Source organism: Dietzia sp. IBK-p2-16D, from assembly GCF_057773085.1.
Genome location: NZ_JBYMTL010000002.1, coordinates 1 through 57671 on the forward strand (window position 1 = coordinate 1; position 57671 = coordinate 57671).

Here is a 57671-nt window from a genome sequence, read left to right on the forward strand (position 1 = left end):
CCGCCGAGTCATCGCCGCCAAGCAGCACGCCCTCGACGCCGGCGGCGACTACGATCAGCAACGACTCGTTGATCACTGCGCCTGACTAGACGCCGATCCGAATCCCACCACCCCACGGGGCACTATCCGACCGACTAGAGCAAACTGCACAATACGGGGAACAGTCAGTGAGGTCTACGGTCTGAGCTCCTCCAGCCGGCCGGGGGACCAGACAATATTGGCCAGTTGAAGCAATAGCGCGCTGCGCTCACGCTGCGCCTGTTTGTCGAACCGGTCGTAGCTTTGAAAGTCCAGGCTTTCGTCTAGGCGGAGACGCAGGAACTGCGGTTGATGTTGATAGGTACCCGAGTGGAGACTCGCCGCGTAGAAGTTCTGTCGACCGTAGTGTGCGACTTTGTCCTCGTAGGTCTTGTCCTGCAGGCTGCGGTTGACGTCGGCCGGCAGGAGGAGCAGCGCGCCGATGTCGTCGCGCCAAGCCTCAAAGTCCTGGCGACTGTCGAACTGATCGAGGTGGCGCTCGTACTTGTCCGCCCAGATGTGTTCGATGTCGTACGGGTTCTTCGCTGTGCGGTCGATCAGCGTGGCGAAGTCTTCGCCTCGCCCGGACTTTTGTTCGATATAGGCGCTGATGCGAGCGAGTAAGTGGAAGATGTAGCGTCGCGAGAACTGGTTAAGTCCCAGCTCTGCGATGCCGCCGCGCCCGCGGCTGCGGTTGCCTTCGAAGGTAGCCTCATCTGTCTCAAGTTTGGCCGACAACACGTCAATCAGCTCATCGAGCGGTTTGCGCCGGATGTCCTTGGCCAGCAGCCACATTGTGTAGGACACCGCGTTGTATCCTGATCGTTGGTAATTCACTGCTCGGCGCATCAACCAGATGTCGAGGTAGGTGGCGACGGCCTGGAGTTTGCGACGCACAGTATCCTCGTTGTCGGTCACTTCCAAGGGGGCCAGTAGCACTGTGTATTGCCAGGTGAAGTTATTGTGCGCGTTGTAGTACACCGCCTCCAGCCCTGGCGTAAGCCGAGTGCTGGCGTCTAAAACTTGCAGGTAGTAGCGGGCGAAGAACCGGAATTCTTCAGTCATCAGTCGCAGGTTCTGCTCACGACTACCTGCGCCAACCCGCGCGGCGTGGTCTCGCAGCCATCGGTGGAAGGTGCTGCCGATCAGTTCCCAATCGCGATCAGTGGCGCCCTTTCGGCGGTCGCGGATAGTTTCAGCGTATTGGGCGCGTAGCCAGGCTTTGATGAATTCTGCGTCTCGCTCTGTGTCGGTCTCCTCGCCCCAGGAAATCAGGTCGAGAACCGTTCGTTTCCAGGCGTCATTGGCCTTGGCCCGGTCCTCGGATCCGGTGATCGGAGCGAGCAAATACGCCTTGACCATGTCAACTGGGCTAAGCGGCTTACCGCGATCGTTCATCGTCTCGAAGATCGCGTAGGCATGCTGGTCGGAATCGGTAGCGATTTCGATGAGCCCGACCTTGTTCAGAAGCCAGTAGATGAACGATTGGAAGCCGTCGCCGAGTTCGCCGGAGATGTCAAGGTCTTCAATATCGTGGTAGCGGTGCACCATAGTCTGCACTGACTCTTCACGACCGTCGGTGGAGAAGGTCTCGCCGTTGAACAACGCGCGGATGACCGGAGTCCGCTCCGCGATGTCGAGGTTGAACACCTCCTCACCCAGAGAATCAGAGTAGATCAACGGTTCGATAGTCCGGGCAGCCTTAAGATTCGCGTCTCTGGCCTGCCGGTACAGGTGTATCAGTAACAGGGTCAGTGAGGTGACGCGCTGCTGTCCGTCCACCAGATAGTTTTTGTTGCGTCGCTGAGTGACGATAATCGAACCGAGAAAGTACTCGTCGTACCCAGACACATCTTTCGTCGAATCACCGTCTGTGTAGGAACGCTGAAAGGTACTTGTCAGGTCTTGGACGAGTTCCGCAATATTTTCACGGTCCCACTTGTATTCGCGCTGATACTCGTCGATGGAGAACGTTCGACTCTGTAATAGCTGGGTTACTGTTCGGTAATGCGGCGTGATGCTGGCCATAAGCTGCTCATGCCTCCTTTTTCTGCGTCGTTTTCTTGTCTACTTCTTGCACTGTCACTCGGTTGTCTAGAAGGTTCGCAGATCGCACTCTAAGTCGTGGCCTTACGGACGGGCCACTCCTCCGCTGCTAACGGCTCGGCGTTGAGAAGTCGTCGGCGGCTTTCCCAGTCGGGGAGGTGCTTAGCCATGAGACGAGCGAAGGCGTCCCCGTGGTTGCGCTCGAAATAGTGGGTCATTTCGTGGACGACGATGTACTCCAGGCAGTCGGGGTGCTTCTTGGCGAGTTCGACGTTGAACCAGATGTGCCGGGTTTCGCGATTGCACGAGCCCCACTTGGTTTTCATGCGTCGGATCGTCCATTTGGGGACGGTGACACCAAGTTCCTGTTCCCACTTGGCGATGAGGTCGGGGAGCACTTGGCGCAGTTGTTCCCGGTACCACTGGTCTAGGTACTCGCGCCGCTTGTCGGTCGGGGTGCCGGCGGGCACATACAAGGTGAGCCGCTCGCCGTCGATCTCTAAATGCACGCGGCCGGGCCGCTCGACAACCTTCAGCCGGCGGCGCACGCCCCACACGTAGTGAGATTCCCCAGTCACCATTTCGCGCTGGGTCTGGCGTTCTACCGAGCGCAGCTGGTCTCGTTGCCGTTTGATCCAGGTCAGACGCTGGACGACTGCGAGACGGACCTGGTCGTCATCGAATCTGCGGGGTGCGGCGACGCGGACCCGTCCTGCCGGTGGGTAGACGCCGATGTGGAGGTGCTTGATGTCTTTGTAAACCACATCGACGTTGATCCCGCGGACGGTCAAGTGGGCTTCAGCGGTATTCATCGCGGGCCTTGACCAGTTCGAAGAGTTCGTCGAGCCGGTCGAAGTCGTCGGGTAGGGCGCGAGTGATGGCGCGTTTGACGACTTTCTCCTTCATTGTGTTACCCACCCAGTCGTGGGGCTTACTCGTCACGATCGCGGTGTCGACCTGGATAGGCATCGCCGGGTCGGACCAGCCGAAGTCGATGAGGGCTCGGCGGGCTCCGTTGTTGGCCCAGGCGGGGTATTTGGTGTCGGATTCCTGGCCACCGAGTTGCTTGGCGGCGTCGAGCAGTTGGGCCAGGTATTCCTGGTAGTCGATGGCCTGTTGGCGGCGCTGCTCGATGATGGCGTCGAGCAGTTCGCTCATCTTGTCGTAGTACTTGGGGTTCATCGGGTGCTCGTCGACGATCACCTTGCGCATGTTGTTGGTGATCGTTTCCGCGACTGCTTCGGGACTGTTTTTGATCCCAATGGGGAGTTTGTCGATCGCCCCGGCCCCGAGTTCGACGATGAGGTCGATCAGTCCGGTGTCTTCGAAGTCAGCGACGACTTCTGAGGCTCCAGCTTGGATGTAGGTGTCGAGCAGGAACCGCATGCCGGCTTCGTACTGCTTGAAGTTGACATCTTCCTTCGCGCCGATCTTCACCTCAGCTCGCACGTCGACGTAGTGGGCGATCTCGGTGCGGATCGCCTCGACCTCAGCGGGGGTGAACCCGGCTTCGGTCATGTCGTTGGCAAGGTTTGAAAACGCGCGGGTGACTGCCGCGACCGACTTGTATAACTCGACGCGCTTGGGCTCGTTGGCCTTGAGCTGGGCGACGTTGCCGGGCTCGGCGGCGCAGAAGTAGTGCTGGTACTGCTGCGTGGACTTTGGAGGCGCTACCGGCTCCACGAGCGCCCGGATTCGTTCCAGGGCGTCGTCGAGGTTCTCCCGGGCCTTTTCGATCCTGTCCGAGAGCAACCCTTCGATGTCTTGCTTCTCGTAGCCATCCAGCGCCCCGGAGGTGTAGTCAGTGATGGCAGTTTCGAGCGAGTTGAACAAATCTTGGTAGTCGACGATGTACCCGTAGTCCTTATCGTCGCCATCCAGGCGGTTGACGCGGCAGATTGCCTGGAACAGGCCATGGTCGCGCATCGTCTTGTCGATGTAGAGATAAGTGGCGCTGGGGGCATCGAAGCCGGTCAGTAGCTTGTCGACGACGATGAGCAGCCGCATTTGACCCGGGTTCTCGACGAACTGCTTCTTGACCTCGTACTCGAACTGCTCGACCTTGTTGACCGCCGTATCGGCGGGCTCATCAAAGTAGTCGGCAAGCATGCGGCGGTAGGTGTCGTATTGCCGGATCTTCTCGGTCTTGCCCTCGCCGGAGTCTTCCTTGGCGATGTCGCTGGCGTTGGGGATGTAGCTGGTGACGATGGCGCATTTGCCTTCGAAGCCAGCCGCGACGAACAGGTCGTAGAACTTGCAGGCTTGGTAGATGCTGGCACCGACCAGCATGGCGTTGCCGCGCCGGTCCATCAGGCGCGGTTTGGTGTCCATGTCGATCAGGATGTCGTTGACGATCTGGCGGGCACGGGGCTCGCTGGAGACCACCTTTTGCATTGTGCCCCAGCGCTTCTTCAACTCGGCCTTCGACAAGTCCGTCATGCCCTTGGTTTTGGCTTCGAACCACTTGTCGACCTGCGCGGGACTGCTTAGTTGCTGGTCGATGTTGCGGGCCTCGTACCGCAGATCTAGGACCACCCCGTCGGCGACGGCCTCATCGAACTTGTAGGTGTGGATGAACGACCCGAATGTTTCGATACTGGTGGCCTTATCGGCCTTGAGCAGCGGTGTTCCCGTGAACCCGATGAACATGGCATCGGGCAGCAAGGACTTCATCGCGGTGTGCATCGTGCCGGACTGAGTGCGGTGCGCCTCATCGACGAACACGAAAATGTTGCCCTTAGCCTTAAAGTCGGCGGGCACTTTCGCGTGGAGTTCCTTGATGAAGTCGCCCGTGGCCTCCTCCGCGGCGGCTTCTTCATCGCGATCGGTGGCACCGAACTTGTGTATCAACGACCCGATCAGCCACTCGGTGCTGGCGTTCAATGTGCTGATCAGGTCGGCGCCGCTTTTCGTGCGGTAGATCTGCTCGTTGACTCCGTTGAATACTTTCTCGATCTGCTCGTCGAGTTCGGTGCGGTCAGTGATCAGCAGCACCCGGGCATCCGGCTGGTTCTCCCGGATCCATTTGGCCAACCACACCATCGTCAATGACTTACCCGAGCCCTGGGTATGCCAGATGATGCCGCCCTCACGCTGAGCGATCCGCTCTTGCGCGGCCTTGACTCCGAAAAACTGATTGTGCCGCGGCCCCTTTTTAATACCAGCATCAAAGACGATAAAGTCGTGGATCAGCTCCAGCAACCGCTGTTTACCGCACATCTGCAACAACCCACGATCCAGCGGACTGTCATCTCCCACATCCGTCAAGCTGGCATACGATTCTTTCCACTCCAGCCAGTACTTCTCAGGTGTATCGATCAAGCCGTAGCGCAGACCTTCGATGTCGTTGCCGGCGAACACGAACTGCACTGTGGAGAAAAACGGGCGGATGAAGTGCGGTGACTGGTTGCCGATGGTCTGGCGGATGCCTTCCGAGACCGCGACTTTTGATCGTTTCAGCTCGAGCGTAGCTAGTGCCAACCCGTTGACATACAGCACCAAATCGGGACGCTTGGTGTGCTCCCCGCGGACAGTGACTTCCTCAGCCACCGCGAAAGCATTCGCTCCAGGGTTCTTCCAATCAATCAACCAAACGGTTTCGGTCTGCTCCCCCACCCCTGGCTTGACGTGCACCCCGTAACGCAGCAGTTCGTAGACGTCCCGGTTCGCTTCGTACAGATCGTGACCGGCACCAACCGAAGCCGCTTTAGCGAGCCGATCAAGCGCACGATTAATCAGATCATCGCCGCACCCCCGAGCACGAAGATTCGCGACGAGCAGTTCAGTCTCAACGTTCGAGTTGCCCGCGCGGCTGCTCCAGTTCCCTAAATACTCGTATCCCAACTCTTCACGAAGCCGATCGACCACGCGGTTTTGAGTCTGCCGCTCACTTTGCCCGATTACACTCACGATTCGACCTCCACAGGCAGCCGCGTGCGGCCAGTCAACAACTGCTGCGTCATGCCCGTTTTAATGGCGTGGGCCTTTGCCAGCCGCTTTTCGAGCAGGGCTACTGTTGCCGCCGCATCGTCCAGAGAGCGAACGATGGCCGCTTGCTCCTCACTGGGCGGCAGCCGAAGCTGGAAATTCTTAAAGGTAGGCAAACGAAGCGAGTCAACCGTCGCCTTGACGCTGTTTTCCATCGCATGGGAACCAAAATATTGGCGCATGTAGTGGTAGATAAAACGACCGTTCGTACCTGGCGCGAAATCACTAATTTTGTAGACCCGTTGGTGCACTTCAAACTTGCCATTGACGTAATGAAAGATCGATCCGATATTGCCCTCACCTGGCACCAAGATGGCTTCGCAATCATACGAGTACGAGTCGATACGCTCGATGGTGGCAGATCGGACGAAGAAGGGATATTTTCCGCCGGTCTTCTTGTCTTGATTGTTTCTAGAGCCAGTTTTGATTCGAGTGACTTCACCGAGCGTGAGCTCGGTCCACGGCTCTGTAAACCCTGGCAGGCGGGTGCGGCCGGTCAGGAGTTGCTGCATCATGCCCTGCTTGATCGCCTGCTTCTTGGCGATGAGACGTTCGAGTGTAGCGATTAGGTCGTCGGCGTCATTCAGCCACTCCACGATCTCGCGCTGACGCTCAATCGACGGCAGGGCGAGCTCGACGTCAAGGAACTTCGTCTTCGCGATATTATAGCGTGTCGCCCCTTGTGCGAGAGACGAAACGAGCGACCTTCCGGCAGAAGACCGAAAGAAGTATGCAAGATATGTTGAATCAACCGCAGCGTCTGGCCGCAGTCGGAAACCAAAGCAGAAGCTGTTCAAGAACGTGGAAATATTGGGGTCAAAATCCACCACCGCGGATAGCGCAACCTCTTCCGGCGTCTCGGAGGACCCGTTGAATAACACATCTCCGCGCTTGACGCTGTTCTGCCGCTCACCTTTCTTTACCTGAACTTGTTCGAGTGCACGACCACTTAGTCGCGTACTGTTAATGACTTCCAGGAACGTTACAAACCGGGCATCTCCTCGTCCGAAGTCGGCCTTGGTTTTTCCTGTTAGGCCGCCGTAGGTACTGCCGACTTCACGGAGTCGAACCGTTGAACTCATTCTCCGACCCCCATTGCAGCCAGGTGGTCGGCGACCTTGGCTTCGAGCCGATCAAGCTCGGAGTCTAGATCTCTCACTGTCGCGGCATACCGCACGCCAAGCTGCTGAATACGCGCAACCAGGTCAAGCGTCAGAGCTTCGACTTCACCTGCAACGCGGTGCGCGACGGTCGCTCGCCACTTATCTTCGAGCACAACTGCCTTCACCTCATTCTCGGTCAGGTTGCCGTACTTTTTGAGGGTGGCGAGGTCGAGTTCAGCATGGGCGTCTTTGACTGCCTTCTTGGCGGCTGCTTCGGCGTTGTACAGCTTGCTGGCGTACTGCAGCGCCTTGACCTCGTCGGGATCGCCGCCAGTCTTGATCGCCTTCAATCGTGCGGCGACCAGCGCCTTGGAGATCTTGTCATCATCCATGGCGTCGGCGAGCAGTCCGTCTTCGACGGCATGTTCTTCGGTGTACTCCTCGACGGCGCGGGTGGCTTCTTCGGCTGCAGCGGTGAGGTTGTCGATGGTGGCCTGATCGGCGGCGAAGTAGCGCGCCACGATTAGTGCTGGCGGGATGAGGTCCAGCTTGTACTTGGTGGCGCTGCGACCGGACCCGACAACCAAGTCGGGAGTCTCGGAGAGCTTGCGTTCCTTGTCCTCGATGGTCTTGCGTGGCTTGGCGGCGTTGAGCCAGCCGTCGGCCATGATCAGGTAAACGTCGTCGTGCATTGTGTCGTGCCAGTAGGACATGAGTTGCTCGTACACGTTGTACTCGTCGAGCAGCGGCATCGGCTTGAACCGGGCGAGTAGGTCGTCGCCGATTACGGTGATGAGGTCGTTTGGCTTCGTCTCGGCTGTGATGCCAGCTAGCGTGTCGCGGTGCGTGTTGAACCATTCTTCGACGATGCCGGTGGCTTCGTCGCGCAGCTTATGGAAGCCGGGAGCATCAAGGATGGCTTGCTGCACCTCGCTGACATCAATGGTCAGGTCGCTGTATCCAGGGCGGTTAGGCGCGAAAATTTGGCTACGCAGCGACGGGAAAGCATCCCAGTAGGACTGCAGAGCGTCCAGGTCACGGTCGGGGATACCGCCGTGTAGGTGTGCGGAGAGATCTTGGAGATCCTCCGGTTCGGAAGAATCGATGTAGCGGGGGATGTTGAGGTTGTAGTCGTTCTTCGCGTCGGAAATCTCGCTCATCGGGACCATGCGCGAGTAGCGTTCGATCTCGATCTGCTTGTTGAAGGTGTCGACGATCTTGTGGATGTCCTGGCTGCGCAAGCGGTTTTTATTGCCGTCTTTGATGAAGCCCTTGGAGGCGTCGATCATGAAGACGCCGGTGCGTGCCTGAGCGTTCTCCTTGTCGAGGATGACCACGCAGGCAGGGATCCCGGTGCCGTAAAAGAGGTTCGCGGGCAGGCCGATGATCCCCTTGATGAAGCCCTGCTTGAGTAACCGTGTGCGGATGGCCGCCTCGGCATGTCCGCGGAACAGGACTCCGTGCGGCAAGATGATTGCGGCCTTGCCGGTGCTCTTGAGCGAGGTCAACGCGTGCAGGAGGAAGGCGTAATCGCCGTTCTTTTCTGGCGGGCGTCCGTACTCGAAGCGGCCATACTCGTTCTCTAGGCCGTTATTCCAGGACTTCACTGAGAACGGCGGGTTCATGACGATGTAGTCGAAAGTCCGCAGGTGCTCACCCTTGGTGAACTGCGGGTTGGTGATGGTGTCGCCCTTGGTGATGTCTGCATATCCCGCCTGCCCGTGCAGGATCATGTTCATCTTGGCCAATGCCCAGGTGGCGTTGTCCTTCTCCTGGCCATAGATCGTCATGCCGCGCGGTGCTTCATCCGCAGCCTTGAGTAGCAGCGAACCGGATCCACATGCCGGGTCGTACACAGTTTCATCCTGACGAGTGTTTGGCCCAATGCCGACCACCTTTGCCAAGATCCTGGATACCTCCGCTGGCGTGTAGAACTGACCCTTGCTTTTACCCGACTCGGTCGCGAAGTGGCGCATCAGGTACTCGTAGGCATCCCCGAGCAGGTCATCGCCTTCGGCGCGCGACCCTCGGAAGTCGAGGTCGTTGAAGATGGTGACCAGCTTGGACAGCCGGTCCTGCATCTCCTTGCCCCTACCGAGCTTCTCCGGGTCATTGAAATCGGCCAAGTCGATGACGTTGCGAAGGTCGTTGGCTTCGGCGAGCCGGCCGATGATCTTGTTGAACCGGTCGCCGATCTCCTTGTCGCCCTTGGCAGCCAGCATGTCGTCGAACGATCCACCGTCAGGAACATCGATCAGACTGTCCGGATTGGCCTTGGCCTTATCCGACACGTACTTCACGAACAACAAGGTGAGGATGTAGTCCTTGTACTGGCTTGCATCCATGCCGCCACGCAGTTGATCGCAACTCGCCCACAGCGATGCGTACAGATCCGACTTCTTTAGCGCCACGAATGACCTTCCCGATTCAACTAGGGTTCTCCACCGTGACCCTAGTGCCGGAAACCGCCTATGGCCGACCAGTTCGGTCGCAGTCAGCCGCGGGTGATCGAGTTCACGCCATAACGGACGCCAAACCGCTCGAATACGGCCGGTCCGGGACTTCGCCCCCGACATCCCGAGGCGCATGCTGGAACGTCCACAGACAACAAAAAGCGGCCGCGACCGGGAAATATCCCGGCTACGGCCGCTGCAGTTCCAACCTCGAACTGCTCTCTGTGGGCGAAGGGGGACTTGAACCCCCACGTCCCGAAGGACACTGGCACCTGAAGCCAGCGCGTCTGCCATTCCGCCACTCGCCCGAGTAACGCCCGGATACGTTAACACGTGGCGTTCGGCTCGTACTAATCGGCCTGCCCGGCCACGTCGGCCGTCCGGACCACGCCCGGACGGTCGGCGGCCGTCCGCGAGCCGCCCCCGGCCCGCCCCGGCCTGTGGTGCGGCACGAATCCCAGGACCGTGACCGCGGCGAGCGCGGCGACGCCGAGCGGCGCGGACCACGTGTCGGTCGCGACCATCGTGGTCGCCACGAGAATCGACACGCTCATGCTGATCACCACGGTGAGCGCGAGCCTGTCGCCCCCGTCGCCCGACCCCATCCGACGCGCCCACCCCCACCCGGGCGCCAACAGACAGAACCCGACCAGGTACGGGAGCCGAGCGGCCTCCACGACGATCGGGACGATCGCCAGTACGAGCAGGATCACTCCCGCGATGAGGATCCGTGCGGTCCTGTTGCCGTTCATCGGGCCTCCACCCTCCTACCGAACTCGGACAGTGTGAAGACCGTGGCATCGACCGAGTGGTGAACCACACGAAACAGGGAGGACGCCGCCAGATCGCGCTCGAGGTCCGTGAGCGCGCCGGCCGGGAGCGACCCGTACATCTCGGCACCAATCTTCTGTGACCGCGTGATCACGACGTACCCGTCGCTGTATCTCGGGTTGGACAGCCACTGGTGAAGGGTGTCCTCGGGCCGATCCAGGAGGCGATCCACCGATGGCTCGAAGGCGATGGGAACGTAGGTGAACTTCTCGTAGCCGTGGAACTGCCGCGGGTAGTTCACATCGCCCTCGACCAGCAGGGAGCCGGCGGGCGCGTTGGTGGCGATCCACTGGGCCGCGGCGATCTCCTGGTCGGTGAAGTAGTTGTACCGTTCCTTGCCGTAGTAGCCGAGCAGGAACCCTGGCACGATCAACACCAGTGCGAGCACCGCCGTGGTGAACCGACGCTGATCGAAGGCGCCCGAACCGACACGCGGCGCGCAGGCCTCCGCGGCGAGGAACGCGATGAACGGGGCGGAGAACAGGAAGACCCTGAGCAGGGACTCACCGCCGAAGGACATCTGCACGAGGACGGCGACGGGCACGAGCATGAGGACCACCGGGGCCCAGTGCAGTGTTCCCTCGCGACGAGTTCGCCACACCCCCAGCAGGGCGAACGCGGCCCCGGCGGCGACGGTGAACCTGTCGCCCCAGACCACCAACCGCTGCGCACCGACCGCGCCGTCGGACTTGCTGAACGTGGCGTCGGCGTTGGAGAGGGGCTGTCCGAACCCGGAGATCAGATCCCGGAAGTTGTAGATGGTGTAGTCACCGGCGAAAGTCAGGGCCCAGGCCGAGACGATGGCGACAGCGATGACCGGCAGGTACCACCCGCGGGTCTGCCGCGTCGCCACCAGAACGGCGACAGCCATGAGGAGGATGACCAGAGTGATCTGGTGGGTCACCGCCATCGCCGCCACCAGGACGGAGAACACGAGAGTCCGCATCGCGCTGCCGCGTGGATTGCGGATGAGCAGACCGATCATCCCGAGGTAAAGGATGTAGACGGCTGCCTGCGGAGAGTAGTAGTCCTGACCGACCCAGGTCATCGTGAAGTAGAGCACCAGCGCCAGCCAGACGACGGCGGGACGGCCGGTGAAGCCACGGAACAGGTACCGGAGGACCACCAGCAGGATCAGGTTGAAGCCGAGCGGAGCCCACAGCGCGACCGCGTCGGCAGCCCCCTCTCCGCCGAGGTCGGCGACCAGCGCACTCGCGGCGAACAGCCCGGGCCAGTTGTGGTAGATCGGGTTGGAGTCGATACCCGGGTCGACCGCGCCGGTACGCAGGATGTACTCGACGACGCCCACGTGCTTGTACGTCCACGAATACCTGGCGGTGTCGTAGAGCACTGCAGGAGTCCCGTGGACCAGTGCGAGATAGGTGACGAGATGCGTACCGATCACCCAACCGGGACGGTGCTGGTAGATGCACACCAACGTGCTGCCGAGCAGCAGGATGATCGCGGCCACGATCGCGGTGTTGAAGTCCGACAGCAGCCCGAGCTCCCCCATCTCACGGGGGTCGGACCCCGAGAACCCGACGCACCACAACAGGATCGAGGCGACGACGGCCAGTAGTGCCACCGACTGCGGTCGCACGGACCCGAGGGGGGTTCCGGGCCGCGAGCGCTTCCGCCGGTGCTTCGCCGGTTGCCGGTGTCGCAGGTGCAGATCCTCACGCGTGTCGAGCACTTGTTCCTCCCGTCACGCAGGGCGCATCCGACCTGAAACGTCGGAGCACCGGATGGACGTTCCGGGCGGACCAGAGCCGGCCGGGCCCGTTCCTCGTCGAGCGCGTCACGGTGTTGGCCACGTGCCACAGCCATGCGAACACAACGACGGATTCCGGGTCGAGTTGTGGGTTGGGAAGGCAGATTCCGGCGGAGTCGAAGTGCCGCACGAGTGACCCCGGGTCGTCGAGTGCCGCGCACACGGCTGAGCCGAGGTCGACCGGCCTCGTGGACAGGTACCAGTGCACCGGATCGGCGTCCGGGAGACCGGGGTCCATCATGTTCTCCCAGTCGACGATCCCCGTGATCACCGGCCGTCGATGCTCGTCGGACACCAGCACGTTGCCCGGCCAGAAGTCGCCGTGGGTACAGCTCACGATGACGGACCGGCCGAGGAGACGCTCGCGCAGGAACCCGGCCAGGTGGTCGACCTCCTCGGCGTGTCGTTCACCGAGGTTCAGACCGAGTACGGCGGAGATCGGGAGGTCGACCCACTGCTCCACCAGCGACGGCGTGACGATCATCGGTCGCGCCGTGGCCATGTGGAGGCGGGTGATCGCCGCCGCGGCGGCCTGCTCGGCGTCGGCGTCGGAGGTCCGACCTGGCAGGAGGGTCTCGCGCACGACGGTGCGCTCCCCCACCACCCCGAGGTCGAGCACCCGTGGGAGCAGGTCCGCGAATCCGGAATCGCTCCGGTCCCGCAGTGCGGAGACGGTACCCACGTGCCGGGCGAGGTTCCGGTCCGCGGCCTCCGACGTGGCGATCTTGACCACGAACTCCCCGGTTCGCCCCGAGACGGCCGCGACGAGGGTGTCCGAGTCGCTCTTGAGAGTGCGCGTCTCCGGAGAGCCCGACACGCCGCAGGCAGCGAGTGCCGGATGTACCCGCCGACGTTCGTCCCGGCGGGCCCCGAGGTGACGCACCGCCAGTGACAATCGTGCGACCGCCGCCCACGCGGAGTCCAGGGTCGGCGGGCCGGTGGCGAGTCCGGTACGACCGGACAGGACGAGTCCGAGGGCGGCCAGCGACTGCGCCACGAGGATCGTCGCTCCCACCCCGGTCACGCCCCACCATTGCAGCGTGACCCAGCTGCCGCCCCAGATCGCCACCGCGAGGAATAGGTACGTGGTGACGACAGTCGACATGTCCCGGCGCACCCGGGCGGTGTTCACGCTGATCCCGACGATCGTCTGGGGTAGCGCGGACAGGATGATCAACTGCATCGCGGTGCCCGCGTTCTCGGCATAGTCCTCCCCGAGGAGCCGCAGCGCGAACGGTCCGACGAGAACCCCCACCACGGCCAACGGGAGGACCAGCCGGATGCTGTGCCTGAGAGCCGTGCGCGCATGCGTCGCCGCCTGCATCGGGTCGTACACGGATTCCGCGATCAGCGCACTGCCGATGTTGCTGGTGATCAGGTAGAGGGAGTAGCCGATCATATTGGCCATGTAGTAGTACGCGCTGGCCTCCGGCCCGCGTAGGTGCAGCACGATCAGCGTGAGCACCTGCGGCGTCGCGACCCAGACCATCCAGGCGATCTGATCGGCCGCGGCGAATCTGGCCAGTTGCGGAACCGATACCGCGGTGTCGCGACCCTGACCGACCACGGCCGGCCGGGTCAGCCGGACCACCAGCACGGCCACCGCGGCCACGGCGAGGACCGCCGGGAGCACTGTCGCCCCGAGTACCGCCCACGTCGACAGGACCGTCACCACCGGGAGGGCGGCGATCTTGCCGATGGAGTAGGCCAGGTTCTTCACCGGTACCCAGACACTCTTCCGGAGCCCGATCAACACGTGGTCCTGGAGTACGAACAGCACCCACACCACCGTGGACATGGCGAACGCACCGATCGTCAGCGGACTGTCGCGCAGGAATCCCAGATGTCCGGCCCACCACGGTTGCCCGACCAGGAACACCCCTGACAGGGCTACGGCGGCCAGCGCGCAGGCCAGACAGCTACCCGTGATCAGACGTCGAGTCGACCCACCGGCCACCGGGAGGAAGCGGACCAGGCCGTTGCGTAGTCCCAACGTGGCCAGGTTCGCGAGCAGGGTGAGGACGGAGACGAGCGCGGTCCCGATGCCGACCGTCTCGGCCGGCAACCACCGGGCGGCCAGGGCCCAGAAGGCCAGACCGGCGACCGAGGTCACCGCGGTGCTCATTATCAGCGCGTTGGCACTGAGGTGCAGGGCGTCGGAAGCGGGAAACCGACTCCGGACAGTCGTGACCAGACCGGTCATGGCGCACCTCCTGACCAGATACGCGCGTAGTCGATCTCGAATGTCGCCGGAGTCGCCGACTGGTCCGGTTGCCCTCCGAAGTCACCGCCGACCGCGAGATTGATCACCAGGTACATCGGTTCGTCCGGCACCTGTTCGCCGGTGACCTCCCAGGCCTTCTCCCCGTCGAAGAAGAACTCCAGGCGATTCGGGGACCAGTGGAGTCGAACGGTGTGGGTGTCGGCGATGTCCACTCCCGGCGGGAGCTGGACGAGAGTGTGGGACGCCGGGAGATTCAGCTCCGGGTCCGGGTGGAAGTAGATGGTCGCCTGCCCGGGCCGCTGTCCGACCGCCTCGAAGATGTCGATCTCCGGCTTCGACTCCTGATTGGCGGGGAGCATCCAGATCGCAGGCCACAGGCCGGCCCCGATCGGCGCGCGGAACCGGACCTCCACGGTCCCGTAGGTGAACGCGACCTTCGGTTCGGCGCCGTACCTCGGGGGACCCGTACTGACCATGCCGGACACGTACGGGAAGGTCCTCCCCTCGGCGCCGACGACCCGGCGTTGCTCGGCGGTGAGCCGGAGGGTTCCGTCAGCGACCCGAACCTGGCCGGGCAGATACCATTCCAGCTCGTTGTTGGTGGCGATGGTGCACCCACCGTTGTCCCACCAGTGGCAGGTGTTCCAGACGCCGGTGTCGAGCCCGGTTCCGTCGAACTCCTCGTCGAGGATGAGTGGGGCCTCGTTCATGGCGACGCCCTGTGGACGTACCCCCTGGTCCGGTGGAGGGATCGGCCGGGCCGTCTGCGGGACGACACGGTTCTCCCCCAGGTGCACGTCGACCGAACACGCCGACGCGGCCGCGAGTGCGATCAGTACGGGCACCGCCGTCGCGAACGTCACCCAGCTCCGGGTCCGCAGGCGCGACGTCGGATACGAATGCGCCCGGCTACTCATCAGCGAAGCCGATCAGGCGCTTGACCCCGGTGCGGACGACGGTGTCCATCCGGGTCCACGGAAGTCGCTCTATGCGGAGTTCGGCGTAGTCGTAGGCTCGGGCACCGAATTTCTCCTTGGCCTGCGCGAGGGCCTCGGACCGTCCGGATTCCCCCATGTGGAACGTCGAACACCCCGATTCACAGGCCAGCTCGATGGCGGTCCAGTAGACGAGTTCGGCGGCATGCGACTTGCCCACCCTGTCGCGGTCCATCGCCGCCCGCGTCCCGTGGCCGGTGGGGCCGTACAGCACGATCGCCCCCGCCACCGGGGCGCCGTCCAGGTAGGCCAGGATCACGCGGAAGTCCTCTCCGAGCCGGTCTCCCATCGTGCGCAGCTTGGTCAACGGGTCACGACGACGGGCCCGCGCCCTGGCGAGCGCGCGGGGTTCATGTTGCTTCTCGGCCCACCGGTCGATCGACGAGAGGAACAACTCGTAGTACTCGTCGAGGAACGTGCCCCCGGAACCAACCTCGAGTCGGACGCCGGCGCGGCGCGCCAGACGAATATTGCGCCTGCCCGACTGGTACATACCCGCCCACACGGCCTCCACCCCTGCGGACAGGTCCAGCACGTGGGCACGCCGCGGGATGGTCGAGACCTCCTCGGCCCGAGCCGCGGCCACCCACACCGGCCCGTCGAGTGGGTTGGGTCTGATCCCGATGCGCTGACACCCCAATCCGCGCAGGTCCCGGAGTATCGACCGCGCGGCATCCGTCGAGAGGCCGGTGTCGAGGGGGCCGCCTATCCCCCAGGCAGCCGGGTACGAGCCCGCCCATCCACCGATGCCGGTCGGCCCCCGGCGCGCCACCAACGGCAGCAGCGCCTCGCCGCCGTCCTCGAACGAATAGTGACGGCTCACGTCCGCGTAGCGACCCGTGGCGCACAGTGCGTCGGTCCACCCCGGAGCGTGTTCGGGCAGAGCACTGTCCGAGCGCGCGACGAGTTCGCGCCAGCGCTCCCGGGGGGCCGGGGAGGTGACCTCGACGATGCTCACCGGGTCCTCCCCGACCGCTCCCGGAGCCGTCGCACCTGACGGCCCGCCCTGGTGCGCAGCAGCTGATGTCGAGGCGCGCGCCGCGCCCCCCGGCCCTGTAGGAGCCGGCCGATATCGGACTCGGTCACCGCGTCGGTCACGGTCAGCCGCGCTATCGCGAACACGTCGTCCCGGTCGTGGCTGAGCATGTTCCGTACCGCGGCGGCCGAGGTGTACCCGGCACCCGACACGAGGTCCTTGACCGCCCGGGTGTGATGGCCGTGCGGGTACGCGAACGAGGTGACCGGTCGCCCGAGCAGCTGTTCGAGGACGTCCTTGCTCTCGACGATCTCCTGACGGGCGCGGACGAGTGGAACCAGATCGAGCTGTGGATGGGTCATGCTGTGAGCTCCGATCTCGACGCCGTCGTCGGCCAGGGCTGTCAGTTCGTCCGCGCTGAGCATCCGCATGCGCCCGGCGTCGGCGGGCAGCCATCGGCTCCGGTCTCCGATGTATCCGGCGACCGTGTACAACGTGGCGGGCATGCCCCGGGCGTGCAGTAGGGGCCACGCGTGGTGTGCGAAGTCCGCCAGACCGTCGTCGAACGTGATGGCCATCGCGCCCTCCGGCAACGGGGTGCCGGTACTGATGTGCGCTGCCAACCGGCCGAGGGACATGACGAGGCGGTCGTCGTCGAGCAGATGGTCAAGGTGCGATTCGAACTGATCGGGATGAACGGTGAACTTCTCGAACCCGGGGACGGGCGAGTCGGTGACGGAGTGGTAGAGCAACACGGGCAGGTTCTGGGTCATGCGCTCACCCGTCGCTCGGAGGGACCACGCGAGCCGTAGCGGCTGAGCAGGTACCGGGCCGGCCCCGAGACGAGCCCGCTGCGCTGTGCCCGCGACAGGTCGCGCGGGTAGGCGGGCAGTCCCCGCGACCGGGGCGGGTGCAGGATGGTCGCGAGCCTGGCCGTCGCGGCCCGGTGGTTGCGCAGCATCGTCACCACCGCGCGGGGCTCGTCGAGGACGCACCGCGTCAGATGGGCGCCCAGCCCCGCGCCGTACCCGTACACCTGACGTCGGAGTGCCGCGTAGTCGCGGTGATGCGGGTGGAGCACGATGGCCGAGGGCACGTAGGTCAGACGGCCCCCGTGGCGGATGACGTCGTAGAAGACCGCGAGGTCGTCGCCGCCCTTCGTGACGGTGCCCGTGCCGAGCGCTCCGTCGAACCCACCTATCGTGCGCAGGAAGTCCGTACGGAACGCCATGTTCGCCCCCGAGCCGAAGGTGCCCGCGGCGTAGGGGAACATCGGGTTGTCGGCTCGGTGCTCCGCGTTATCGAACACGCGGCTCCGGAAGCCCTTGCTGTAGACCCCCTGGGCCTCGACCCACTGCTGGGCGAGGGTGTCCAGTTCGCGGGGCGCGATCATCCCCGTCACACACACGGTGTCGGGATCGGCATCGAATGCGCTCGTGATGTTCTCGAGCCAGCGGTCGTGGACCCACACGTCGTCGTCCGTGAACGCGACGAGTCCGGTCGCGACGTGCGGGAGAGCGGCGTTGTGCGCGAGCGCCAGGCCGGGCCGGTCCTCGCGTACGTACGCGACCTCGCTCCCCGGCATCCGGTACCGGGTGACCAATTGTTCGGTCTCGTCGTCGGGTCGTGCGTTGTCGACCACGACCACCCGGCTGGGCACCGTCGTCCCGCCCGCGATCGACTCCAGGCATTCCGCCAGCAGTGCGGGTCGTCCGCGGGTGGCGATCACCACCGTCGTGTCGTCTCGGGTACGCCCACGCCCGGCCGACCGGGTGCGGCGTCCCGCACCTCCTGCCCCGGTCCTTTCGAGGCGTCCGAGCAGATCTGCGGTGGTCTCCTCGGTTCCGTCCAGGGGGATCTCGTGCTCGCTGACCGGGATCCCGTCGTCGAGGAGAAGGCACCACGCGCGCGTATACGGGCCATGGTCCGACCCGGTGCGAAGCGGCCGGGGCGGTTCACAGACGTCGATGACCAGGGGGAGCACCGGATCCACCGTCGGGAGCACGGCAGACGCACCGGGCGTCCGCGTCCGGCGGCCGGGGGCCGTGAGAAAGCCCGCCATCGTCGCCCCGAGCCCGAAGCTGATCGCTGCCGCACGCAACACCCCCGCCGGATCGCCGCGGAGGGCTCGCGCGAGATTGCGCACCACCCCGGCGGGCAGGGTCCTCGTCGTATAGGTGTATTCCGAGCCGAGCCCATCGCCCGCGCCGGTACGACGTGTGACGAGACGCTTGGAGACACCCTCGGCGAAGCACCGTGAGCGGAAGTATCCGAGGGTGCCGCGGGATGCCGGGACGTGGTGGCGCACCCGCGCAGCCGGCTCGTGGAGGAAGACACCGCCGGGGAAGATCTCGGCGGCCCGGATACACAGTTCGGTCTCCTCGCAACCGGCCGCACCGGAGCGGGTCCGGCCCAGCGCGGTGTCGAATCCGCCCGCCGCCCGGACGACGTCCCGGCGGAGCGCCATCGCGCAACCCATCAGGTTCCGCACCGGCTCCGGCCGGAGCGGCAGGCCCCGATAGCTGCAACCGACCACCCAGTCGAACTCGTCCGGCCACCATCCGGGCCGGCCGACCGCCCACTGCGGTTCCGCGAACCCGCTGACCCCGAGCACCTCGGGCCTGGCGAAATGCGCGGTCATCGCCTCGAGCCAGCCGGGGTCGGCCTCGGCGTCGTCATCGAGGAAGGCCACGATATCGCCGCGGGCCCTGGCTGTTCCCGTGTTGCGCGCCCCGGACAGACCCTGCGGCCCGGAGTTCTCCACCGCGACCAGGTCCGGGAACCGTCGCGTCACTCGTCCCAGCAGGTCGGGGTTGTGGTCGATCACCATGATGACCTCGGCGGGTGGCCGGGACTGCTCGAGCACGGACCCGACTGCTGCGACCAGCTGCGGGTACCTGTCCGAGGAGTTCGCGCACACGACCACCGTGGTGCGCGCCGCGGTCATTGCTCGTGAGCCGGGCAGGTGTTCCCCTCGCTGACCACGGCGGCGACGGCCACCCCTGCGACCGTCGCCCCGGATGCGCCCGGGAAGGTCGTGGTCGTCACCACGCTGTGCGTCCGGTGATCACGGAGGGCGATCACCGGATGTGGCATCGGTGCCCCGCTGTGCAGGTCGGGGCGATGCAACCCGAGGCTCGAGCGGTAGCGGCGCACGCGACGGCGTTCGCGGACGATGGTGCTCAACACCCGGTACCCGTCCTTGAGGGCGCTGAGATTGCTCTCGCCGTTGATGCGGTGTTCCTCGTACGACGCGACCTCCACCACCCGCAGCCCGGCGGCCAGTGAACGGACGTTGAGGAAGGTCTCGATCTCGAAGCCGCCGACCTCCTCGTCGAAGAAGGGCAGGACGTCGCGCCAGAACGCCATGTATCCGTAGCACAGATCCGAGAACCGACCGCCGAACGTCCAGCGGACGGTACGTGTCAGGACCGCGTTCCCCAGCATGCGGACCCCCGTGAGGTCTCCGCTGCCCCCGCCCTGGAGGAACCTGGAACCCTTGACGACGTCCGCGCCGGCGAGGAGCGCCGAGACGAACGTGTCGATCTCGGCTGGTGCCATCGATCCGTCCGCATCCATCATCACGATGATGTCGCCGCTACAGGCACTGAAGCCCGCCTGCAGCGCGTACCCCTTGCCGGCACGCGGCTCCTTGACGATCAGTGCGTCCGGACGCAGCGAGAGTGCGGTCTCGATGGTGCCGTCGGTCGACCTCCCGTCGACGATGACCAGCTCATCGACGATGTCTCCGATCGTCGGAAGGAGACAGCCGAGGTTCTCCGCCTCGTTCAGAGTCGGTATGACCAGGCTGACTCTCGGTGCTCGTGTGGCGTCGTGCAGCGGAATGCTCCGTGCGTTGCCGTTGATGTTGGTGCTCATAGTGCGCCCCCTCGTTCGAGTTGATCCCCCCCAGGTCTTGATGAACATATCTTAAAGTCGCTTGAAGTTGTTACAGATTTCTTATCTCAGATCGGCATCGTTCGGCCGGTCGTTTTGAAGGGTTTGCCCATTAGGGCGAGACGCCGCGGCGCCGAGGGGATCCTCGGCGCAGCGTGGGACGGCGCAGCGTGGGACGGGGCAGCGGGCGGGGCGGGGCAGCGGGCGGGACGTCCCGGGGCTACCCGATCGGCCAGGAGGCCATGCTCTCGAACCCGGAGGAGACGAAGTGGAGGAACCGCTCGTAATCGCGATCCGACACGGTCGGCGCGTCCGGACCACCGGCCGTCGAGGCCGCCGGCGGGGCGACGAAGGGCAACGCCGCCCCGAAGGTCAGCGCGAGGGCCTGCATGACAGTCTTCTCGTCCGCTCCGGGACAGGCCCGGCACAGCGCGGCGACGAGGGCCTCCCGCCACTGGCCGGCATGGTCCTCGATGAGGTCGGCGAGAATCCCGTCGTTCAAGGTCCCGGCGACCAGTCGCGAGTAGCTGCGCCAACCCTGATCATCGGAACCCACCAGTTCGAACCACGGTCGATAGACGGTGTCGAGGAGCTGACGAACGGTCGGGATCTCGGTGGACTCCGCCAACAGCCTGGTCAGGGCACCCAGCTGGAGCTCCCGGAGGGCCGTGTACCTCCGCCGCATCACTGCGGCGATCAGCTCCGTCTTCCCCCCGAAGTGGTAGGTGACGCTCGCAGGGTCGATCCCGGCGGCCTCGGCGATCGAGCGCATGGTGACATTGCTGACATCGTCGTCGGCGAGGAGGGCCTCGGCGCTGTCCAGAATCGCCTTCTTGGTACTCCCGGACGTTCTCGGGGACCGGTGCGGAACGGACTGCTTCCGGAGGGAATCGGTGACCCTGCCCATGCTGTTGTGTTGGCCCTTCTCACACCGTTGGATCTGCGCGTGCCCGGGAGGCACGTAGGCCATGCCCGGTTCCGGGGTACTCCGACATCGCTCGAACCCGTGACCGGGTCGCACGACGAACACTCGACCTGTCACCATAGGCCACCCCGGGCGGGCACCGGTGACCGAGTCCGCCCCGGGCCGCCGGTGTCGGATCGCCAACACGTGCTTCCCGCCGCCACCGCCTCTATGATCGACCGGATGCCGCCCCGTGGGCGGAATGAGAAGAGCCGAGTCGGCCGATGGCCGCGGCCCACCGTGAGGAAGGAGGCGAGGCATGGGGATCGTCGGGAAGTTCGAGCGCACCCTCCAGGGCGCCGTCGGCGACGCGTTCGCCCGCCTCTTCGGCGGTCGGGTCGTGGCGGCCGAGGTGGAGGCGCAGCTGCGCAAGCAGGCGGAGGCCTCCCTCAAGGTGGTCGACGGACACCTGTTGGTGTCCAACAGTTACACCATCACCCTCGCGCGGTCGGACTACGAATCGTTCACCGAGGACGAGGCGCTGGCGGTCAAGACCTTCTCCCGCCACCTGTCGGATCACATCACCGAGCAGGGCTGGGAGACCTACGGTCCGGTCACCGTGACCTTCGTGGAGCGTGACGACCTCCACACCGGACAGATGCGTATCGACGGGGTCGTGGACCCCGACGCCGTCCCGTTCCACATCTCGGCCGCCGCGCCGGCACCGGCCCCGGACCACCCGGCACCGTCGTCGCCGGGTGAGGACGGGCCGCGTGCGGGCGGGACGAATGCGAGCAAGGAGAACAGCGACATGCAGGCACCCGTTTCCAACTACCCCGTCACGACCGGTTCCGGTTCCCGGGGCGCCGGGTGGGGCGGTCCGTCCGACGCTCCGACCCAGATCACCCAGGGCCGGTCCTCCCTGACGGTGACGCTGCACCTCGAGGACGGCTCGGGGCGCACGTTCCGGCTCCAGCGGGGCTCCAACCTGCTGGGACGTGGGCAGGACGCGGCGTTCCGGCTTCCCGACACCGGGGTGTCGCGACAGCACGCGGACATCCACTTCGACGGCCGCGAGGCGGTTCTCACCGACCTCGGCTCGACCAACGGCACCACCGTGAACGACGGGCCGATCCAGGACTGGCAACTCGCCGACGGGGACGTCATCAGGGTCGGACACTCGGAGATCACCGTCCGATTCGACTAGCCTCGACACGGACGGCCCCCCGGAACCCCCGGGGGCGGTCGCGCGTTGTCTGAGGAGAACTGACCGGCGAGGGGAGGGCGACACCAGTGCAGGGACTCGTTCTGCAGCTCTCGCGTGGTCTGTTGCTGGCCCTGTTGTGGCTGTTCATCTACCTCACCCTGCGGGCGCTCAAGACCGATGTCTTCGGCAACGTGGGGATGCGCTCGTCCGGTCGCGGGGAGCGACGGGGCGGTGTCTTCGGACGGGGGTCGAGGACGATCCGCCATCTCGTGGTCACCCAGGGCGCGCTCGCCGGTACCCGGATCACCCTGTCCGAACAGCCGGTACTGCTGGGCCGCGCCGACTCGTGCACCCTGGTGATCGACGACGACTACGCGTCCAACCAGCACGCGCGGCTGTCCCCGCACGGCCCGGACTGGTTCCTCGAGGACCTCGGCTCGACGAACGGCACCTATCTGGACAGATCGCGGGTGACGACCCCCGTCAAGGTGGACGCCGGCACGCCGATCCGGATCGGCAAGACCGTGATCGAGCTCCGCACGTGACCCCGACGCTCGTCTACACCGCGCGCTCCCACCTGGGCATGGTGCGGGAGAACAACGAGGACTCGGCCTACGCCGGTCCCCGCCTGCTCGCCCTCGCCGACGGGATGGGCGGGCACGCGGCGGGCGAGATCGCCAGCCAGTTCGTCGTCGCGGCGCTCGCCAGACTCGACGAGGACGAGCCGGGCCAGGACCTCACCGGGGCCCTCACCCGCGCGCTGACCGTCGGCAACGACGCGATCTCCGCGCACGTCGAGGCGCACCCGGAGACCGACGGCATGGGCTGCACGGCCACCGCGCTGCTGTTCGACGGCCGTCGCATGGGCCTGATCCACGTGGGCGACTCCCGGGCCTACCTGCTGCGCGACGGGACGCTGACCCAGATCACCAAGGACGACACCTTCGTCCAGTCCCTCGTCGACCGCGGGGAGCTGTCCGCCGACGAGGCGCACACCCATCCGCGCCGTTCGCTCATCCTCAAGGCGCTGACCGGGGAACCGGTGGAGCCGACCGCCGTCATCCGCGAGGCGCGGGTCGGCGACCGCTACCTGCTGTGCTCCGACGGCCTGTCCGACCCGGTGAGCACCGAGACCATCGCCGAGACGCTCGGCACCGGCACCGTCGACGAGGCCGCGGACCGGTTGGTGCAGCTGGCGTTGCGGTCGGGCGGGCCGGACAACATCACCGTGGTCCTCGCCGACGTCCTGGACTCGCCGCGCGACGCGCCGGCCATCCCCGTGGTCGTGGGTGCGGCGTCGGGCGACGAACCGGGCCAGATCGATCCCGCCGCCGACCCGTACTCCGGCACCGCGGCCGGTAAGGCCGCCGCGTTCTCCCGCGCGCAGGTCGCCGCCCGCGGGGGCGCCGCCGGTGCGTCGGGCGCCGACGCCGGGGGCGCCGGACGTGGGAACGGATCCGACGACGACGAGGGCGACCCCGCCCCGCCCCGTGGCAGCCGATGGCGGTTCGCCCTGAGCGTGGTCGGGGTACTCGTCGTCGTGGCCGGGATCATCGGCGTGTCCGCGCTGCTCGTCCGCAGCAACTACTTCGTCACCGAATCGGACAGCCAGGTCGTGGTGAAGAGGGGCATCTCCGGGGAGGTCTTCGGCATCTCGCTGGCCTCGGTCAGCCAGGTGGGGTGCCTCACCCGCGAGGGCGACCTCACCATGCACTCCCCCGACGCCATCCCCACCGGGTGCGACGTGTTCACCCTGGGGGACCTCCGCGAGCCCGCCCGGGAGACCGTCCGGGCGGGGATGCCGTCGGGCAGTCTCGCCGAGGCCGGCGCCCAGGTCTCCCGCCTCACGCGGGACAACCTCCTGCCGCCCTGCGAGCCGCGTGAGGAGCAGGAGCGCCGGGGCGGGCAGTCCTCGTCGTCGCCCTCCCCCACGGGTTCCCCGTCCCCCACCGGGTCGCCGTCCCCCGCCGCCCCGGGGTCACCGGACGGCCCCACGTCCCCGGCGGAGACCCCCGCCCCGTCCGGTGGGGCCGCCCCCACCGACGATGCGTCGACTCCCCCCACCCCCTCGTCCCCCGCGCAGGTGCCCGGGGAGACCTGCCGGGCGGTGAGCTGACCCATGCCCGCACCCGCGTCAGCATCACCGTCGTCGGCCTCACCCGCATCCGACCCCCGGGCACAGGCGGTGCCCGACAGTCCGCGCCGGGGCAAGGAACTCGTCCTGCTCATCGCCGCCGCGGTGATCGTCGGCTTCTCGCTGCTGCTGGTCCAACTCGCCCAGGAGCAGGAACTGTCGCTGGCGCCGCTGTGGATCACCCTGGCGTTCCTCGGCCTCACCGGCGGCGCGCACCTGCTCATCCGTTGGCTCGCCCCCTACGCCGACCCGGTGTTGCTGCCGGGCGTCGCGCTGCTCAACGGGCTGGGACTGGTCCTCATCTACCGCCTCGACCTGACGTACGCGGCCAACGCCGCCGCGAGCGGCAACGACCCACCCGGGATGGACGTCACCCGGCAGCTGTTGTGGACGTTCCTCGGGCTGAGCGTGATGGCGGTCGTGCTGTACTTCCTGCGCGACCACCGCGTCCTGGCCCGGTACGGCTACACGATGGGGTTCGCCGGCCTCGTCCTGCTCGCGATCCCGGCGGTGCTGCCCTCCCGGTTCTCCGAGATCAACGGCGCCAAGAACTGGATCATCCTGCCCGGGTTCACCATCCAGCCCGGCGAGTTCGCCAAGATCCTGCTCATCATCTTCTTCGCCTCGATCCTGGTGGAGAAGCGCGAATTGTTCACGACCGCCGGTAAGCGCGTGCTGGGCGTGGACCTGCCGCGTGCCCGCGACCTCGGGCCCATCATCGTGGCCTGGTTCCTCTCGCTGGGCGTACTGGTGTTCAACACGGACCTGGGCATGTGCCTCCTGCTGTTCGCCACCGTCCTGACCATGCTGTACGTGGCCACCGAGCGGGTCAGCTGGCTGCTCATCGGAGTGGTCCTGGTCGCGATCGGCGGGGTGTTGGCGTACGCGCTGTTCGGGCACGTGCGCGTGCGGTTCCAGATCTGGCAGGACCCCTTCGCCTTCTTCGACACCGGCGGCTACCAGAGCTCGCAGGCCCTGTTCGGCCTCGCCTCCGGCGGCATGGGCGGCACCGGGCTCGGCAACGGCCGGCCCGACCAGGTGCCGTTCGCCAACACCGACTTCATCACCTCCACCATCGGCGAGGAGCTGGGCCTCATCGGCCTGGCCGCGGTGCTGATGGTCTACGCGATTCTCATCCTGCGCGGCATCCGGGTGGGGCTGACCATCCGCGACAGCTTCGGCAAGCTCGTCGCGGTGGGACTGGCGTTCACCGTGGCGATCCAGGTGTTCGTGGTGGTCGGAGGCGTCTCCACCCTCATCCCCCTCACCGGGTTGACGCTGCCGTTCATGGCCTACGGCGGGTCCAGCCTGTTGTCCAACTACGCGCTGCTGGCCATCCTGCTGCGGCTGTCCCACGATGCGCGCCGCCCGGTCCCCACCCCCCGTCAGGCGCCCGCCCTGGCCGACGCCGCCACCGGCATGATGCGGACCCCGCGCCTGTCGCCGGGCCGGAAGAGCGGGTGATCCCTGCGTGAACACCGCCATCCGCAGGGTCGCGGTCGCCGCCATGGTCATGGTGGTGGCCCTACTCCTCCAGCTCACCTGGGTGCAGGTCTTCCGCGCCGACGAGTTGCGCGCCGACTCCCGCAACACCCGCATGCTCCTCGACGAGTACTCCCGCCAGCGCGGACAGATCACGGCCGGCGGACGCGTACTGGCCCTGTCCCTGCCGTCGGACGGGCGCTTCGAGTTCGAGCGGACCTACCCCACCGACCCGGCCGTCTTCGGCCCGACCGTCGGCTACTACTCGCTGCAGTTCGCCACCGCCGGCGTCGAGCAGACCCAGGACGCCTTCCTCAACGGCTCCGACCCCAGGCTGTTGTCCCAACGGATCACCGGTCTGATCTCCGGCCGCACCCCGCAGGGCGGTTCGGTCGAACTCACCCTGGACCCGGTGGGGCAGCAGGTCGCCTTCGAGGCTCTGCAGCGGGGCGCCGGCCAGGGCCCGTTCGTCGGATCCGTCGCCGCCGTCCGCCCCTCGACCGGGGAGGTGCTGGCACTGGCGTCCAGCCCGTCCTTCGACCCGGGGGCCCTGTCCAGCACCGACCCGGACGTGCGCGCGCAGGAGATGGCGCGTATCGAGCAGAGCCCGGACCGGCCGCTGCTCAACCACGCCACCCAGCAGTCCCTGCCGCCCGGCTCCACGATGAAGATCATCACCACGGCCGCCGCCCTCGAACAGGGCATGGGCCCCGAGACCCCCGTCTCCGGTGCGGACCGTACGCTCCTGCCGGGCACGGCCACCTACCTGGAGAACTACGCGGGTCAGACCTGCGGCGGCAGCACGGTCACCCTGCGCACCGCCCTCGAGAAGTCCTGCAACGTGCCCTTCGTGGAGCTGAGCCAGGAGATCGGCGCCGAGGCGTTCACCGAGATGGCGGAGAAGTTCGGCATCGACGGCACCGCCCCGGAGGACTTCGGCATCCCGGTCGCCCCGTCGGGCCTGGGGCAGATGGAGGACGACGCCCAGCTGGCCATGAGCTCCATCGGGCAGAGCGACGTCCGCATGACCACCCTGCAGAACGCCATGGTGGCCGCGACCGTCTCCAACGGCGGGGTCCGTATGGAACCGCAACTCATCAAGACCCTGTCGGCACCCGACCTCTCCGTCGTCCAGGGTTTCACCCCCCGCGATGCCGCCCGCGCCCTCACCGACGAGCAGGCCGGCACCCTCACCGAGATGATGGTCGGCGCCGAGCGAGGCGCCGGAGGCGGTCTGCCGGGCGTCACCGTGGCCTCCAAGACAGGCACCGCCGAGCACGGCGTCGACTCCTCCGAGTCCATCCCCTACACCTGGTACATCGCGTTCGTCCCCGGCCGTGACGTCGCGGTGGCCGTGGCGATCGAGTCCGGGCCCGGCGTCTCCCGCGACACCGTCGGCGCCACCTACGCCGCACCCATCGGCCGCGAGGTCCTGGGCGCACTCCTGGGAGGCGCGCCGTGAGTCTGAACTCCGGCGCGATCCTGTCCGATCGCTACCGCCTCCTGCGTCTCATCGCCACCGGCGGCATGGGGCAGGTGTGGGAGGCCGACGACGGTGTCCTCGACCGGCACGTCGCCGTCAAGGTGCTCAAGGCGGAGTATTCCTCCGACCCCGAGTTCGTCGAGCGTTTCCGCTCCGAGGCGAAGGTCACCGCGAGGATCTCCCACCCCGGGATCGCGACCGTCTACGACTACGGACAGATCGACGACCCCGCCTCCGGCAGCCCCCTGTCCTACCTGGTCATGGAACTCGTGGTGGGCGAGCCGCTCTCGGACGTCCTCGCCCGTGAGGGCACTCTGCCCATGCGGCACACCCTCGACATGCTCGAGCAGACCGGCCGGGCCCTCAACGCCGCCCACGCCATCGGACTCGTCCACCGCGACGTCAAGCCCGGCAACATCCTCATCACGCCCGCCGGTCAGGTGAAGCTCACCGACTTCGGCATCGCCAAGTCCATGGGGGCCTCCGCCGTCACGCAGACGGGGATGGTCGTGGGCACCGCGCAGTACATCGCCCCCGAACAGGCCATGGGCCACGAGACCTCCCCGGCGGGGGACGTGTACTCGCTCGGCGTGGTGGGTTACGAGTGCCTGGCCGGCCGACGGCCGTTCGTCGCCGACTCACCGGTGTCCGTGGCGATGATGCACGTGCGCGACGCCCCGCCGCCCCTGCCCGACTCGGTCCCCGAGCCGGTCCGTCGGGTCCTCGCCGCGGCAATGGCCAAGGACCCCGGTCGGCGCTACCCGGACGGTGAGGCGTTCGCCGAGGCCGTCGCCGACCTCCGGGCCGGCCGCGACCCGCGCCCCCCGGCCGCGTTCATCGCCGCCGCCGGCGCCGCGGCGGGCGTCGCCGGTGCAACCGCGGCGACCACCGTCCTGCCCGAAGGCGACCCGGGTGGCGTGTACCGGACGGGGAGTATCCCCGACCCGACACGGGCCTACACGCGTGCGCACCCCGGCACCGCCGCGCAGCCCCGGACCCGGGGACAGCAGCCGGCACCGGCAGCGCATCCGCCCCGGCCCCGGCCGACGCAGGCCGCGCCACGGCGTCCGTCCACCCCACCGGTCACCTCCAGGCCCCCGCAGCTCGGGCGTCGTGGTTCCGGCTGCGTGGGCTGGTTCCTGGTGCTGTTCGTCCTCGTCGCGGTGCTGACGGTGGCAGCCGTCATCGCCCTGTCCAACGCCGGGGTCTTCGGCTCGGGCGGTCTCTTCGGCCGGACCACCCCCACGACCCCGACGACCGCCGCCCCGGCGACGACCGTCACGACGCAGGCCCCCGCACCCGCACCGGAGCCGCCCCCCACCCCGACGCCGACCCCCCAGCCCGAGCCGTCGCCGAGCGAGGCACCGCCGGCCACCGACCTGCAGGACATGTTGGACTCGCTCACCTCCGAGTTCAGCTCGTTCCTGCCGCCCGAGGGGCAGCCGGGCCAGAGCCAAGGCCAGGGGCAAGGGCAGGCGCAAGGGCAGAGCCAGGGGCAAGCTCAGCCCCAGGCGCGGGGCGTGGCCGGCGACACCGTGCCCGTTCCCGCCCGCGAAGCGGGTGACCGCGGATGACGACGCCCTCGATCCTCGCCGGCCGGTACGAGATCGGCGATCCCCTCGGCTACGGCGGAATGTCCGAGGTCCGCCGCGGACGCGACACCGTCCTGGGGCGGGACGTGGCGGTGAAGATCATGCGCCCGGAACTGGCCCGGGACGAGACCTTCTACCAGCGTTTCCGCCGGGAGGCGCAGAACTCCGCGTCGCTCAACCACCCGTCGATCGTGGCGATCTACGACCAGGGCGAGGAGCACACCGCCGACGGTTCGCTGCCCTACATCGTGATGGAGTTGGTCGAGGGCGACACCCTCCGCGACATCGTGAGGATGGACGGCCCGATGAAGGTCGAGCGCGCGCTCGGCGTGATGGCCGACGTGTGCGGTGCGCTGGACTTCTCCCACAAGAAGGGCATCGTCCACCGCGACGTCAAGCCGGCGAACATCATGATCTCGCGCGACGGCGCGGTCAAGGTCATGGATTTCGGTATCGCCCGGGCCATCAGTGACTCCAGTTCCACGCTCACCAACACCTCGTCGGTCCTCGGGACGGCCCAGTACCTCAGCCCCGAGCAGGCGCGCGGCGAGTCCGTCGACGCACGCTCGGACCTGTACTCCGCGGGGTGCGTGCTCTACGAGATGGTCGCCGGGGCACCGCCGTTCACCGGGGAGTCACCGGTCGCGGTGGCCTACCAGCACGTCCGCGAATCCCCGGCGCCGCCGTCGGTGGTGAACCCGGAGGTCAGCCGCTACGTCGACGCGGTGGTCATGCAGGCGATGGCCAAGAACCCGGAGAACCGTTACACCTCCGCCGGGGAGATGCGCACCGACCTGCTCACGGTGCTCACCGGTGGTCGCCCGGCGGCCCCCCTGGTGCTGACCGACGACGAGCTCGACGACGACCAGAGGCCCGACGCCCCCCACGGATTCACCGGCGCGGGATACGGAACCGGCCGATCCGCCTGGTCGCCGACCGAGGCGCCCACCGAGGCCCACGCTCTGTCGGAGCTGACCGGGGACCCGGCCGCCACGGGGGCGCACGCCGCCACCGCGTCCCGCTCCGCATCCCGGCCCGCCCCCCGTCGCGATGATCGGGACCGTGAGGCCGGGCGCCGCAGGCCCCGCGCGGTGGCCATCGCGCTGGCTGCGCTCCTGGTGTTGGGAGGCATCGCCGCGGTGACGATGATCGCCACGTCCGACAGGGGCGGCGGCATCTCCCAGCGGCAGGAGGTCACCATCCCCGAGGTCGCCCAGCGGCCGGTGGGCGAGGTGGTCGACGAGCTGACCTCCCTCGGACTCGAGCCCGTGCAGACCGCGGCGCCACACCCGCAGATCCCCGAGGGGCACGTGATCTCGTCGGACCCCATCGCGGGTAAACGCCTCGCCGTGGGTTCGGAGATCAGCCTGGTGGTCTCGACGGGCAAGCCCATCCTCTCCGTCCCCAATGTCATGGGCATGTCCCCCGCCGATGCCCGGCTGGCCCTCGAGGAGGCCGGATTCCAGGTGGTTCCGGAGAACGAGGCCCGGCCGTCGACGCCCGAGGACCAGGACAAGGTCGTCGACACCGACCCCGGTCCGGGTGCGCAGGTGCCCTCCGACCGGCCGGTCCGGCTGACGGTGGGGTCGGGCCCCGAGCAGGTCGCGGTACCCGGCGTGGTGGGCCAGTCGGCCGATCCGGCCCGCGCCACCCTCGAGGCAGCGGGCTTCCGCGTGGACACCCAACGGGTCGACGGCACCGCACCGGAGGGTCAGGTGGTGGGCCAGTCCACCGCTCCGGGTCAGACCCAGCTCAAGGGCGCCACCATCACGCTGCAGGTCTCGGCCGGAAACCGGTTCGAGATGCCCAACCTCGTCGGAGACACCGTGGAGGAGGCCCTCGGCAAACTCGCGCGGGCCGGCTGGCGTGGCGACCGCGGACAACTGGTGGAGCTCCCGCAGAACGATCCCGACCTCAGCCGGGTCGGCCAGATCTGGTCACACCAGCCGCCCGTGGGCGAGGCCGGCGTCAACGACCAGGTGGTCGTCCGGGTGATCCGCTTCGGACTGGTCCCCGGCCCGGGCTGACCCCGGTACGTCTTCCGCCGACACGATCGCCGCGTGCGCAGGAACCCGGTCGGGCCGGGTCCGGCCGGTCAGGCCAGGGCGGCGCCGCGCGCCCGGTCGAGCTCGGTCTCCAACCGGGTGACCAGCGTCTCCGACGGCCGTTCGCCACACATCCCCACCCAGTTGGCGAGCATCCGGTGACCACCGTCGCTCATCACCGACTCGGGGTGGAACTGCACCCCGTGGATGGGCATGTCGCGGTGCCGCATCGCCATGACCAGGCCGGACGCGGTCCACGCGGTGGGAACCAGGTCGTCCGGGATCGTCTCCGGCAGCACGGTCAGCGAGTGGTACCGCGTGGCCGTGAACGGGCTGGGGATTCCGGCGAGGACGCCCGAGTCGTCGTGCGTGACCTGGCTGGTCTTGCCGTGCATGAGTTCGGCGGCCCGGTCGACGGTCGCGCCGAACGCCTCCCCGATCGCCTGGTGGCCGAGGCACACGCCGAGCACCGGGACGCCCGCGCGTCCACAGACCCCGATCAGCGGGATCGTCGCTCCCGCCCGGTCCGGCGTTCCGGGCCCCGGGCTCAGCAGGACGCCGTCGTACCCACTGACGACCCGTTGCAGTCCGGCCGGGTCGTAGCTGCGGTCCGGGCCGGCGAGCCTGTCGTCGTCGTTCCTCCACACGTCGCACGTCGCCCCCAACTGACCCAGGTACTGGACCAGGTTGTAGACGAAGCTGTCGTAGTTGTCGACGACGAGAATGCGCATAGACGCAGCGTACTGCGGTCACACGAGTGGGTGTCGAGGGCGGGCTTGGTAGAGTGGCCCCGAACATCCCCCACCAGTTCGAGGACTCCATGCCCAAGTCGAAGGTCCGGTCCAAGACCGAGTACACCGAGGCGGCCGTCAGCCGCACCCCCGTCAAGGTCAAGGGGACCCCGACGGCCCGCTGGTACCTCGTACTGATGCTGGGGCTGATGATCGTCGGTCTGCTCTGGCTGGTGACGTACTACATCGCCGGAGAGCGGATCCCGTTCATGGCCTCGCTGGAGACGTGGCAGAACTTCGCGATCGGTTTCGGTCTCGCCGTCGTGGGACTTCTCATGACCATGAACTGGCGCTAGACACCCCTCCGGGCGGTCTTCCACAGGCCCGGATCGCTCGTTCCACAGGTTTATCCACAGGTCACCCCCCGCATGATGCGGGGGGTGACCTGCATTTTCTCCCCAATGACCCCATCTGTGCAGGTCACGGGGGCGCGATGACGACGTGAGGAGTGTCGACCTCCGCCTTCCACACCCCTCACACGCTGTGGACAACTCCCTCCACACTGGGGATAAACCCTGTGGGACGACGACGAGGACGACGTCGCAGGTCGGGCCCGCGTCGACTCGAACGGCAGTCGAACTCCACGCGTGTTATTCATCCACAGTGTGGATAGCGCCTGTGGATAGGGGAGGATGGGCGGCATGAGTGGAGACGCCGTGTCGGGAGCCGGTCCACGGGCGGTGTCATGGTCGCCGGGGGCGGTGTGGCCGAGCGTGCAGATCGTCCTCGGGATGGCGCTGGTGGCGATCGGGGTGCAACGGCAGGACCCGCTCGCGCTGCTGCTCACCGGCCTGGCGGCGCTCTTCCTCATCCCGGCGGGGGTGTCCCAGCTCGTGCGACGTCCCCGGCTCGAGGTGGTGGACGGGCAGCTGGCGATCAAGAAGCTCGGCCGCGTTCTGTTCGTCCCGCGGGCCGAGGTGGTGGAGGCGCGTGCGCTGGGGGTCGCGCGGTGGGGCGCGCGTCAGCACCTCATGCGGCTGGAGTACACGGATTCGCGGGGTCGCGAAGAGCTGGACGTGTTCACGCGACTCGATCTGGGGACCGATCCGCGTGACGTGGTCGACACCCTGCACCGTCTGGGTTTCGGGTCGGTCGACGGCGGGGTGTGAGGCACGGCCGCCCGGGGGCACGGCCACCCGGGAGACGGCTGCCCGGGGAGACGGCCGACCGTGGGGATCAGCGGGTGACGAGGAAGCCGAACGTCATGGTGTCGGCGGCGTACCAGCCGGCGGCGGCGACCGATCCCACCACCACGAGGAAGCCGACCCACGACACGACCTCCCGACCCGCACGTCCCATGCGCCGCGGCATCCGGCGCGGCAGCACCACGAGTGCGATCGCGGCCACGGCGCCGGCGGCCAGCCCGCCCAGGTGAGCCGCGAGCGAGACGCCGGGCACGAGGAAGCTGATGCCGACGTTGAGGACGAGCAACACCCCGATCCCCTTGACGTCGAGTCGCATCGACATCGCCACGATGGCGTACGCGCCCATCAGGCCGAAGATCGCTCCCGAGGCGCCCGCCGTGAGGGCGTCCTGGCTGTAGAACATCACCGCCACGGACCCGCCGAGCGCCGAGCCGAGGTACAGCGCGAGGAAACGTGCGTGCCCGATGCTGCGCTCGATCCCGAGACCGAGGATCCACAACATGTACATGTTGAGCAGCAGGTGCATCGGACCGAAATGCTCGAACGCCGAGGTCAGCAGTCGCCACCACTCGTCCCGGGCCGCCACCAACGGCGGGAAGAGCGCCGTCGCCTCGAACAGCGGGGAGGCGTTGTTGGCCAGCAGGCTACGTGCCTGGACCGCGGTCGCGGAGTAGACGGCCAGGTTCGCGGCGATGATCCAGGCCGTCACCGGCTGGAGGCGGAAAAAGCGCGCGACCGCGCCGCCGCGATGGGTCTGGGTGCTCATGACTCCCGGCAATTCATGCTGCGTCGCTGGGGCTGCGGATAGACCTGCGGCGCGGGTCCGGGGATCCGGAACCCGCGCCGCCGGTCGACCGGGACCGCTCTGTCAGGAGATCTCGATCGACTCGATGACGACGTCGTCGGTCGGCCGGTCCATCGCACCGGTCTTGGTGGTCGCGATGGCGTCGACGACCTTGCGCGACTCCTCGTCGGCGACCTTGCCGAAGATGGTGTGGCGGTTGTTCAGGTGCGGCGTGGCGCCGACGGTGATGAAGAACTGCGAACCGTTGGTGCCGGGGCCGGCGTTGGCCATGGCCAGCAGGTAGGGCTCGGAGAACTGCAGCTCCGGGTGGAACTCGTCCTTGAACTGGTAGCCGGGGCCGCCGCGTCCGGTGCCGGTGGGGTCACCGCCCTGGATCATGAACCCGGAGATGACGCGGTGGAAGATCGAACCGTCGTAGAACGGTCCGGTCTTCTCGCCCTTGGCGTTGGCCTGGGAGTAGTCCTTGGAGCCGTCGGCGAGGCCGACGAAGTTCGAGACCGTCTCGGGGGCGTGGTTGCCGTACAGCTCGATGACGATGTCACCACGGTTGGTGTGGATGGTTGCCTTCTGCGTTGCGATGCTCACGCCACCCATCCTGCCACGCCGCGTGGACCGATGTCGGCGAGGTGGTGGTCGGTGTCGGGGTGCTGTGCCACCATCTACCCATGAGCAAACGAAGCGATCGCGCCGCCGAGCGTAAGGCCGTCAAGCAGGCGGAAAAGGATCTGAAGAAGGCCGGCACCGCAGCCCGCAAGGCTTTCGACCTCAAGGACCCCCGCTTCCTGGGCGAGGCCGCCGTCGCCGCCACTCGTGGGCCGGTCGGCCTGGCCCTCTTCGGCGCCAGCCGCGGCATCCAGGTGCTCCGCGAGCGTCGCGCCGAGCAGGCCGAGGTCCTCGGCAACCTCGCCGCCGACGCCAGGCAGCACGCGACGGCTCTGCGCGAGCAGACCTCGGCGCTGGCCACACCGCCGCAGAAGCGCAACCCGCTGCGCCGCTTCGCCCCGCTGTGGATCGTCGGCCTCGCCGGCGGCGCGGCGGTCGCCGGCGCCACCGCGTACTTCCTGCGTGACCAGGGTTCGCCCACGTCGCCGCTGGCGCCGACCCCGACCCCCGCCCCGCCGCGCACCCCCACCCCCGCGGAGGCGGATGCCGCCGGCCGCGACCAGACCACGGGCGCGGCGCCCACGCCCACCAGCGGACCCGGCGTGACGGGCGGGGCGGGTTCGGAGACCGGCGAGGACCTCACGATCGACTCCGCGGATCCCGAGGGCCCCGCAGACCAGCCCGCCGACACCTCCCCGGCCGCGGGAAGTGCCGCACCGGGACCGGCGGCCGGTTCCGCACCGCAGCCGTCGGATGACCAGCCGGCCGGCGGCGCCACCACCGACGGGACCGCGACCGACAAGTGATCCCCGGCGACCCGTCCCCCGACGACGCCGCACTGGAGGTCGTCGCGTCATCCCTCGCCGAGATGGGTCCCCTGGACGTCCACGCGCTGTACAAACTGCGCGTGGACGTCTTCGTCGCGGAGCAGGACTGCCCGTACGCCGAGATCGACGACGTCGACGCCGATCCCGGTACGACCCATCTGCTGGCCCGCACGCCCGGTGGTCAGCTCGCGGCGACACTGCGCGTGTTCGGAGCGGACGAGCACGACGGGGTGATGCACCTCGGTCGTGTGTGCACCGCGCCCGCGTGGCGGGGACGGGGCATCGCGTCGCGGTTGATCCGGCGGGGGCTCGAACTGTGCGGTGACCATCCGGTCGAGATCGGGGCCCAGGCCTACCTGGAGCGGTGGTACGAGCAGTTCGGGTTCGCCCGGTGCGGCCCCGACTATCTCGATGGGCGGATCCCCCATCTGCCCATGCGGCGCCACCTCCTAGGATGAGACCCGGCTCACCCCCTTCGACTCCCTCCGAGGACACACATGACGTCTGACGCTCCCTCCGGCTCGCTGGTCAAGGCTCTCCTCCCGGAGAGTGAGATGCCGACGCACTGGTACAACATCCAGGCCGACCTGCCCGAGCCCATGGCGCCGCACCTGCACCCGGGGACCCGGGAACCGCTCGGCCCCGAGGACCTGGCGCCCCTGTTCCCGATGGCCCTCATCGAGCAGGAGGTCACGCCGGAGCGCTACGTCCCGATCCCCGAGGCGGTGCAGGAGATCTACCGCCTCTGGCGTCCGTCGCCGCTCATCCGGGCCCGCCGCCTGGAGAAGGCCCTCGGCACGTCGGCGCGGATCTACTACAAGTACGAGGGCACCAGCCCGGTCGGTTCGCACAAGCCCAACACCGCGGTCGCGCAGGCGTACTACAACGCCGCCGAGGGCATCACCAAGCTCACCACCGAGACCGGTGCCGGTCAGTGGGGCGCGTCCCTGGCGTTCGCCGGGCAGGCCTTCGGCATCGAGGTCGAGGTGTGGCAGGTCAAGGCCTCGTTCGAGTCCAAGCCGTACCGCCGGATGCTGATGGAGACGTTCGGTGCGTCGGTCCATCCGAGCCCGTCGGACCTCACCGAGGCGGGACGCTCGTTCCTGGCCAAGGACCCCGACACCCCCGGTTCGCTCGGCATGGCGGTCTCCGAGGCCGTCGAGGTCGCCGCCGGCGACCCCGAGGCGCGGTACTCGCTGGGGTCCGTGCTCAACCACGTGTGTCTGCACCAGACCGTGATCGGCGAGGAGGCCATCAAGCAGTTGGGGATGTTCGGCGAGGGCGCCCCCGACTACGTGTACGGCTGTGCGGGCGGCGGCTCCAACCTCGCCGGGCTGGCGTTCCCGTTCATCCGCGAGAACCTCGCCGGCGCGCGGACGCAGGTCGTCGCCGTCGAGCCGACGGCGTGCCCGTCGATGACCGAGGGCGAGTTCCGTTATGACCACGGAGACGTCGCCGGTCTGACACCGCTGATGAAGATGTACACCCTCGGTCAGGACTTCGTCCCGGACCCCATCCATTCGGGCGGCCTTCGCTACCACGGGATGGCGCCGCTGGTCAGCCACGTCAAGCACCTGGGCCTGCTCGATTCCATGGCGGTCGAACAGAACGTCGCGTTCACGGCGGGCGTCGAGTTCGCCAAGGCGGAGGGCATCGTGCCCGCCCCCGAGTCGACCCACGCCCTCGCCGGAGCCATGGCCAAGGCCCGCGAGCACACCGGCGAGGCCGGCACCGGCCCGTCGATCGTGATCGGCCTCTCCGGCCACGGCTTCCTCGACCTGCCGGCGTACGAGTCCTTCGTCCGCGGCGAACTGGGCTGACGCCTCCGAAGACCCCCCGACCGTTCCACACCCTCGATCACAGGAGTCCCCTTATGACAAAGACCATCGACTTCACCGACCGCGTCGCGATCATCACCGGCGCCGGAGGCGGCCTCGGCCGCGCCTACGCCCTCGCGTTGGCAGAGCGCGGCGCCAAGGTGGTCGTCAACGACCTCGGGGGCGACGTCCACGGTGACGGTGGCACCCCCTCCCTGGCCCAGCAGGTCGTCGACGAGATCACCGCCGCCGGCGGGGAGGCCATCGTCGACGGCAACGACATCACCGACGAGTCCGCCGTCGCGTCCCTCGTGTCGACGGTGATCGAGAAGTGGGGCCGCATCGACATCCTCATCAACAACGCCGGCATCCTGCGGGACAAGTCGTTCGCGAAGATGGAGACGGACGATTTCCGCAAGGTCCTCGAGGTTCACCTCATGGGATCGGTCAACTGCACCAAGGCCGTCTGGCCGCACATGGCCGAGGCGGGCTACGGGCGCATCCTCATGACCGCCTCCACCTCCGGCATCTACGGCAACTTCGGCCAGGCCAACTACGGTGCCGCCAAGTCCGGCCTGGTGGGCCTGATGAACGTGCTGGCGATCGAGGGCGCCAAGAAGAACATCAAGGTCAACGCGATCGCACCCACCGCCGCGACCCGCATGACCGAGGACCTGCTCCCGCAGCGGGTGCTCGACATCATGGGCCCGGAGACCATCGCCCCGGGCGTCCTGTTCATGGTCAGCGACGAGGCCCCCACCAAGACCATCCTGGGCGCCGGAGCCGGTGTGTTCGCGGTGTCCCAGATGGTCGAGTCGCGCGGCGTGTACCTGCCCGACGAGGCCCGCACCCCGGAGGTCGTCGCCGAACGCTGGAACGAGATCGCCGACCTCACCGACGCCCAGACCCTGGAGGGCGCCTTCGAACAGACCTCCAAGTACGCCGCGCTCGCCGCCCGCGAGCTGGGCCTGCACCTGGAGAGCTGACCTTCAGGCGCGTGCGCGGAGGCTATGCTTCGCGCACGCGCCGTGCACGTAGCCACGGCCCCTCTCACCGGGACTCGCCGTGGTCGCTTCGTCGTCGTCCGACCGGATCCGGGGTCCAGCGCGCTCGCTCCACCCCGTCGGCCTGACGGTGGCCCTGCTGTTCTTCGTCTGGTCCATGACGCCGTCGCTCCTGCCACGAGTCTGGTACCTACAGGCCGCGGCCACAGGGATCAGCCTCGCGACCGGGTACGGGACCGGGTGTGTGACAGCCTGGGTCGTCCGCACCTGCGGGTTCTCACCGGATCACTCCGCGCGGGTGAGGTGGGTCGGATGGGTGACACTCGCCGGGACGGCCGCGATCGTGGTGCCGACGTTCCTGGTGCTGGGGTCGTGGTGGCAGCAGATCACCCGCGACCTGGCGGGTATCGACCGCATCGACCGCGCCAACTACCTGCTCATCCTCGTCGCGGCGCTGGTCATCGCGGGACTGCTCCTGGCGGTAGCCCGAGGGATCCGGCGGGCGACGGCCGCGCTGACCCGGTTCGCCGCACGGTATCTCCCCGCCCCGGCCGCCCGGCTGGCCGCACTGGTGCTGGTGGTCCTGATCGCCGTGTTGTCGCTGAACGGGGTGGCTTACCGTGGCCTGCTCCGGATGGCCGACAGGATGGCCTCCGCCGCCGACCACGGCACGGCCGAGGGCGTCGTACGACCCGGCTCCCCCGCGCGCTCCGGCTCCCCCGCGTCCACGAGAACCTGGGAGAGCCTCGGCAAGGAAGGGCGGACGTTCGTCGCGGGCGGTCCCACCCCCGAGCAGATCGCCGAGGTGACCGGGCGGCCCGCCGCCACCCCGATCCGTGTCTACGCAGGGCATGACGTGGGCGGGACCATCGAGGAGGACGCCGAACTGGTCGTCGACGAACTCCGCCGCACCGGGGCCTTCGACCGTTCGGTGGTGGCCGTCGCGACCACCACCGGGAGGGGATGGGTCAATGCCCGCGTCGCGGCGGGCCTCGAGTACACCGCCGGCGGCGACTCGGCGATCGCGGCCATGCAGTATTCGTTCCTGCCCAGCCCCCTGTCCTTCCTCGCCGACCGCGACTCGCCTGCGATCGCGGGCCGGGCCCTGTTCGAGGCCGTCGAGCGCGCGGTGGCGGACCTGCCCCCCGACGAACGTCCGGTCCTGGTCGCCTTCGGCGAGAGCCTCGGCTCCTACGGTGGCCAGAGCGCGTTCGGCGGGATGAGGGACATGGTGGCGCGGACGGACGGTGCCCTCTGGGTGGGGACACCGAACTTCTCACCCCAGTGGTCCTACGTGACCGCCCACCGCGACGCCGGGTCGCCGGAGCGACTGCCCGTGGTCGACGCGGGCGAGCACACCCGGTTCGCGTCGGGCGGGCCGGACCTTGAGCTCGACGGGGCACCGTGGGGTGAGCCCCGTGTCGTCTACTGGCAGCACGGGTCCGACCCGATCACCTGGTGGTCGCCGGATCTGCTGCTGCAGCGGCCGGACTGGCTGCGTGAACCCCTCGGCCCGGACCTCGATCCGGGCGTGCGGTGGATGCCCTTCGTGACGTTCTGGCAGGTGACCCTGGACATGGTGTTCTCCGCGGACGTCCCGGCCGGTCACGGGCACACCTTCGGCCCGGACGCGGCCCAGATGTGGGCCGCCGTCCTGAACCCGGACGACTGGACCGACCAGGACACCGCCCGCGTCCACGCCGCGATCGCCGCGGGAAAGGTCTGACCGGGCGCACCCACGGTGGCGGGTGTCCTCTCCCCGGGCGGGGTCACTCCTGGTCGGCGAACTGGGTCTCGTAGAGCTCCGCGTAGCGACCGCCGGCGGCGAGGAGTTCGGCGTGCGTCCCCGACTCGACCACCCGTCCGGCCTCGAGCACGAGGATCGTGTCGGCGGCCCGGACCGTCGACAACCGGTGGGCGATCACCAGCGACGTGCGGTCCGCCATCGCCTCGGTCAGCGCCTCCTGGACCGCGGACTCGTTGGTGGAATCCAGAGCACTGGTGGCCTCGTCGAGCACCACCACCGACGGCGCGGCGATGAGCAGCCGCGCGATGGTCAGTCGCTGACGCTCCCCGCCCGAGAGCCGGTACCCGCGATCGCCGATGACGGTGTCCAACCCGTCAGGCAGCGACCGCACAAGCTCCTCGAGCCGGGCCCGGCGCAGCGCGTCCCAGACGAGATCATCCGAGACCTCCGGCCGAGCGAAGCTGAGATTGGAGCGGATCGTGTCGTGGAAGAGGTGACCGTCCTGGGTGACCATTCCCACCGTGCGACGCAACGACGACGAGGTGACCTCCCGCACGTCGAGTCCCGAGACCCGTACCGCACCCGAGTCGACGTCGTACAGGCGCGGGAGCAGGGAGGCGATGGTCGACTTTCCTGCGCCCGACGATCCCACGAGAGCGATCATCTGCCCCGGTTCGGCGCAGAAGGAGACCCCGTGCAGGACCTCCTGTCCGCCGCGGGTGTCGAGAACGGCGACCTCCTCCAGTGAGGCGAGGGAAACCTTGTCCGCCGAGGGGTAGGAGAACCGGACGTCGTCGAACTCGATGGTCGCCGGACCCTCGGGGATGTCGACGGCGTCGGGCGCGTCGGAGATGAGCGGTTCCAGGTCGAGGACCTCGAAGACCCGCTCGAAGCTGACGATGGCCGTGACGATGTCCATCGGCGCGTTGGCCAACGAGGTCAGCGGGCCGTACAGGCGGGTGAGGAGCAGGGCGAGGGCCACCACCGACCCCGCGTCCAGTGCCCCGCCCAGTGCGAACCAGCCGCCGAGGCCGTAGACCAGCGCCAGTGCCAGCGTGGAGACCAGCGTCAGCGAGTTCATGAACACGCTCATCAGCAGCGCGGTGCGCACGCCGATGCCCCGGACCCGACCCGCGCGGGCGGCGAACTCCGCCGACTCCGTCTCGGGCCGCCCGAAGAGCTTGACCAGGGTCGCGCCACCGGCGTTGAACCGCTCGGTCATCTGGTCGTTCATCGACGCGTTGAGGTCCGAAGCCTCACGGCGGAGCCGCGCGAGCCGCTTGCCCACGTACCGGGCCGGGAACAGGAAGATCGGCAACAGCAGGACCGACAGGACGGTGAGCTGCCAGTTGATGCCGGCCATCACGGCCAGCGTGAGCACGAGCTGCACGAGATTCGACACGACCCCGGACAGCGTGTCCGAGAACGCCCGCTGGGCGCCCATCACATCATTGTTGAGACGACTGACCAGTGCCCCGGTGCGGGTACGCATGAAGAAGGCCACCGGCATCGTCTGCACATGGTCGAACACCGCGCGACGCAGATCGAGGATGAGCCCCTCGCCGATCCGCGCGGACCACAGGCGGGTGACGATCGCGACGATCGCCTCGATGATCCCGATCGCGGCGATGGCGAGCGCGAGCCCGATCACGATCCTGACGGGCGAGGCCTCGACGATCGCGGTGACCACACGGCCTGCGAGCAGCGGCGTCGCCACGGCAAGGGTGGCACCGAAGACGGAGAGCACCAGGAAGAAGACGATCCGGCGGGTGTGCGGGCGGGCGAACCGCCCGATCCGGTGGAAGTTCTCGCGGGTGAAGACACTCCGGTCCAGCGCGATGTTGTTGTTCTCGGCCCGCATGAGCGTGCGCATGGCGGCCTGCTGCATCGTCACGTAGCGGTACTCCTCCCGCGCCGGAGAGGGGCCCCGACGACCGTTCGGTACAACCCGGGCGGGGCCCCGTGTATTCCGGCCCGGCTCTGCGACGGCGCGCCTCGTCGTCGTCGTCCCCCTCCGGCCTCTGGACAAAGACTGGCGCTATGTCTAGACATGGCGGGGTAATTTGTCTAATGTCAGGTGCAACACAGTGGCATTCGCCACATCTTGTTGATCCGGAGGTCGACTTCGATGTCCAGCACGGAGTACATCCGCCCCGCCGAGGGGGCACCGCACGCACACGACGATCACGCGCACCACGGCCACGCGCATCACGGCCATGACCACGAGAACGTCGAGCCGTTCGCGTGGACCGACGCCAAGCGGTACCTGTGGCTGCTCGGACTCATCCCCGCGATGGGGCTGTTCGTCTCGATGCCGATCGTCGCCGGCTTCAACGCCCTCGGCTGGGGCGTGGCGGCCACCGTCGCCTGGTTCCTGCTGCCCTTCCTCGTCTACGTCGCGATCCCCCTCGGGGACCTGGCGATCGGGGCCGACGGCGAGAACCCGCCCGACGAGGTGATGGACAGGCTCGAGGCCGACCCGTTCTACCGGTGGTGCACCTACCTGTACATCCCCTTCCAGTACGCGTCCCTCATCACGGCCGCCTACCTGTGGTCGGCCGATGACCTGTCGTGGCTGGGTTACGACGGGGGGCTGGGCATCGCCGCCTCGATCGGCGTCGCCTGGACCGTCGCGATCACCGGCGGGATCGGGATCAACACCGCCCACGAGCTCGGGCACAAGATCGCCGGCAGCGAGAAGTGGCTGTCCAAGGTCGCTCTCGCCACCACCGGTTACGGACACTTCTTCATCGAGCACAACCGCGGCCACCACGCCCGGGTCGCCACGCCGGAGGACCCGGCCAGCTCGCGCTTCGGCGAGCCGTTCTGGGCCTTCCTGCCGCGCAGCGTGTTCGGGTCACTGAAGTCGGCCTGGCATCTGGAGTCCGAGCGGCTGGGACGGCTGGGCAAGAGCCCGTGGAGCATCCGCAACGACAACCTCAACGCGTGGCTCATGACGGTCGTGCTGTTCGGCGGGCTCATCGCGGTCTTCGGCTGGGAGATCGCGCCCTGGCTCATCATCCAGGCCGTCTTCGGTTTCTCGCTGCTGGAGGTCGTCAACTACCTCGAGCACTACGGACTGCTCCGCCAGAAGACCTCCGCCGGCCGCTACCAGCGTTGCCGCCCGGAGCACTCGTGGAACTCCGACCACCTGGTGACCAACATCTTCCTCTACCACCTGCAGCGTCACTCCGACCACCACGCCAACCCGATGCGTCGCTACCAGGTACTGCGCAGCTTCGAGCAGGCCCCGCAGCTGCCGTCGGGCTACGCCACGATGATGGTCCTCGCCTACGTGCCGCCACTGTGGCGCAAGGTCATGGACAAGCGCGTCCTGGCCCACTACGACGGCGACATCACCCGCGCCAACATCCAGCCGTCCAAGCGGGAGAAGATCCTCGCCCGGTACGGCGCCGGGTCGACGGCGGTCGTCGAGCAGGTCGTCGCCGACACCGACATCGCGACCGACCAGACGTCCCCCACGGGCGAGTACGTGTGCCCCAACTGCGGGAACCACTACTCGGAGGCGGCGGGGCTGCCGCGCGAGGGCTTCCCGGCCGGGACCCCGTGGTCGGCGATCCCCGACACGTGGCGGTGCTCGGACTGCGGTGTGCGGGACAAGGTGGACTTCCTACCGGTGAAGTGACCCCCGTGCACGGGGACACCGATCGGTCCCCCGCGCCGCCCGGCACGTGGGATCAGGAACAATGGACACCATGCCCCGTCACCGCCCCACCAGTGACCGACGCTCCCCCGGCGACCCCCGCGGGGAGCGTCGGTCACTGCGCTCCACCGTGTTCGAGGCCATGCACGAACTGCTGGTCTCACACGACTGGTCGTCCGTGACCATGTCCGACGTGGCCAAGGCCGCCGGACTCAGCCGACAGACCCTGTACAGCACCTTCGGCAACCGGCAGGGCCTGGCGCAGGCCTACGCCCTCCAGCTGTCGGAGACGTTCGCCGGGGAGATCCGCGACTCGATCATCCGCCACCCGGGGCAGATCGAGGTCGCGTTGAACGAGGGGATCAACGGATTCCTCCTGTCCAGTCGGCGTGACCCACTGGTCCGCGCCCTGCTCACCGGCGACATCAAGCCGGACCTGCTGCGCCTGATCACCACCGAGGCCGGGCCGCTGATCGAACGGGCCACCGAGGTGCTCACCCCGGCGCTGTCCGACAGCTGGATGCGCATCGAGGAGTCCCAGGCACGGCTGGCGGCCTCGATCATCGCCCGGATCGGTATCAGCTTCATCTCGCTGCCGCCCAACGACCCCGACCAGCTGGCGTCCGGCCTCACCGAGGTCATCGCCCCCTATCTCCAGAAGGTCGTCCAGGTCGACGTGCAGGGCTGACGCCCCGGTCCCGCGCGCGACCGGGGACCGGACCGCCCTACGGGGCGTCGGCGATGGTCGATCTCGCGCCCGGACGTCCCGGCACCGGGACGCTCGCCTCGAGGAAGAGCCCCCGCGCCTCCACACACAGGCGGTCGCCGGCGTGGATGGTGGCGTGGGTCCACGTCTTGCGGCCGTCGACCTCCTGCACCCAGGCCCGGAAGGTGAGCGGCTGGAGCAGCGGGGTGGGCGAGCGATAGTCGATCTCGTAGTGCGCCGTCATCCCGAAGCGGCCGCCCCAGTGGTTGGCGAAGCCCATCATGTGGTCGATGATCAGGGCGCTGATCCCGCCGTGGACGCACCCGGGCGGGCCCTGATAGACGGGACCGAGGGTGACCTCCGCCATCACCGAGCCGTCGTCGCAACCGTGGAACTGCACCGGAGGGGCGATCGGGTTCTCCTGCCCGCCGACCGGGTTCGAGCGACGGGTCCCCGCCCCGGTCCACATGACCTCCAGTCGACGGGCGGCGGTCGGGACGCGGGGTTCGAGCAGATCCGCGACCTCGGCGAGGCGGTCGGCGATGTCCCCGAGTTCGACCTCCGAGTGCGCCAACGCCGCCGTGGCCTCCCGCAACCTGCGCAGTTCAGCCACTGCACGGTCGAGCTCGGGATCCGCCGGCGGCAACTCCGGGACCGGGATCGGGTCGAACCGCTCCCCGAACAGCGTCCGCGCGGCGTCGAGGGAGAACTGGTCCGGATCCAACCCCGGGAGGGGTACTCCACCGAATCCGGGACGATCGCTCTGTTTGGTCATACTCTAAGAGTATGTCGACACCTGTCAATCCGAAGCCGTTCGATCCCGTTACCTACGGCCCGTGGGCCCTCGTCGTGGGCGGAAGTGAGGGCGTGGGCGCCGAGATCGCGTTCCGCCTCGCCGATCAGGGGGTGTCCTCCGTGCTCGTCGCCCGCAAGGCCGGGCCACTCGAGGAGACCGCCGAGGCCGTGCGCGCCAGGGGCGTCGAGTGCCGGGTCGTGTCCGTCGACCTCACCGAGCCCGGCGCCACCGAGGGCATCGCCGCGGCCTGTGAGGGTCTCGACCTGGGGCTGCTCGTGCTCAACGCCGGCGCCAACACGTACGGCTCCGAGTTCGTCGAGTCCGACATGGCACAGGTTCAGAAGGTCATCGACCTCAACATCACCTCGCCGATGCAGATCATCCGGCAGTTCGGCCCCGCCCTCAAGGCCCGCGGCCGCGGCGGCATCGTGGTGATGGGCTCGATGGCCGGGTACCTCGGTCACGCCGACATGAGCGTGTACTCCGCGGCCAAGGCGTTCAGCCGGGTCTTCGTCGAGGGCCTGTGGCTGGAGATGCGCGAGCACGGCGTGGACGTCGTCGAGGTCATCCTCGGCGTCGTCCGCACCCCCGCGATGATCCGCGCCGGCCTGGACATGGACCTGCCCGGCTTCACGGTGAGCGAGCCGGCCGAGGTCGCCGAGGAGGTCCTGTCGTCCATCGGCAACGGCCCGATCCACGTCTGCGGCGGCGAGAACAACCGCAAGGGCGTCGAGTTCTCCTCCGGCGTCGACCGTGGCCGGATCGTGGCCGGATCCCACAAGCGGATGAAGGCACTGCGCGGGAACTAGACGCCTACGCCGACAGCCGCGCGCTCTGGAGTCATCCGCAACGGATATATACCGTCCGGATGACTCTGGACCGCGCGGCTGCGGGAGGGCGGGAGGGCGGGAGGGCGGGCGGGTGGTCGGCGCGGCTGCGGGCGGGGGCGAGCAGGTCGCTGGGCAGGCGCTCAGCCCTCGATGGGCCGGCCGCGGTCGGCGTCGCGGATGCCCCTCGGCTCGATGAACAGCGCTTCCGCCGTCGCGCAGAGGGTCTCGCCGGCGTGGAGGGTCGCGGACGCCCAGATCTTGCGGCCCTCCACCCGCTCCTGCCGTGCCTCGAACCGAAGCGGGGCGAACAGGGGCGTCGGCGACTTGTACGAGATGCGCAGGTCCGCGGTCATGCCGACACTCAGGGACGCGGCGTTGGCCAACCCCAGCATCTCGTCGAAGATCAACGCGACGATCCCGCCGTGCACGCAGCCGGGAGGGCCCTGGTACTCGATGCCCAGGGTCAGGTCGGCGCGGACGGTCGCATCGGGGAACACCACCGGTTCCAGCGGCGGGGACACCGGGTTCCGGCTGCCGATCGCCGGGTTGGCCGCCAGGTGCTCCGGCACACCCCAGGTGGCGTACTCCGACGGTCGCACCCTGGTGCCCACGGTCTCGAGGTGCTCGACCAGCCCGCGCACGGTGGCCACGGCATCGTGCACGTCCTCGTAGACGGACCCGGCCACCAGGCCGCGTAGTCGGCGCAGTTCGCGGGCCAGCTCCGTGGCGCCGGAGGTATCGGCGTCCTGGCGCAGGAACGGGGTTCCCTCGTCGCTCGCTCGCGCGGGGTCCGCGGTGCCGAGGGGCCGATCGTCCGGGGCGGCGGGGTCGGAAGGGCGGGAGTCGGTGGTCACGGCACCAGAATCTACTCCGCCCCCGGGGTCAGCCCTCGCCTGCGCCCTCGCCTGCGCTCTCATCGCGGTGCTGCCGGTACGCCGCCACCCACTCCTCGGGCATGACGAACAGCCCCTCGGCGGTGGCGCATAACCGGTCGCCCGCGTGGACCGCGCCCTGTGACCACACCTTCCGGCCGTCCACCCGCACCTGACGGGCGGTCACCACGATCGGCTCGAGGATCGGCGTGGGACTGCGGTAGTCCAGATCCAGGTACATCGTCATCCCGGTGGTCCCCGCATGGTGGTTGACCCGCCCCAGCGCCGCGTCGAACAGCAGCGCGACGATGCCGCCGTGCACACATCCCGGAGGGCCCTGGTACTCGAGTCCGAGGGTCACCTCGGCCCGGAGGGTGCCGTCGTCCAGCAGCTCGAACTCCGCCGGTGGGGCCAGGACGTTGGACCGGCCGATGACGGGACAGTTGGGCACGTACCGGCGCTCCCGCCAGTTGACCTCCTGCCGCTGCTCCGGTGTCGCCGACGCGGCCTCGAGCTCCTCGGCCACGCTGCGGAGCCGATCGGTCAGCGGGCCCAGGTCCGTGTCGAACTCGCCGCCCGTGGTCAGCGCGCGGATGCGGCGCACCTGCTCGACCAGGGAGTACAGCCCCGCCTCGTCGTCGTCGTCCCTGTCGACCGGACGGCCACCACCGCGCGCCGGGTCCAACGGACCCAGATCCACCGTCGGCCGGTCACGCCGCACGATGGTCACCGGCTCATTCATGCCGGCGCCGACCCCGTCATGTCCCCGGCCGCCACCGCGTCCCCGACGCCGGCCGCACCGCGGCCCGCACGCCGCCCGAAGAACGACCCGTCGCCCAGGGACGTCCCGGAGATGTACCCGTCGCCGTGCAGACCGTGCGTACACCGTCCGGCGGCGAACAGGCCGGGGATCGCCTCGCCCGTCCGGTCGAGCACCCGCGAGTCCAGATCCGTGTGCAGCCCGCCGAGGGTGAAGCCCTGCGCCTTGAGGGGCAGGCCGTTGAAGTTGTCCGGCCCCCCGGCACCCGTCGGGTAGGCGCCGAACGGCGGCTCGAGTGGCCGGACCCACCGGGCGTTCTTGCCGAACTGTGGGTCCTCGCCCCGCTCGGCGCCGGCGTTGTAGCGGCGCAGCTGGTCGGCCAGCGCGTCGGCGGGCAGCCCACAGTCGGCGGCGAGCTCCTCGATGGTCTCGGCGGCGTGCATGGGCTGCATGCCCCACAGCTCGGACTCCGGGACGTCCTCGATGCCCTTCTCGTCGATGATCACCCACACCGGCGGCCGGCGGTGGTACACGGCCGCGTGGCAGTACAGGCCCGGGTAGACCTCCTCGTTGATGAAGCGTTGGCCGTCGCCGTCGACGAGCATCGCGCCCACGACCAGGCGCGGGATGACGAGCATCGCGGTCTCGGTCTGGTGCATGCGGCGTACCGCGGCCCCGATCTCCATGCCCATCTCGATGCCCGAGCCGTCGTCGCGACCGTCGGAGACCTTGTCCTTGCCCAGCTGCTGCGGGGCCCACTGCTCGAGCATGCGGTCGTTGTCCACGAATCCGCCGGTGGCCAGCACCACCCCGCCGGTGGCGCGGTACTCACGCTCCTCGCCGAACAGGGTGGCCCGCACGCCCACCACGCGTCCGTCCTCCACGATCAGCGAGCGCGCCTTGACGTCGCACTGCAGGTCCACGCCGGCCCGCTGCGCGGTGGTCACGAGGGAGTCCATGAGGACGTTGCCGGCGAAGTTCGGCGCGGGCGGCCGGTGACCGCGCGCGGCCGGGGTGGCGAGGGACGCGTAGGGCTCGGCCCGCTCCCCCATCCACATCAGGCCCGAGTCGTCGCCCGGCATCCAGGTGGGCGTGTCCCACAGCTTGTGGTTGAACACCGCGCCGTGGGCCACCAACCAGTCGTGGTGCTCGACGGCCCCGGCGCAGTAGGCGGCGATCTTGGCCTCGTCCGCATTGGGGCCGAGCGCCGCGGTGAGGAACGCGCGCATGTCCTCGACGGTGTCACGGACGCCCAGGGCCTCCTGCGTGGCGGTGCCGCCGCCCAGGTAGACCTCGCCTCCCGACTGGGCCGACGAGCCGCCCGGCCCGGACGCGCCCTCGAGCGCGACGACCGACGATCCGGCCTCGGCCGCCTCGATCGCCGCGCACGCGCCCGCGATGCCCATGCCCACGACCACGACGTCCGCCGTGACGACCGAGGGACTCGTGTCCGATGTAGTGTCCGCCATAGTCGGAACTATAACGTGTTCCTCCCCTGAGAAGGCGCATTAAAGTGGGAGCCATGACTTCCTCCTCCGAGGCCTCCCGCCTCGACTCCCTCGAGACCCGGCTCACCTCCCTCGAGACCCGCCTGAACGACACCCACGCCCGCCTCGCCACCGCCGAGGACGAGCTCGCGATCCTGCGCCTCCTCGCCGCCTACTCCCCCCGCGTCGACTCCGGCGACGCCGAGGGCGTGGCCGAGTTGTGGACTGAAGACGGCGTCTACGACGTGGACACCGGGGTGCTCGAGGGGCACGCCGGCCTGGTGGAGATGGTCCACGGGGACGCGCACCAGGGGCTCATCGCCCACGGATGCGGGCACGTGCCGAGCCTGCCCGTGGTCCTGCTCGACGGCGACCACGCCGTCGCCACCGGATACACCCAGCTCGTCGTGCGCTCGTCCCGCCCGGGTCGGTACACGGTGCTGCGCGTGACGGCGAGCCGGTGGGAGCTGGAGCGGCGCGGCCGGGTGGACGCGCCGGACCGCGGGTGGCGGGTCGTGCTGCGTACCGCTCGCGCCGTGACCGACGACGGCGAGGGTCGGGCCCTGCTGGGACGGTCCCGCGAGAGGTAGCGTGGCCGGTATGAACCGCCGACGCCCCGCGGCCCCGGGCCCCGCTCCGGACCCGACTCTGCGCGCGGGTCGACTCGCACTACTGACCACGTCCGCGGTCCACCTGGGCTTCCAGTCGATGGTGACCTCGGTGGTCTACCCCCAGCTGTTCGACGGCCCCACCCACGGGATCGCCGAGCGCCAGGCCGATCACGCCCGCCGGATCGCCCCCGTCGCCCTCACCCTGTACGCGACGGGACTGGGGGCGGCGGCGTGGGCGACCTACGGCTCCGTACGCTCGCGCGAACGCAGCGGCCTCGGGGCCACTCTCCTCGCGTGCGCCACGGGTGTCGCGGTTCCGGCCATCACCGCCGGGGTGCTCCCGCTGCACAAGGGCATCGCCCAGGAGAAGGTCACCGGGCCCCGCATCAAGGCGCTCGTCGCCACGGACCGGCTCCGCACCGGGCTGGCCGCGCTGGGACTGGCGGCCGCCGCGCAGGCCCTGAGCAGCCGCGACTAGGTCCGGGGTTCCGTCCGGCGGTCGGACCCTCCCGCGCGCGGCCGCGCCACCGCCACCAGGGCTGCCACCGCGATCACCCCGACCGCGAGCGCCAGCACGTGGTACGCGGGGATCAGGCCGATACCCTCGGCGATCACCGCCGCGATGACCGCCGGTACACCGAGCGAGATGTACGCCACCACGAACAGGGCCGAGAACACCTGTCCCCGCACCGCCTGCGGTGCACTCTGCGCGACCAGGGTGTTGCCCATGAGGAACAACAGGCCCATCCCGAGGCCGGCACACCCCGCGGCGGTGATGAAACCGGCCACCGAGCGTGCCTCCAGGGACATCGAGGCGGCCACGAGCCCGCCGACCAGCGTCAGCACACCCAGGACCACCCCGCGCCGCCACAGGGACGGGCCGGCACGCAGGTTCCACAGCAGCTGCGCGGCCCCCGCCGCTCCCTGTAGGGCGGCCACCACCAGGCCCGTGACCAGATAGTCGGAGCGACCGGTGAGGTCACGCGCGATCGCCCCACCGAGGCCGAGGAACACACCGCCCACGGACCACGACACGATGACGCACACCGCCGCGAGGGCGAACGTGGACCGCACCTGCGGGGGCACCGTCGGGGGACGCACCCGGAGGGCCGACCGCAGGGTTCCCGACCCGCCCGCCGTCTCGGGGACGAGGGTCGCCACACCGACCAGGAGAGCGACCGTGACGGCGCCGATCACGAGGTAGGGGTGGACGAGGGGCGACGACGACGAGGCGGCCACCACCCCGGCGAGGAGCACACCACCCGCGATGCCGAAGTTGCTCGTGGAGCTGCTGGTCAGCGCACCGACCCGGGAATCCCTCGTCGGATGGAGTTCGATCAGCGCCGCCGTGGCAGACCCCGTGACGAGACCCACCGCCAGACCCTGGATGACGCGAGCCGCGATCAGCCAGGCCACCGATCCGGCGGCCGCCAGCATGCCCATGCTCGCCGCGAGCAGGACGAGGCCGGCCAGGATGACCGGGCGACGTCCGACCGCGTCGGAGACCCTCCCGAGGAACAACAGGGGAACCAGGACCGCGAGGGCGTACACGGCGTAGACGACCGTGATGGTGGTGCCGCCGACTCCCCAGACCTGCTGGTAGTCGACGTAGAGGGGCGAGGGCGTGGCGCTCGAGGCGAGGGCCACGGTCACCACGAGGGCCATGAGCACGAACGGGGGCCACGACGCGCGAGGGGTGGGGTGCACGGTCTCCGGTGTCCACTGGGAGGGCGCCTGCCGTGCTGACGCGCCGGCCGGCGGGTGAGTGGAGCCTAGGGGATTCGAACCCCTGACATCTGCCTTGCAAAGGCAGCGCTCTACCAACTGAGCTAAGGCCCCGTACCTCCAAGCATAAACGCCGGACCGCGTCAGCGAATCCGGCGTCTGCCTGGCGGAGTGGGCCTAGGAGGACTTGAACCTCCGACCTCCAAATTATCAGTTTGGCGCTCTAACCACCTGAGCTATAGGCCCTCGTACCGAGAGGTCAATCTACCCGACGTCATCGCCGCCGCCCAAATCGGCGTACTCCGCCGGGTGTCGCGGGCCCACTCAGTACCGGGGATCGCCGAGTGTCACCTGCACGCCGCCGCCGGTCAGACCCGCCGCGAGGTTGTAGATGAACACCGCGAGCGTGGCCAGGATCGACAGCAGGAGCACGTTGAGCAGTCCCACTCCCCCGCTGTAGAGGAAGATCGTCGACGGCCCGATCACGGCCGCGGACTCGTCGCCCGCCACCCCGGACAGCAGACCGCCGAGACGGTCCCACACGCCCATGCCGGACAGGAGCAGGTACGTGACCCCGATGGCCACCATCCACACGAGGAAGAGGGCGAACATGAGGCCCAGCACGGTGGTGAACGCGGACCACGGGTCGATGCGGCGCAGGACCAGCACCGACTCCATCGGTCCGCGACGCTCGGTCGGCGGGACGATCGGCGCGGCACGCCCGGCCGCGCCCCCCGAGTGCGCCTTGGAGACGCCCCCGCTCGCCCCCTCGGCGCGATGTTGGGCCGCGGCGGGGAACGCCGTGGTGGCCGACGTGCTCGACTCGCCGGTGCCGGACCCCGACCCGCCGTAGCCGGGCGCCGGGGCGGACCCCTTGTGCGAGGGACCCTCGGTGGCCGGATCTGTCGGGTCGGTCACGACCTACACCTCCTCGACGGACTCGGCCTCGGACCGGTCCTCGTCGTCGGGCTCGTCGGCGTTGCGGGCGATCGCCAACAGCGAGTCACCCTCGGCGAGGTTCATCAGTCGCACGCCCTTGGTCTGCCGGCCCGCCTTGCGGACCTGCTTGGCGAACGTGCGGATGACTCCTCCACCGGAGGTGATCGCGTACAGCTCGTCCTGCAACTCCACGATCGTCGCACCGACGAGCTTGCCGCGCTTGGGATCGAACATGAGCGTGAGCACGCCCTTGCCACCCCGGCCCTGGGCCGTGTACTCACTCAGCGCGGTGCGCTTGGAATACCCGCGTTCGGTGGCGACCAGGAGGAAGTACTTCTCCTGATCGGACGTGTCGGCCCGCACGACGGACATGCTCAGCAGAGCATCGCCGTCGTTGAACCGCATGCCCATCACCCCGGAGGTCGCGCGGCCCATCGGGCGGAGCGTGTCGTCGTTGGCGTGGAATCGGATCGACTGGCCCTTCTCCGAGACCAGGAGCAGGTCGTCGTCGGGGCCGGCCAGCGCCGCACCGACCAGTTCGTCGCCGTCACGCAGGTTGACGGCGATGAGGCCGCCGGAGCGCGGGGAGTCGTAGTCCTCGAGACGCGACTTCTTGACGAGGCCGTTACGGGTGGCCAGGACCAGGTACGGCGCGTCCTGGTAGCCCTTGATCCGGATGACGCCGGCGATGCGCTCCTCCGGCTGGAAGGCCAGGAGGTTGGCCACGTGCTGACCGCGTGCCGTGCGGTTCGCCTCGGGCAGCTCGTACGCCTTGATCCGGTACACCCGACCCTTGGTGGTGAAGAACAGCAGCCAGTCGTGCGTCGAGGACACGAAGAAGTGCCGGACGATGTCGTCCTGCTTCAGCTCCGCGCCGCGCACACCCTTGCCGCCGCGCTTCTGGGCGCGGTAGAGGTCGGTGCGGGTCCGCTTGGCGTACCCGGTCTCGGTGATGGTGACGACGACGTCCTCACGTGCGATGAGGTCCTCGTCCGTGACGTCCCCGTCCGCCGGGATGATCCGGGTGCGACGGTCGTCGCCGTACTTCTCGACGATCTCGCGGAGCTCGTCGGCGACGATCGCGCGCTGCCGCTCGGGCTTGGCGAGGATGTCCTTGTAGTCGGCGATCTCGAGCTCGATCGCCGCGAGCTGGTCGATGATCTTCTGCCGCTCCAGGGCCGCGAGGCGACGGAGCTGCATGTCCAGGATGGCCTGCGCCTGGTCGTCGTCGATGTCGAGGAGCTCCTTGAGGCCCTCGCGCGCGATGTCGACGGTCTCGGACCGGCGGATGAGCGCGATGACCTCGTCCAGCGCGTCGAGCGCCTTGACCAGGCCGCGCAGGATGTGGGCGCGCCTCTCGGCCTCGTCCAGCAGGTACTGCGTGCGCCGGACGATGACCTCGATCTGGTGCGTGACGTACAGCCGCACGAGATGGTTGATGGCCAGTGTCCGCGGCACACCGTCCACGATCGACAGCATGTTCGCGCCGAACGACGTCTGCAGCTGGGAGTGCTTGTAGAGATTGTTGAGGACCACCTTGGCCACCGCGTCACGCTTGAGCGTGATGACGATGCGCAGGCCCACTCGATCCGACGACTCGTCGTCGATCTTGGAGATGCCGGCGATCTTGCCGTCGCGCAGCTGCTCCGCGATGGACAGGATCATGTTGTCCGGGTTGACCTCGTAGGGCAGCTCCGTGATGACGATGACCGTCCGGTTGCCCTCCTCCTCGATGGAGGTCTTGCCCCGCATGCGGATCGAACCGCGGCCGGTCGTGTAGGCGTCCTTGATCCCCTGGTCGCCCACGATGAACCCGTGGGTGGGGAAGTCGGGACCCTTGATCCGCTCCATGCACGCCGCGAGGGTCTCCTCCTCGTCGGCGTCCGGGTTGTCGAGGCACCAGTAGATCGCCTCGGCGACCTCGCGCAGGTTGTGCGGCGGCATCTTGGTGGCCATACCGACCGCGATGCCGCTGGAGCCGTTGACCAGCAGGTTGGGGATACGCGACGGGAGGACGACCGGCTCGGAGGTCTTACCGTCGTAGTTCGGCTGGAAGTCGACCGTGTTCTTCTCGATATCCCGGACCATCTCCATGGCCAGCGGGGTCATCTTGCACTCGGTGTAGCGCATCGCGGCCGCACCGTCGTTACCGCGCGAGCCGAAGTTGCCCTGACCGTCGACCATCGGATAGCGCATCGCCCACGGCTGCGCGAGCCGCACCAGGGTGTCGTAGATCGCCGAGTCACCATGGGGGTGGTAGTTGCCCATCGTGTCGGCGACCGGCTTGGCCGACTTCACGTAACTGCGGTCCGGCCGGTAGCCGTTGTCCCACATGGCGTAGAGAATCCGGCGGTGGACCGGCTTGAGACCGTCCCGCACGTCCGGCAGCGCCCGCCCGACGATGACGCTCATCGAGTAGTCGATGTAGCTTCTCTGCATCTCGGCCTGGATATCGACCGGCTCGATCCGGTCGTGACCCCCGGCTTCGGGCGGCAACGTCGTGTCCGTCATGGGCTCCTCTTCGTCTCGCGCTCGAAGCGACACGCAGGGCACGCTTCGACCGTCCCAGTCTATAGGTCCTGCGGAAACACCCGCACGGGCGCGCGGGGCGTCGGTGATTCGGGGACCCGGGCGCAGCCCCGCCCCGGATGGCGTCCGGCGGGTCGCGGGGCGCCGCAGAAGCGGGGCAGAAGCGGGGCAGCGGGACAACACCAGCGTCCAGTTCGCGGCACCGTCACGGAAACACCGGCCGAGACGACCTCCGGCCGCCCCTCTCCGGGCCTCCAATTGGTCGGCCGTCCATCATATATTTAGATGATGAAACTCTTATATTGCTGTCTCTGAACGGACGACAGGAGCGGGCGGGATGAGCAGTGTGAACACCGTGCTCACAGCGCTGTACACGGAGAATTGGGTAATGACACGTCTACCATTGGTCGCCTCTGCAGCACCCGGTCAGCTGGCGTGACGCCATAAACACTGTCTTATAGTAAACGGATTTTCTAGGAAAACTTTTTCTTCTCAGCCGTTGTGCACTCCCCCTGTCGAGCGCACACTTCCACTTGTCGCACGGGTCACCGTGCGAGGAGGTCGGGCGTTCTGCCCGGTCTCCGGGGGACGCCGCCACTCCCGAGGGGGATCGGGAGTGGCGGCACTTACAACAGGGAAATACATGTCCATCACCACCCATGGCGGCAGCTCGGACCGGGGGCTCTCGCCCCTGCAGCGCACGAGCTTCCGCACAGTCGCCGCGATCGCGTTCACCGGAGTGATCACCGTCCCGCTGGTCGGTATCGCCACCGCCCAGACGGGCTCACTCGGATCATCCGGGTCGGGCGGATCCACCCCGCCGGCGCCGACGTCGAGTTCGACTCCGACATCCACCACGCCGACGTCCAGCACCACTCCGACGACCACCACGCCGCCTCCGCCCGCCCGCGAGGCGACGGTCGAGCTGCGGGTCCTGGTCCTCGACGACGGCACCCCCTTCGTGGGTGCGCTCGCCGAGCGGCTCGCCGCGGAGGGGGTCGAGGTCGACCGTGTGGACGTGGGTCCCGGACGGACCGGCTCCATCACCCGGGAGATGCTCGCCGACGACGCGTCGACGAGTGCCCGGTACATGGGCATCGTCTCGCCGTCAGCGAGGCGCGGGGGGATCACGCTGGAGGAACACCAGATCCTGGATGACTTCGCCGCCGACTACGGGATCCGCGAGATCGCGGCCTACAACTGGCCCAACCCGGCCATCGGCATGGGAGCTCCCACCTACACCGGGGAAATGGACGGACTGGACGCGAACCTGACCGCGGAGGCGACCATCGGGGCCTGGTCCTACCTCGACGGGGCGCTGACCTTCGACGATATCGCGCCGGGCCTCGAGTCCTACGGATACGTGTCGAGCCCTCTGGCGGACACCGAGTCGACGTCGTTCCGACCCCTGCTCACCACGCCGGACCACGGCGGGGGCACCGTCATGGGCGTCTACACCAGCGGCGACCGCGAACAACTGGTCCTCACCGTGGACATGAACCAGTACCAGCAGCAGTTCACGGTGCTCTCCCACGGCATGATCTCATGGCTGACCCGAGGGGTCTCGACCTCGATGTACCGCAACATCTTCAACGTCCAGATCGATGACGTCTTCCTCGCGGACGACGAGTGGAACCCCGTGGACAACTGCACGTTCGGAGCCGACGCCGGCTGCGCCCCCGATGAGGGTGATCTCGCGGAGTCGCGCATGGGCGCTGACGACGTGGCCGCCGCAACGACCTGGCAGGACGCCAACGGTGTCGAGCTCGACATGACCTTCAACGCCTTCGGGGCGAAGGAGGACGACCCACTCACCCGGGCGCTGCTCGAGTCCCGGGCCGACCTCAGGTGGATCAACCACACCTGGGACCACAGCAACCTCGACGACCTGGACCAGGCCCGGATCACCGACCAGATCCAGCGGAACCTCGACTGGGCCGAGGCCAACGAGGTCACTCTGAACCCGGCCGAGCTGGTCACGGGCCAGCATTCCGGGCTCGTCTCCGGGCCGTCCAGGGAGGACAATCCCGCACTCGCGCCGGCGCTCGCCGCCACGGGGGTGACCTGGGTCGCCGCGGATGCCTCGGTCGAGGCCGTCCAGCGCCGGGTCGGCGACGCATTGACCGTCCCCCGCCATCCGATGAACATCTTCTACAACACCTCGACCGAGGCCAACGCGGTCGACGAGTACAACTGGATCTACACCTCGAGGGCAGACGGGGGCTCCGGCGTCTGCGAGACCAACCCGGCCGCCACCTGCATCAGTCCTCTGGGCCCGGACGGGTTCGATGGATACATCGTCCCGCAGGAAGCCCGCCACGCACTGACCCACGCCATCGGGATGGACCCGCGCCCGCACTACGTGCACCAGTCCAACATCACCGGGGACGGGATCCTCTACCCGGTGTTGAACGCGTTCCTCGCGAACTACCGGAGTGTGTTCTCCCCGTCCGCGCCGCTGCTCAACCCGACGCACGCGGAGCTCGGACGCGAGATGCAGCGGCGAGCGGCGTGGGCGGCGGCGGCCGAGGACGTCACCGCGACCGTCACCGGCGACACCCTCGTGATCACCAACCGCGGTGCCGCCGGCGTCGATGTCCCGGTCACGACCCCGGAGGGCTCGGATCTCACCGGTACCGGGTACGCCGGCGCGAAGTCCGGCTGGCTCACCATCGCACCCGGCGCCTCGGTGAACGTCGAGCTCGGGTCGGAGCCCGGGTTCCGCACTCCCTCCGGGGACGCGGACGAGCCGGCCGTGGCCGCGAGGGTGCTCCCGCAGGCGGCCAGGGCCGGTGCTGCCCCGGCCACCGGCCAGGGGTCCGTCGTGATCCCGCCGATCAACGAGGCCACCCGGGTCGGCGCCAT

The 57671-nt window shown here is 68.2% G+C and carries 45 protein-coding genes and 3 tRNA genes (1 of these 48 running past the window's edge); 20 read left to right on the top strand and 28 right to left on the bottom strand.

The features are described 5' to 3' along the window. Positions 1 to 174: 174 nt before the first annotated feature. From AC3DE3_RS04365 to AC3DE3_RS04435, 15 genes are all read right to left on the bottom strand, one after another. Positions 175 to 2046: a DUF262 domain-containing protein gene (locus AC3DE3_RS04365; protein ID WP_488369112.1), complete on the bottom strand. Its 1872-nt coding sequence runs from the start codon at positions 2044 to 2046 to the stop codon at positions 175 to 177. An 89-nt stretch (positions 2047 to 2135) separates the two neighbouring features. Further along, a complete protein-coding gene (locus AC3DE3_RS04370; RefSeq protein WP_488369113.1) occupies positions 2136 to 2876 on the bottom strand; it encodes a M48 family metallopeptidase in 741 nt (246 codons plus the stop codon). Then, positions 2863 to 5973 (bottom strand): type I restriction endonuclease subunit R, encoded by a 3111-nt coding sequence (locus AC3DE3_RS04375; protein ID WP_488369114.1) that lies wholly within the window; start codon positions 5971 to 5973, stop codon positions 2863 to 2865. Before AC3DE3_RS04375 ends, AC3DE3_RS04370 begins: the two co-directional genes overlap by 14 nt. After that, a complete protein-coding gene (locus AC3DE3_RS04380) occupies positions 5970 to 7133 on the bottom strand; it encodes a restriction endonuclease subunit S (protein ID WP_488369115.1) in 1164 nt (387 codons plus the stop codon). Before AC3DE3_RS04380 ends, AC3DE3_RS04375 begins: the two co-directional genes overlap by 4 nt. Continuing rightward, positions 7130 to 9565, bottom strand: a complete 2436-nt coding sequence (locus AC3DE3_RS04385) for a type I restriction-modification system subunit M (RefSeq protein WP_488369116.1) — start codon at positions 9563 to 9565, stop codon at positions 7130 to 7132. Before AC3DE3_RS04385 ends, AC3DE3_RS04380 begins: the two co-directional genes overlap by 4 nt. Before the next feature lie 267 nt (positions 9566 to 9832). Then, positions 9833 to 9915: transfer RNA gene (locus tag AC3DE3_RS04390), tRNA-Leu, on the bottom strand. 42 nt (positions 9916 to 9957) lie between these two features. Next, positions 9958 to 10359, bottom strand: a complete 402-nt coding sequence (locus AC3DE3_RS04395; protein WP_488369117.1) for a hypothetical protein — start codon at positions 10357 to 10359, stop codon at positions 9958 to 9960. Next, positions 10356 to 12131, bottom strand: a complete 1776-nt coding sequence (locus AC3DE3_RS04400; protein WP_488369118.1) for a hypothetical protein — start codon at positions 12129 to 12131, stop codon at positions 10356 to 10358. The genes AC3DE3_RS04395 and AC3DE3_RS04400 overlap by 4 nt, the downstream gene beginning before the upstream one ends. Further along, positions 12115 to 14412, bottom strand: coding sequence for a phosphotransferase (locus AC3DE3_RS04405; RefSeq protein WP_488369119.1), 2298 nt, complete (start codon positions 14410 to 14412; stop codon positions 12115 to 12117). Before AC3DE3_RS04405 ends, AC3DE3_RS04400 begins: the two co-directional genes overlap by 17 nt. Continuing rightward, positions 14409 to 15296, bottom strand: a complete 888-nt coding sequence (locus tag AC3DE3_RS04410) for a glycoside hydrolase family 16 protein (protein ID WP_488369120.1) — start codon at positions 15294 to 15296, stop codon at positions 14409 to 14411. The genes AC3DE3_RS04405 and AC3DE3_RS04410 overlap by 4 nt, the downstream gene beginning before the upstream one ends. 46 nt (positions 15297 to 15342) lie before the next feature. Further along, a complete protein-coding gene (locus tag AC3DE3_RS04415; protein WP_488369121.1) occupies positions 15343 to 16386 on the bottom strand; it encodes a GNAT family N-acetyltransferase in 1044 nt (347 codons plus the stop codon). After that, on the bottom strand, positions 16383 to 17177 hold the full coding sequence (locus AC3DE3_RS04420; protein ID WP_488369122.1) for a polysaccharide deacetylase family protein: 795 nt from the start codon (positions 17175 to 17177) through the stop codon (positions 16383 to 16385). The genes AC3DE3_RS04415 and AC3DE3_RS04420 overlap by 4 nt, the downstream gene beginning before the upstream one ends. After that, a complete protein-coding gene (locus AC3DE3_RS04425) occupies positions 17174 to 19351 on the bottom strand; it encodes a glycosyltransferase family 2 protein (RefSeq protein ID WP_488369123.1) in 2178 nt (725 codons plus the stop codon). The genes AC3DE3_RS04420 and AC3DE3_RS04425 overlap by 4 nt, the downstream gene beginning before the upstream one ends. Next, a complete protein-coding gene (locus AC3DE3_RS04430) occupies positions 19348 to 20283 on the bottom strand; it encodes a glycosyltransferase family 2 protein (protein ID WP_488369124.1) in 936 nt (311 codons plus the stop codon). Before AC3DE3_RS04430 ends, AC3DE3_RS04425 begins: the two co-directional genes overlap by 4 nt. 238 nt (positions 20284 to 20521) lie before the next feature. Then, entirely contained in the window at positions 20522 to 21271 is a 750-nt protein-coding gene (locus tag AC3DE3_RS04435; protein ID WP_488369125.1) for a TetR/AcrR family transcriptional regulator, read from the bottom strand. A 253-nt stretch (positions 21272 to 21524) separates the two neighbouring features. Here AC3DE3_RS04435 and AC3DE3_RS04440 point away from each other — a divergent pair, with 253 nt between their 5' ends. From AC3DE3_RS04440 to pknB, 7 genes are all read left to right on the top strand, one after another. Continuing rightward, positions 21525 to 22412 carry an FHA domain-containing protein gene (locus AC3DE3_RS04440; protein ID WP_260486185.1) on the top strand — a complete coding sequence of 296 codons (888 nt, stop codon included), beginning with the start codon at positions 21525 to 21527 and terminating at the stop codon, positions 22410 to 22412. An 86-nt stretch (positions 22413 to 22498) separates the two neighbouring features. Further along, positions 22499 to 22957 (top strand): FHA domain-containing protein FhaB/FipA, encoded by a 459-nt coding sequence (locus AC3DE3_RS04445; protein ID WP_260486184.1) that lies wholly within the window; start codon positions 22499 to 22501, stop codon positions 22955 to 22957. Continuing rightward, complete coding sequence (locus tag AC3DE3_RS04450; RefSeq protein WP_488369126.1) at positions 22954 to 24528, top strand: PP2C family protein-serine/threonine phosphatase; 1575 nt, start codon at positions 22954 to 22956, stop codon at positions 24526 to 24528. Before AC3DE3_RS04445 ends, AC3DE3_RS04450 begins: the two co-directional genes overlap by 4 nt. 3 nt (positions 24529 to 24531) lie before the next feature. After that, complete coding sequence (locus AC3DE3_RS04455; RefSeq protein WP_260486182.1) at positions 24532 to 26010, top strand: FtsW/RodA/SpoVE family cell cycle protein; 1479 nt, start codon at positions 24532 to 24534, stop codon at positions 26008 to 26010. 7 nt (positions 26011 to 26017) lie between these two features. Then, positions 26018 to 27490: a penicillin-binding transpeptidase domain-containing protein gene (locus AC3DE3_RS04460; RefSeq protein WP_488369127.1), complete on the top strand. Its 1473-nt coding sequence runs from the start codon at positions 26018 to 26020 to the stop codon at positions 27488 to 27490. Next, positions 27487 to 29085, top strand: a complete 1599-nt coding sequence (locus tag AC3DE3_RS04465; protein WP_488369128.1) for a serine/threonine-protein kinase — start codon at positions 27487 to 27489, stop codon at positions 29083 to 29085. The genes AC3DE3_RS04460 and AC3DE3_RS04465 overlap by 4 nt, the downstream gene beginning before the upstream one ends. Then, complete coding sequence (pknB, locus tag AC3DE3_RS04470) at positions 29082 to 31130, top strand: Stk1 family PASTA domain-containing Ser/Thr kinase (RefSeq protein WP_488369129.1); 2049 nt, start codon at positions 29082 to 29084, stop codon at positions 31128 to 31130. Before AC3DE3_RS04465 ends, pknB begins: the two co-directional genes overlap by 4 nt. Positions 31131 to 31198: 68 nt before the next feature. Here pknB and AC3DE3_RS04475 read toward each other — a convergent pair whose 3' ends face one another. Next, on the bottom strand, positions 31199 to 31879 hold the full coding sequence (locus AC3DE3_RS04475) for an aminodeoxychorismate/anthranilate synthase component II (protein ID WP_488369130.1): 681 nt from the start codon (positions 31877 to 31879) through the stop codon (positions 31199 to 31201). A gap of 89 nt (positions 31880 to 31968) precedes the next feature. Between AC3DE3_RS04475 and crgA the strand changes: the two genes are divergently transcribed. Beyond that, positions 31969 to 32235: a cell division protein CrgA gene (gene crgA, locus AC3DE3_RS04480; protein WP_260489233.1), complete on the top strand. Its 267-nt coding sequence runs from the start codon at positions 31969 to 31971 to the stop codon at positions 32233 to 32235. A 345-nt stretch (positions 32236 to 32580) separates the two neighbouring features. Then, a complete protein-coding gene (locus tag AC3DE3_RS04485) occupies positions 32581 to 33048 on the top strand; it encodes a PH domain-containing protein (protein ID WP_260486177.1) in 468 nt (155 codons plus the stop codon). 67 nt (positions 33049 to 33115) lie between these two features. Here the strand turns inward: AC3DE3_RS04485 and AC3DE3_RS04490 are convergent, their stop codons facing one another. Further along, complete coding sequence (locus AC3DE3_RS04490; RefSeq protein WP_488369131.1) at positions 33116 to 33850, bottom strand: rhomboid family intramembrane serine protease; 735 nt, start codon at positions 33848 to 33850, stop codon at positions 33116 to 33118. A gap of 102 nt (positions 33851 to 33952) precedes the next feature. Then, positions 33953 to 34483: a peptidylprolyl isomerase gene (locus tag AC3DE3_RS04495; RefSeq protein WP_260486175.1), complete on the bottom strand. Its 531-nt coding sequence runs from the start codon at positions 34481 to 34483 to the stop codon at positions 33953 to 33955. 71 nt (positions 34484 to 34554) lie between these two features. Between AC3DE3_RS04495 and AC3DE3_RS04500 the strand changes: the two genes are divergently transcribed. From AC3DE3_RS04500 to AC3DE3_RS04520, 5 genes are all read left to right on the top strand, one after another. Then, positions 34555 to 35298, top strand: a complete 744-nt coding sequence (locus AC3DE3_RS04500; protein ID WP_488369132.1) for a hypothetical protein — start codon at positions 34555 to 34557, stop codon at positions 35296 to 35298. Next, positions 35295 to 35777 (top strand): GNAT family N-acetyltransferase, encoded by a 483-nt coding sequence (locus AC3DE3_RS04505; RefSeq protein ID WP_488369133.1) that lies wholly within the window; start codon positions 35295 to 35297, stop codon positions 35775 to 35777. The genes AC3DE3_RS04500 and AC3DE3_RS04505 overlap by 4 nt, the downstream gene beginning before the upstream one ends. Positions 35778 to 35816: 39 nt before the next feature. After that, positions 35817 to 37139 carry a TrpB-like pyridoxal phosphate-dependent enzyme gene (locus AC3DE3_RS04510; protein WP_488369134.1) on the top strand — a complete coding sequence of 441 codons (1323 nt, stop codon included), beginning with the start codon at positions 35817 to 35819 and terminating at the stop codon, positions 37137 to 37139. A 53-nt stretch (positions 37140 to 37192) separates the two neighbouring features. After that, positions 37193 to 38122: an SDR family oxidoreductase gene (locus AC3DE3_RS04515; RefSeq protein WP_260486171.1), complete on the top strand. Its 930-nt coding sequence runs from the start codon at positions 37193 to 37195 to the stop codon at positions 38120 to 38122. A gap of 79 nt (positions 38123 to 38201) precedes the next feature. Next, positions 38202 to 39866, top strand: a complete 1665-nt coding sequence (locus tag AC3DE3_RS04520) for an alpha/beta hydrolase (RefSeq protein WP_488369135.1) — start codon at positions 38202 to 38204, stop codon at positions 39864 to 39866. Positions 39867 to 39909: 43 nt separating this feature from the next. Here the strand turns inward: AC3DE3_RS04520 and AC3DE3_RS04525 are convergent, their stop codons facing one another. Then, entirely contained in the window at positions 39910 to 41775 is a 1866-nt protein-coding gene (locus tag AC3DE3_RS04525; protein ID WP_488369611.1) for an ABC transporter ATP-binding protein, read from the bottom strand. 240 nt (positions 41776 to 42015) lie between these two features. Between AC3DE3_RS04525 and AC3DE3_RS04530 the strand changes: the two genes are divergently transcribed. Both AC3DE3_RS04530 and AC3DE3_RS04535 read left to right on the top strand, forming a co-directional pair. Next, the gene (locus AC3DE3_RS04530; protein ID WP_488369136.1) at positions 42016 to 43533 is read left to right on the top strand and encodes a fatty acid desaturase; all 1518 of its coding nucleotides are present in this window, start codon (positions 42016 to 42018) and stop codon (positions 43531 to 43533) included. Positions 43534 to 43603: 70 nt separating this feature from the next. Further along, positions 43604 to 44239 carry a TetR/AcrR family transcriptional regulator gene (locus AC3DE3_RS04535; protein WP_488369137.1) on the top strand — a complete coding sequence of 212 codons (636 nt, stop codon included), beginning with the start codon at positions 43604 to 43606 and terminating at the stop codon, positions 44237 to 44239. A gap of 37 nt (positions 44240 to 44276) precedes the next feature. On the opposite strand, the gene AC3DE3_RS04540 is transcribed toward AC3DE3_RS04535, so the two are convergent. Beyond that, positions 44277 to 45032 (bottom strand): PaaI family thioesterase, encoded by a 756-nt coding sequence (locus tag AC3DE3_RS04540; RefSeq protein ID WP_488369138.1) that lies wholly within the window; start codon positions 45030 to 45032, stop codon positions 44277 to 44279. Between the two features lie 11 nt (positions 45033 to 45043). Between AC3DE3_RS04540 and AC3DE3_RS04545 the strand changes: the two genes are divergently transcribed. After that, the gene (locus AC3DE3_RS04545; RefSeq protein WP_488369139.1) at positions 45044 to 45862 is read left to right on the top strand and encodes an SDR family NAD(P)-dependent oxidoreductase; all 819 of its coding nucleotides are present in this window, start codon (positions 45044 to 45046) and stop codon (positions 45860 to 45862) included. Positions 45863 to 46023: 161 nt separating this feature from the next. Here the strand turns inward: AC3DE3_RS04545 and AC3DE3_RS04550 are convergent, their stop codons facing one another. Genes AC3DE3_RS04550 through AC3DE3_RS04560 form a run of 3 tightly spaced genes read right to left on the bottom strand, consistent with a single transcriptional unit; the run spans position 46024 to position 48984 of the window. After that, positions 46024 to 46737, bottom strand: coding sequence for a PaaI family thioesterase (locus AC3DE3_RS04550; protein ID WP_488369140.1), 714 nt, complete (start codon positions 46735 to 46737; stop codon positions 46024 to 46026). A gap of 28 nt (positions 46738 to 46765) precedes the next feature. Beyond that, positions 46766 to 47497 carry a PaaI family thioesterase gene (locus tag AC3DE3_RS04555; protein WP_488369141.1) on the bottom strand — a complete coding sequence of 244 codons (732 nt, stop codon included), beginning with the start codon at positions 47495 to 47497 and terminating at the stop codon, positions 46766 to 46768. Further along, positions 47494 to 48984 carry an FAD-dependent oxidoreductase gene (locus tag AC3DE3_RS04560; protein ID WP_488369142.1) on the bottom strand — a complete coding sequence of 497 codons (1491 nt, stop codon included), beginning with the start codon at positions 48982 to 48984 and terminating at the stop codon, positions 47494 to 47496. Before AC3DE3_RS04560 ends, AC3DE3_RS04555 begins: the two co-directional genes overlap by 4 nt. A 53-nt stretch (positions 48985 to 49037) precedes the next feature. Between AC3DE3_RS04560 and AC3DE3_RS04565 the strand changes: the two genes are divergently transcribed. Together AC3DE3_RS04565 and AC3DE3_RS04570 are read left to right on the top strand one after the other, a co-directional pair. Then, positions 49038 to 49592 (top strand): nuclear transport factor 2 family protein, encoded by a 555-nt coding sequence (locus tag AC3DE3_RS04565; RefSeq protein ID WP_260486163.1) that lies wholly within the window; start codon positions 49038 to 49040, stop codon positions 49590 to 49592. 10 nt (positions 49593 to 49602) lie between these two features. Further along, complete coding sequence (locus AC3DE3_RS04570; RefSeq protein ID WP_260486162.1) at positions 49603 to 50091, top strand: hypothetical protein; 489 nt, start codon at positions 49603 to 49605, stop codon at positions 50089 to 50091. On the opposite strand, the gene AC3DE3_RS04575 is transcribed toward AC3DE3_RS04570, so the two are convergent. The 5 genes from AC3DE3_RS04575 to gyrA all read right to left on the bottom strand — a co-directional run bounded on the left by AC3DE3_RS04575 (position 50088) and on the right by gyrA (position 54788). After that, on the bottom strand, positions 50088 to 51320 hold the full coding sequence (locus AC3DE3_RS04575; protein ID WP_488369143.1) for an MFS transporter: 1233 nt from the start codon (positions 51318 to 51320) through the stop codon (positions 50088 to 50090). The two genes, AC3DE3_RS04570 and AC3DE3_RS04575, sit on opposite strands and share 4 nt — an antisense overlap. Positions 51321 to 51379: 59 nt before the next feature. Continuing rightward, positions 51380 to 51452: transfer RNA gene (locus AC3DE3_RS04580), tRNA-Ala, on the bottom strand. 58 nt (positions 51453 to 51510) lie between these two features. Continuing rightward, positions 51511 to 51584, bottom strand: a tRNA-Ile gene (locus tag AC3DE3_RS04585). Positions 51585 to 51662: 78 nt separating this feature from the next. After that, positions 51663 to 52256, bottom strand: coding sequence for a DUF3566 domain-containing protein (locus tag AC3DE3_RS04590; protein ID WP_154830872.1), 594 nt, complete (start codon positions 52254 to 52256; stop codon positions 51663 to 51665). A gap of 3 nt (positions 52257 to 52259) precedes the next feature. Then, positions 52260 to 54788 (bottom strand): DNA gyrase subunit A, encoded by a 2529-nt coding sequence (gene gyrA, locus AC3DE3_RS04595; protein WP_260486159.1) that lies wholly within the window; start codon positions 54786 to 54788, stop codon positions 52260 to 52262. A gap of 661 nt (positions 54789 to 55449) precedes the next feature. On the opposite strand from gyrA, the gene AC3DE3_RS04600 reads away from it, so the two are divergent. Continuing rightward, on the top strand, positions 55450 to 57671 hold the 5' portion of the coding sequence (locus AC3DE3_RS04600) for a hypothetical protein (protein ID WP_488369144.1). Its footprint extends 28 nt past the window's final position; only the first 2222 of its 2250 coding nucleotides appear in the window; it begins with the start codon at positions 55450 to 55452; the stop codon falls past the right edge of the window.

Coding starts and splice junctions, on each gene's coding strand:
- AC3DE3_RS04510 (WP_488369134.1), top strand. CDS start 35,817: ATGACGTCTGACGCTCCCTCCGGCTCGCTGGTCAAGGCTCTCCTCCCG.
- pknB (WP_488369129.1), top strand. CDS start 29,082: ATGACGACGCCCTCGATCCTCGCCGGCCGGTACGAGATCGGCGATCCC.
- AC3DE3_RS04435 (WP_488369125.1), bottom strand. CDS start 21,271: ATGGCCTACGTGCCTCCCGGGCACGCGCAGATCCAACGGTGTGAGAAG.
- AC3DE3_RS04425 (WP_488369123.1), bottom strand. CDS start 19,351: ATGACCGCGGCGCGCACCACGGTGGTCGTGTGCGCGAACTCCTCGGAC.
- AC3DE3_RS04370 (WP_488369113.1), bottom strand. CDS start 2,876: ATGAATACCGCTGAAGCCCACTTGACCGTCCGCGGGATCAACGTCGAT.
- AC3DE3_RS04405 (WP_488369119.1), bottom strand. CDS start 14,412: ATGACCGGTCTGGTCACGACTGTCCGGAGTCGGTTTCCCGCTTCCGAC.
- AC3DE3_RS04530 (WP_488369136.1), top strand. CDS start 42,016: ATGTCCAGCACGGAGTACATCCGCCCCGCCGAGGGGGCACCGCACGCA.
- AC3DE3_RS04565 (WP_260486163.1), top strand. CDS start 49,038: ATGACTTCCTCCTCCGAGGCCTCCCGCCTCGACTCCCTCGAGACCCGG.
- AC3DE3_RS04555 (WP_488369141.1), bottom strand. CDS start 47,497: ATGAATGAGCCGGTGACCATCGTGCGGCGTGACCGGCCGACGGTGGAT.
- AC3DE3_RS04395 (WP_488369117.1), bottom strand. CDS start 10,359: ATGAACGGCAACAGGACCGCACGGATCCTCATCGCGGGAGTGATCCTG.
- AC3DE3_RS04455 (WP_260486182.1), top strand. CDS start 24,532: ATGCCCGCACCCGCGTCAGCATCACCGTCGTCGGCCTCACCCGCATCC.
- AC3DE3_RS04495 (WP_260486175.1), bottom strand. CDS start 34,483: ATGGGTGGCGTGAGCATCGCAACGCAGAAGGCAACCATCCACACCAAC.
- AC3DE3_RS04500 (WP_488369132.1), top strand. CDS start 34,555: ATGAGCAAACGAAGCGATCGCGCCGCCGAGCGTAAGGCCGTCAAGCAG.
- AC3DE3_RS04560 (WP_488369142.1), bottom strand. CDS start 48,984: ATGGCGGACACTACATCGGACACGAGTCCCTCGGTCGTCACGGCGGAC.
- AC3DE3_RS04540 (WP_488369138.1), bottom strand. CDS start 45,032: ATGACCAAACAGAGCGATCGTCCCGGATTCGGTGGAGTACCCCTCCCG.
- AC3DE3_RS04525 (WP_488369611.1), bottom strand. CDS start 41,775: ATGCAGCAGGCCGCCATGCGCACGCTCATGCGGGCCGAGAACAACAAC.
- gyrA (WP_260486159.1), bottom strand. CDS start 54,788: ATGACGGACACGACGTTGCCGCCCGAAGCCGGGGGTCACGACCGGATC.
- crgA (WP_260489233.1), top strand. CDS start 31,969: ATGCCCAAGTCGAAGGTCCGGTCCAAGACCGAGTACACCGAGGCGGCC.
- AC3DE3_RS04440 (WP_260486185.1), top strand. CDS start 21,525: ATGGGGATCGTCGGGAAGTTCGAGCGCACCCTCCAGGGCGCCGTCGGC.
- AC3DE3_RS04570 (WP_260486162.1), top strand. CDS start 49,603: ATGAACCGCCGACGCCCCGCGGCCCCGGGCCCCGCTCCGGACCCGACT.
- AC3DE3_RS04535 (WP_488369137.1), top strand. CDS start 43,604: ATGCCCCGTCACCGCCCCACCAGTGACCGACGCTCCCCCGGCGACCCC.
- AC3DE3_RS04380 (WP_488369115.1), bottom strand. CDS start 7,133: ATGAGTTCAACGGTTCGACTCCGTGAAGTCGGCAGTACCTACGGCGGC.
- AC3DE3_RS04515 (WP_260486171.1), top strand. CDS start 37,193: ATGACAAAGACCATCGACTTCACCGACCGCGTCGCGATCATCACCGGC.
- AC3DE3_RS04420 (WP_488369122.1), bottom strand. CDS start 17,177: ATGACCCAGAACCTGCCCGTGTTGCTCTACCACTCCGTCACCGACTCG.
- AC3DE3_RS04490 (WP_488369131.1), bottom strand. CDS start 33,850: ATGAGCACCCAGACCCATCGCGGCGGCGCGGTCGCGCGCTTTTTCCGC.
- AC3DE3_RS04485 (WP_260486177.1), top strand. CDS start 32,581: ATGAGTGGAGACGCCGTGTCGGGAGCCGGTCCACGGGCGGTGTCATGG.
- AC3DE3_RS04475 (WP_488369130.1), bottom strand. CDS start 31,879: ATGCGCATTCTCGTCGTCGACAACTACGACAGCTTCGTCTACAACCTG.
- AC3DE3_RS04430 (WP_488369124.1), bottom strand. CDS start 20,283: ATGAGCACCAACATCAACGGCAACGCACGGAGCATTCCGCTGCACGAC.
- AC3DE3_RS04545 (WP_488369139.1), top strand. CDS start 45,044: ATGTCGACACCTGTCAATCCGAAGCCGTTCGATCCCGTTACCTACGGC.
- AC3DE3_RS04365 (WP_488369112.1), bottom strand. CDS start 2,046: ATGGCCAGCATCACGCCGCATTACCGAACAGTAACCCAGCTATTACAG.